Origin of the sequence: Thalassobaculum fulvum, from assembly GCF_014652915.1 — a bacterium.
GTDB classification, from domain to species: Bacteria; Pseudomonadota; Alphaproteobacteria; order Thalassobaculales; family Thalassobaculaceae; genus Thalassobaculum_A; species Thalassobaculum_A fulvum.
Genome location: NZ_BMZS01000010.1, coordinates 54,256 through 111,926, shown reverse-complemented (window position 1 = coordinate 111,926; position 57,671 = coordinate 54,256). Strand labels below are relative to the sequence as shown.

Sequence of the window (57,671 nt, the reverse complement as noted above, 5' to 3'; positions counted from 1 at the left end):
TCGTCAATCGGGCCGTTATCACCTGCGTGGGACCGCGGCGCCCGACACGGGCGCTGCCACAACCGGCGACAGGAGCCGACCATGGCCACCGTACTCGAAATGCCCGCCTCCCGCTCCGCAACGGCAGCGCCCGACGCTTCCGCCCAATCATCGCTGCTCGCCCGGCTGAACCGCCTGTTCGCCGGCGTCCGGCGCGATGTCCGCTCCGCCCGCGCCTACGACGACCTCATGCGGCTGGACGACAGGACGCTCGGCGATATCGGGGTGCACCGCACCGAGCTCGGCTCGATCATCCACCATGGCCGGGACGACCCGACGCGGCGGCAGCGCTGACCGGCACGCGCCCCCGCAGTTCGGGCACCGCGACGACCAGGGCCGCCAGCGCCACCAGCCCCTCGACGCCGATCACGGTCAGCGCCAGCGAGCCCCCGATCCGGTCGGCCAGCCAGCCGACGTGCAGGACGCCGAGCGGACCGGCGCCGATGCACACCGACAGCACGCCCATCAGGCGCGAGCGGATGGCCGGCGGCGACTCGCTGAACATGATGGCGCTCTGCATCGACGCGAAGCCGGCGATGCCGACGCCGCCGGCGGTCAGCACTACCAGCGCGAGGCCGTAGCTGGTGGTGACCGAGAACGCCAGGACCGACACCATGAACAGGACGCTGCCGGAGATGTAGATCAGGCGGAACCGCCGGGGCGTCGCCAGGAACGCGATCGCCACCGCCCCGGCGAAAGCGCCGACACCCTCGACGGTCAGCAGCAGGCCGATCCGAACCGGGTCGACCGCGAAGGTCTCGCGCCCGACCACCGGCGCCATCGCCGCATAGGGAAACCCGAACAGATTGACGATCACGGTGACGCCGAGATGCCCGAGCAGCGCCCGGCTGCGGCGCAGAAAGGCGAGCCCCTCGCGAATCTCGGCGATCAGGGCCAGTGGCCGTGGCTCCCGGGGCGTCGGGGTGAACCGGATCGATGCGGCGACCAGCGCCGACACGCCGTAGAAGACAGCCGCCACCGCATAGGCGCCACCGAGGCCGACGGCGGCGTACAGCGCCCCGCCGGCCAGCGGCCCGATCATCCGGGTGGCGTTGTTCGATGCCGAGTCCATCGACATCGCCGGTCCCAGCCGGTCGACGCCGACGCTCTCACCGAGGATGGTGCGGCGCACCGGCAGGTCGGTCGACCAGCAGAAGCCGTTGACGAAGGCGCCGAGCCCGACGTGCCAGATCTCGATGCCGCCGGTCGCGACCAGCAGCGCCAGCACCGTCGTGGTCAGCGCCATGACCGCCTGGCAGGCCACCAGGATCGCCTTGCGGTCGAGGCGTTCGGCAAGCGCCCCGGTCACCGAGCCGAACAGCGCCATCGGCGCCTGCCGCAGCACGGTCATCAGCGCCACCAGCACCGGCGACTCGGTCAGCGCGTAGGTCCACACCCCGATCGCCAGCATCTCCAGCCAGCGCATCGCGCCCTGCAGGACGCCGACGCTCCACAGCTTGCGGAACTCGGCTTCGGCGATCAGGGAAAGCGGGCCGCGCCCCCGGCTTCCCCGATCGCCGTCGCCGGCGACCGAGGTCATCCGATGGAACTCATGCGATGTCCCCGGCACGCCGCAGCATGGCCAGCGCCTCCGCGAACGCCGCCGCCGTGGCGTCGATGTCCGCCTCGGTATGGGTCGCCGACAGCAGGCCGCCGCACATCGGGTTGAGATCGACGCCGTTGACCAGCATGGCGAGCCGCAGCCTGCGGATCAGCTCCTTCGGCCGGTCCTTCATCCTGGTCGCCGACAGCGACAGCGGATCGAAGGCGAACGGATCCGCGACCGGCCGGTCGGCCTGCACGAACAGGTGGAACAGCGAGAAGTTGCCGTAGAACGCCCACGGCACGCGCCGGTCCTTCAGCACGCCGTTCAGGCGCTCGCGCAGCGCCGCCGCGGTCGCCGAGGCTTTGTCGCACGCCCCGGTCTCGGCCAGGATCCGCAGGGCCGTGGTCCCGGCCGCCGCCGACACCGGGTTGGCGTTGAAGGTCCCGGGGTGGCCGATCTTGTCGCGCTTGCGGGCCTCGGCGGCGTCGAAGTCGAGGCCGTCCATCACGTCGCGGCGGCCGCCGACCGCCCCGCCCGGCAGGCCGCCGGCCAGGATCTTGGCGAAGGTCGACAGGTCCGGCCGCACCCCGAAGGCCTCCTGGGCGCCGCCCGGCGCCACCCGGAACCCGGTCACCACCTCGTCGAACACCAGCAGGATCCCGCGCTTCGCGGTCTCCTCGCGCAACGCCCGCAGGAAATCGGGGTCGAGCGCGGTGTAACCGGTCGAGCCGCCGGTCGGCTCGACGATCGCGGCGGCGATGTCGTCGTGGGCGTCCAGCACGGCGCGCAGGCCGACGAAGTCGTTGGGGTCGGCCAGCAGCGCGTTCTCGGCCACCCCGGCCAGGACGCCCGGGGCCGCCGAGCCGTCGAACTGCGACGCCACGCCGTGGGTCATGTGGTCGTGCCAGCCGTGGAAGTGGGTGCGGAACCGCAGCACCTTCGGCCTGCCGGTGAAATCGCGGGCCAGGCGCAGCGCCATGTGCGTGGCCTCGGTCCCCGACGAGGTGAAGCGGATGCGCTCGACCGACGGCACCAGCTTCATCACCGCCTCGGCCCAGCGGAGCTCCCAGGGATGGTTGGCGCCGAACTGGGTTCCCTGGGCCATGACTTCGGCCGCCACCCGGGTCACCTCGGGGTGGGCGTGCCCCAGCAGCAGGGCGCCGTGGCCGCCGAAATAGTCGACGTACTCGTTGCCGTCGACGTCCCACTTCCGCGGCCCGGCCGCCCGCTCGACGTAGATCCCGTAGGGCTTCAGGTGGCGGGCGTCGTGGGTGATGCCGCTCGGGAACAGGGTCCTGGCCTCGGCCGCCAGCTCCGCGGAGCCCGGCGTGCGCTCCCGGAAGGCCGCCTCGATCGGCGAGTTCGACAGCGCGGTCTGGGTCACGACGGGATCGGCCATGGCGGAGTCCTCAGGCGGCGTCGGACGCCCGGCGGGCGTCCATGGAACGGGAGGGTTTCGGTCCGACGGGATCGGCGAGACGAGAGACCGAACGCTCTCACAAATCCGGCGGCCCGTCCACGTCGTGGCCGTTCGTCGCCGGGTCGCCGAGGCCGCCGCGCCGTCCCGGAACGCGGGCGGCCGTTCGGACGCGACCCAGGTCGCCCGCCGGTCCGGTCAGAACGCCCGGACCGACCCGACGAACTCGTCGACCCTGCTGCCGAGCTGTCCGCTGTCGCGGCTCAGCTGCGAGGCCGCGCCGAGCATCTGGACCGCGGACGCACCGGTCTCGCCGGCCGACTGGCTGACCCCGGTGATGTTGTTCGTGACCTCCGCGGTGGCCGCCGACTGCTCCTCGACCGCCGACGAGATGCTGGTCGCGATCTCGCTGAGCTGCTCGATCACCTTCGCCACCTGCTCGATCGACCCGACGGTCGAGCGCGTAGCGTCCTGGATGCCACCGATCTTGCCGGCGATCTCCTCGGTCGCCCGGGCGGTCTGCCCGGCCAGGTTCTTGACCTCCGTCGCGACCACGGCGAAGCCGCGGCCGGCGTCGCCGGCCCGGGCCGCCTCGATGGTCGCGTTGAGCGCCAGCAGGTTGGTCTGGGAGGCGATCTGGGTGATCAGGTCGACGACATTGCCGATCTCGTCGGCCGCCTGGGCCAGGCTGCGGACCTGCTCGGACGACCGGCGCGCCTCCTCGACCGCCTCGCCCGAGATGGTCGCGGAACGCTGCACCTGCCCGGAGATCTCGCCGATCGAGGACGCGAGTTCCTCGGCGGCCGCCGAGACCACGCCGGCCTGGGCGGCCGTCTCCTCGGCGATCGACGCCATCGTTTCGGCCGTCGCCTGCATCTCGGTGGTGGCCGAGCCGACGCCGTCGACCAGGGTCTTGATATTGCCCTCGAAGTCGTCGGCCAGCTGCACCTGGGAGGTTATCACCGACCAGTTCAGCATCGGCGCGACGTAGCGGCCGGAGTTGTCGCGGATCGCCGAGACCCGCAGGTCCAGCGTCTCCGGTCCGAGCCGGATCTTGGCGCGGTACGGCAGCCTGTCCGGGTCGGACAGGATGCGGCGCTGATGCTCCGGGTTCCGGTGGAACACGTCGATGCTGGTCCCCACCAGCTCGTCCGCCTTGATCGGCAGGTACTGCTCGAGGCGGCGCAGGGTCTCGATGCTGGTGCGGTTGGCGTAGGTGACCTCGAAGGTCTCCGGATCGCACATCATGACGTTGACCGGCATCTCGTCGATCATCGTCAGCAGGCGCTGGGTCTCCGCCTCGACCCGCGCCTGCTCGGTCACCAGGGTCCAGGTCAGCATCGGCCCGACGTACCGGCCGCCGTCCATGATCGCGTTGACATGCAGGTCGAGGACTTCGCCGCCGATGGTGATCCGCGCCTTGTGCGGCAGGTTCTTCGGGTCGGACAGCAGGGCGCGCTGCCGCTCCGGGTGCTTGTGGAACACGTCGATCGACGCGCCGACCAGCTCCGCCGCCTTGATCGGAAGGGCGTGCTCGATGCTCCGCAGCGTCTCGAGCGTCGCCTTGTTGGCGTAGTCGATCCGGAAGGTCTTCAGGTCGCAGGTCATGACGTTGACCGGCAGGCCGTCCAGCATGGCGGCCATGTGCTTGGGTTTCATGCCGACAGTACCTCGCTTCGACTCGTCGGGTCCGGAGCACCGGCCCATCGGCCTGCACGGCCGCCGCCCGGCACCAGATCGAATATTCGCGAATATCTTTAAGTGCCGGTTAACCGCCCGCGCCCGGCCGGCAGGACTTTCGTGTTGCGGCAGCAGCAATCGATCCGGATCGACCCGGCTCAGCCCTTGGCCCGGGGGAAGGTCGGGGCAACCAGGATCTCGTGGATGCTGGTCCGCGGATGCATGCGGGCCACGAACAGCGCCGCCTCGGCGATGTCCTCGGGCTGGATCAGCCTCTCGAGCTCCTCCGGCGTCAGCTTCACCGGCCGGCGGTCGAGGATCGGTGTGGCCACCTCGCCCGGGCAGATCGCACAGGCCCGGATGCCGTTCACCCCTTCCTGCATGTTGATGTGGGCGCTGATCGACATCACCGCGTGCTTGGAGGCGCCGTAGGCGACGCCGGCGACCTGCGAGTAGAACCGTCCGGCCCAGGACGACGTGATCACGACCAGCCCGTCGCCCTGCCGGCGCATCGCCGGCAGCACCGCCGCGACCCCGTTGTAGACGCCCTTGACGTTGGCATCGATCACCGCGTCCCAGCCGTCCAGCACCGCGCGGTCGGCGATCGCGTCGCTCCAGTTGCGCGGCGTCAGATTGGTGCCGGCGTTGGCGAACAGCATGTCGATCCGGCCGTGCGCCCGGTCGATGGCCGCCGCCGCCTCGAACACCGCGTCGCGGTCGGCCACGTCCAGGGCGATGACCTCGGCCCGGCCGCCGGTGGCGCGGATCGTCTCGGCGGTCTCCTCCAGCGGTTCGGCGCGCCGCCCCGACAGCACGACGGTCATGCCGGCCAGCGCCAGCAGCCGGGCCGAGGCCTCGCCGATGCCGGTTCCGGCACCGGTAATCCAAACAATCTTTCCGTCGAGCGTGCGCATGGACGTGGCCTCCCGGCTGTCGGATACTGATCACCCTGCCCCAGAGCTTACGCCGATGCCCCCCTCAGCCGACAAGCTGTCCGCCGCATTCACGGCGCGCCTCGCGCCCTATATCGCGCAATGGGAGGCGCTGCCGGCGAACGCCCGCGGTTCGGTCTGGATGGTCGTGAGCTCGCTGGTGTTCGCGGTCATGGCGACCTGCATCAAGCTGCTCGGCCGCGACCTGCCGGTCGTCGAGATCCTGCTGTTCCGGCAGTTGTTCGTGCTGGTCGTGCTCTCGCCGGCGATCGTCAAGGGGTTCCCGGGAATCCTGCGCACGACCCGCCGGTCGCTGCATTTCACACGGTCGCTGCTGGCCTTCGTGGCGATGACCGCCGGCTTCACCGCGCTGGTCCACCTGCCGCTCGCCGAGGCGACCGCCATCAGCTTCGCGCGCACCCTGTTCACCACCATGCTGGCGGTGATGTTCCTGCGCGAGGTGGTCGGCTGGCGGCGCTGGAGCGCGACCCTGGTCGGGTTCCTGGGCGTGCTGGTGATCGTCCGGCCGTCGCCCGACAATCTCAACGAGTACGCCCTTCTGGCCCTGCTGTCGGCCTGCTTCGTCGCGGCCCTGCAGATCGCCCTGCGCACCCTCGCCCGGACCGAGCGGCCGGCAACCATCATGACCTACCAGAACGTGACCCTCAGCGTGCTGCTGGCCGGTCCCGCCGCCTATCTGTGGGTCACGCCGACCTGGGAGCAGATCGCCTTCCTGGCGGCCGTCGGCGGCCTGATGTCGGTGGTCCAGTGGACCATGATCAAGGCCTACGGCAGCGGCGACGCCTCGGCGATCGCGCCGATGGAGTACGGCCGCATCGTGTTCGCGACGATCGCCGGCATCCTGGTGTTCTCGGAGGTGCCGACGGTCTACACCGCCATCGGCGCGACGCTGATCATCGGAAGCACGCTGTACACCATGCGCCGCAACGCCATCCGCCAGGCCAAGCCGGCCTCGCCCGCCGACGCCGAGTGAGACCGCTCGCGGGAGCCGGCCGGCCCTGGCATCCGGGCCGTCGGCTCCCTACCTGTGCACCGCTCATCGCGGACCGGAGGGAGGGAAAATGTCGGCGGGGACTCAAATCGGGGGGCGCGGCCCCTGGGCGCGGGCCGGGGCCTGGGTCGAGAGCCCGCCGGTGCAATGGTTCATAACGGCCCTGATCGTCGTCAACGCGGTGGTTCTCGGCCTCGAGACCTCGCAGTCGGTGATGGCCGCGGCCGGGCCGGCCCTGCTGCTGCTGGATCAGGCGATCCTGGCGGTGTTCGTGATCGAGATCGTCCTGCGGATCGGGTACCGCCGGCTCGCCTTCTTCCGTGACGGCTGGAGCCTGTTCGACTTCGCGGTGGTGGCGATCGCGCTGGCGCCGGTGATGCCCGGCCTCTCGGTCCTCCGGGCCCTGCGGGTCCTGCGGGTGCTGCGCCTGGTCACCGTGATGCCGCGGCTGAAGATGGTGGTGCGCGCCCTGCTGTCGTCGCTGCCCGGGCTCGGCTCGATCGCCCTGCTGCAGGCGTTGATCTTCTACGTCGGCGCGGTGATCGCGACCAAGCTGTTCGCGGCCGACTTCCCGGACTGGTTCGGCAGCATCGGCCGCTCGCTCTACACGCTGTTCCAGGTGATGACCCTGGAGAGCTGGTCGATGGGGATCGTGCGGCCGGTCATGGAGGTCTACCCGTACGCCTGGGCGTTCTTCGTGCCGTTCATCCTGGTCGCCACCTTCACCATGCTCAACCTGTTCATCGCCGTGATCGTCAGCGCCATGCAGGCGATCCAGCACGACGAGACCGAGGCGGTGACCCAGGAGATCCGCAGCGCCACGCACGACGAGACCGAGACCATCCTCGACGAGTTGCGGCGCCTGCGCGCCGAGGTGGCGGCGCTGCGCCAGGGAATGCCCGAACGCTCCGGACAGTCGGACTGAGCGTTCCTCAGACGGAACGCCGCCGCGGCTTGCGGAACAGGGCGCGCAGCATGCCGCGGTCGGCCTTGCCGGTACGCCCGGCCGGCAGGGCCGGCAGCACCAGGATCCGGCTCGGCGCCTTGTACTTCTCCAGCCGCTCGGCGACCCAGCCCCGCAGGGCCTCCGGGTCGAGCTCGGCGCCCGGCCGCGCCACCACGCCGGCGGCGACCGCCTCGCCGGTCGCCCGGTCGGGGATGCCGGCCACCAGCACCGCGGCCACGCCGGGGTGCGCCGCCAGCGCGTCCTCGACCTCGCGGGGCGCCACCTTCAGCCCGCCCTTGTTGATCATGTCGGAGGCCCGGCCGACCAGCGCCAGCCGGCCGTCGGGCCGCTCGGAGACGAGGTCGCCGGTGCGGAAGTAGCCGTCGGCATCGTACGCCGCCGCCGTGCGCGCCGGGTCGTTCAGATAGCCGGCCATGCCCCAGGGCGAGCGGATCCGGAGCTCGCCGTCCTCGGCGACCCGGACATCGATGCCGCGCGCCGGGCGGCCGAGCGAGCCGGCCGCCGCATCGTAGTCCTCCGGGTCGACGAAGAAGTCTGAGGTCCCGGTCTCGGTCAGGCCGTAGATGTCGCCGAGCGCCGCCGCCGGCCAATCCGCCCGGATGCGCGCGCCGAGCGCCAGCGGCAGCCGCTCGCCGCCGGCCAGCACGGTCCCGGTGAAGGCCGGCACCCGTGCCTCCAGCAGCGCCCGCAGCATAGTCGGCACCGCCGGCAGCCGGTCGACCCCGCCGGCGGCCAGCCGCCTGGCGGCCGCCTCGACCGTCAACCGCTCCGGCAGCACCAGGGTGCCGCCGGTCAGGATCGTCAGCCAGGTCACCCACTGCCCGAAGCTGAAGGTGAGCTGCAGCGCGAGCAGGGTTCGGGCCCGGTGCGGCCAGCGGGTCTCGGCGGCGATCGCCGCCAGCTTGTCGGCCTGCCGGTCGGCGCGCAGCACGACGCCCTTCGGCGCACCGGTCGAGCCCGACGTGAACACGATCGTCGACGCGCCCTCCAGCAGCGGTGACGGCCTGAGCATGTCCAGCATCTCGCGGCGCCTGACCTCCGGCGTGGCGCGGTGAATCGGCACCGCGACCCCGCCGGCCCGGTAGACCGCCAGCAGGTCGATCACGTCGGTCGGCCGGTTCTCGACCTCGACCGGCACCGGGGCGAATGGCCGCAGCCCCTCGGCGCGCAGGGTCCGCGCGCCCAGCTCCGCCTCGTCGACGATCCTGTTCGCGCTCAGACTTTCGTCGTGCCCTTCGACCACGACGTCTTCGCCGCGGCGCGTCAGCGCCTCGAAGAGTACCTCGGCCAACGGTGTCATCGTGCATCCCGGCGAGACAAGCCGCCCAGTGCGGCGCTACGGTCAGGCTACGAGCACACGAAACCGGCAGACAAGAGCGAGACCGTGGTCCAGTCGATTCTCTACGAGACCCGGGGCCCGGTCGCCCTGATCACCCTGAACCGGCCGGAGCGGCTGAACGCCCTCGACCAGGCGATGCTGGATGCCCTGCAGGCGGCCTGCGACCGGGCCGAGGCCGACGACGCGGTCGGCGCGGTGGTCCTGACCGGGGCCGGCAAGGCGTTCTCCTCGGGCTTCGACCTGCAGGCCCAGGCCGCCGCGACCCCGCAGGGCGTCGACGAATGGCGGCCGGTGCTGCGTCGCGACTTCGACGCCGCCATGCGGTTCTGGCACCTCTCGAAGCCGACGGTCGCCGCCGTGCACGGCCCGGCGCTGGCCGGCGCCTGCGAGATGGCGATGGCCTGCGACGTCACGGTGGCGGCCGAGGACGCGATCTTCGGCGAGCCGGAACTGAAGTTCGGCGCCGGCATTGTCGTCATGCTGCTGCCATGGATCGTCGGCCCGAAGCGGGCCAAGGAGATCATCCTGCTGGGACTCGACCGCATCGGTGCCGGCGAGGCGCAGGCGATGGGCCTGGTCAACCGCGTGGTGCCGGCCGGCCGCGACGTCGAGGAGGCCCTGGCACTGGCCCGCCGCATGGCCGCCATGGATCGCACACTCGTGAAGGAGACCAAGCGGGCGATCAACCGGACCTACGAGCTGATGGGGATGGGCGAGGCCCTGGAAGCGGCGCTGGACATCGATACCTTAATAGAGGGACAAGGCATGCCGACGAAACGGCGGTTCCTCGAGATCGCCCGGTCGGAGGGGCTGCGCGCGGCCCTGGCCTGGCGCGAGGCCCGCGCCGCCGAGGCCGAGAAGACCGGGACGGCAACCCTGGAACAGCCGGCCGGCACGACACATCTACCGGGCGCCGGGTAACGAAAGGAGACGTCGATCATGGCCAAGGCGATGTTCGCGGCCGGATGCTTCTGGGGCGTGGAGGAGGTCTTCCGCAAGGTGGCCGGCGTGACCGATGTCGCCGTCGGCTACAGCGGCGGTTCCGTCTCCGACCCCAGCGACGAGCAGGTCCGGTCCGGCCGAACCGGGCATGCCGAGGTCGTGCTGGTCGAGTTCGATCAGCGCAAGGTCGACTACGACGAGCTCCTGGAGGTGTTCTGGGAGTGCCACGACCCGACCCAGGTCAACCGCCAGGGCGCCGACGTCGGCAGCCAGTACCGCTCGGCGATCTTCACCTTCGACAGTTCCCAGGACGCGGTTGCGCGCGAGTCCAAGCACGGCCACGATGCCTCCGGACAGTATGCCCGTCCGATCGCCACGGAGATCCTGCCGGCCGGCCCGTTCTGGCGCGCTGCCGAGCACCACCAGCGCTACCTGGCCAAGCGCCAGGCGGCGCTCGCCGAGCCCACCACCGCCGGCTGAGCCGGCGACACCGAGACGGAGGAGACAGCCATGGCGAAGGTCGCCCTGGTGACGGGAGGCTCGCGCGGCATCGGCGCGGCGGCGTGCCGCCTGCTGGCCCGCGACGGCTGGGACGTGGCGGTAAACTACCGGGCCGACGCGCCGGCCGCCGAGGCGGTGGTCGCCGACGTGACCGCGGCCGGCCGGCGCGCGATCGCGATCCAGGGCGACGTCGGCGACGAGGCCGACGTGATCCGCATGTTCGAGACCGCGGAGCGCGCCCTCGGCCCGCTGACCGGGCTGGTGAACAGCGCCGGCGTGATCGGCCCGAAGGGGCGGGTCGACGCCCTGACCGTCGAGGCCGTCGAGGCGCTGCTGCGCACCAACGTGATCGGCTCGATCCTGACCTGCCGGGAAGCCGTGAAGCGGATGTCCACGAAGCACGGCGGCCAGGGCGGCGCGATCGTCAACGTGTCGTCGGGATCGGCCTATATCGGCAACCCCGGCACCGGGGTGCTGTACGCGATCTCGAAGGGGGCGGTGAACTCCCTGCACATCGGCCTCAGCCAGGAGGTCGGCGGCGAGGGCATCCGGGTCAACGCGGTGTCGCCCGGGATGACCGCCACCGACATGGTCACCGAGGAGGCGATCCGGCGCTCGATGTCGGCGATCCCGATGGGCCGGGTCGGCGAGCCGGAGGAGATCGCCGAGGCCATCGCCTGGCTGATGAGCGACCGCGCGAGCTACGTCGCCGGCGCCAACATCCGGGTATCCGGCGGGCGGCCTTAGGCGCCTGCCGGTGAGCCCTTGCCGAGGTTTCTCGGCGGCGGTTGGGTTCGGAGCCGGGCGCTCCACGCGTTGAGCAATGTCGAGAGCCCCCTTCAAGGACCACTCCCTTCCCGATGGCGTAGACCGCCGATCCGCTCCATGATCGACCATGAGCCCCGCGCCAGACGGGGATGCCTACGGGAGGTCTGATGCTCGCCTTCGCGCTGCTCGGTGCCGGCCGGATCGGCCGCCTGCACGCCGCCAACATAGCTGCCCACCCGAACGCCCGGCTGGCGGCCGTGGCCGACGCGGTGCCGGCAGCCGCCGAAGAGGTCGCGGCCCGCCACGGCGCCCGCACCGCCAGCGTCGAGGACGCGCTCGCCTCGGCCGAGGTCGACGCGGTGCTGATCGCCACCTCGACCGACACCCACGCGCCGCTGATCGAGGCGGCTGCCGCCGCCGGCAAGGCGATCCTGTGCGAGAAGCCGATCGACCTGGACATCGCCCGCGCCACCGCCGCCGTACGGGCCGCCCGGGCTGCCGGCGTCGCGCTGGCGGTCGGCTTCAACCGCCGGTTCGACGCCAGCTTCGCCAGCCTGAAGGCGCGGCTCGACGCCGGCGCCATCGGCGCGCCGGAGATCGTCGCGATCGCCAGCCGCGACCCGGCACCGCCGCCGCTGTCCTACGTCGAGGTCAGCGGCGGGCTGTTCCGCGACATGATGATCCACGACCTCGACATGGCGCGCTGGCTGCTCGGCGAGGAACCGGTCGAGGTGCATGCCATGGGCTCCGCCCTGGTCGATCCGGCGATCGCTGCGGCGGGCGACGTCGACACCGCAGTCGTCACCCTGCGCACCGCCTCCGGCCGGCTCGCCCAGATCAGCAACTCCCGGCGGGCCGCCTACGGCTACGACCAGCGGATCGAGGTGCACGGCTCCGGCGGGATGCTGCGGGCCGAGAACCTGCGCCCCACCACCGTCGAGCTGGCGACCGCCGACGGGTTCGTCCGCGACCCGGTCCTGCACTTCTTCCTGGAGCGCTACGGCCCCGCCTACCGGGCCGAGCTCGACGCCTTCGTGACCGCGGTTGCGGCCGGAAGCCCGCCGGCCCCGACCGGCGAGGACGGGCTGGCCGCCCTGCGGCTCGCCGACGCGGCGCAGGCTTCGCTCGCGTCCCGGGCCCCGGTATCGCTCGCCGACCGGACCGACGGGCGGTGACGATCCCGCGGCGGGGTCTGCTGCGATGCGGCCGCGCTCGGGGCGGTGCCGGCACCGGACAAGTCGCAGCACCTGCCGACCCGCTGAAAGCGGAAGACGCCGTCACGACCGGCCGGCCGCCGCGAACCGGCGCTCGTCGAGCAGGATGGCGGCGCGGCCGAGGGCGTCCCGGCGCAGCGAGACCTGGCCGGTCTTGCCGTCCTCCGTCCCGCTTCCGTTGAAGACGATCGCCCGGCCCAGGACGTTCTCGACATACTGCGCGGTCACCCGGCCGCCCTCGGTCTGGCACGCGATCGCCCCGCACAGCGGGCGTCCGCGCTGCATCGGCGACCATGCCACCGAGAGCGCCAGGAAAACTGCCCCGCAGGAAAGCGCCGTTTCGCCATGCCGCGTCCTCGCCGTCGACGCGACCCTGGCGGTGCCGGTCGACTACGACGACGACGTGAAGGACACCGGCGCCCGGGTGTTCCTGTCCGTGATGAAATGATTCTGAGACGCCGAAGGAGACGGGACCATGCGATCGATCCGACCCGGACGGACTACCTGCCGGCTTCTGTTCGCCGCCCTGCTGCTGGCGGCATCCGCGCCCCAGGCGCCGGCAGCGGAGGTCGCCCCGACGCCGCCGGCCTTCGTTCCACCGCTGCTGACCGAGCGGCAGGTCGCCCGGGCGGTCGCGAGCCTCGACGGCGTGGTCGGGGGTGCGATGACCCGTACCGGCATCCCCGGCGTCGCCGTCGCGGTCGTGTACAGGGACGAGATCGTCTACGCCCGCGGCTTCGGAGTGCGCGAGGTCGGCCGGCCGGAACCGGTCGACACCGACACGGTGTTCCCGCTGGCCTCGGTCTCCAAGCCGATCGCCTCGACCGTCGTGGCAGCGGTCGTCGGGCGTGGGCTGATCGGCTGGACCGACCCGATCCGGACCGCCCTTCCCGCCCAGGCGCTGTCCGATCCCTACGTGACCGCCAACGTGACGATGGCCGACCTGCTGTCGCATCGTTCGGGGCTGTACACCGGCGCCGGCGACCTGCTCGAGGACATCGGATACGGCCGGGCCTACATCCTGTCCCGCCTCGACCGGCAGCCGCTGGACGCGTTCCGGTCGAGCTACAACTACAGCAACTACGGCTACACCCTGGGTGCCGAGGCGGCGGCGAGTGCCGCCGGCAAGAGCTGGGAGGACCTTGCGGAGGACGCGCTGTTCCGGCCGCTCGGCATGACGCGGTCCAGCTTCCGGTACGCCGACTATCTGGCGCACGGGAACCGCGCCCGCATCCATGTCCGGCGCGACGGCAAGTGGATCGCCGAGTTCGAGCGCGATCCCGACCCCCAAGCCCCGGCCGGCGGCGCCAGCGCGTCGATCGCCGACCTCGCCCGGTACCTGCGCCTGCAGCTCGGCGCCGGCACCGTCGACGGCAAGGAACTGGTCGACGCGCGCGCGCTGGCCGCGACCCACGCGCCGCACGCGATCCCCGGCCTGCCGCGCACGCCGCTCAGCCGGGCCGGGTTCTACGGTCTCGGCTGGAACGTCGGCTACGACGATGCCGGGCGCCTGGAGATCAGCCACGCCGGCGCCTTCTTCCTGGGAACCTCGACCTATGTCGGCCTGATCCCGGGCGAACGGCTCGGCATCGCGGTGGTCACGAACGGCCAACCGATCGGGGTGCCGGAGGGCATCGCGAGGTCGTTCTTCGACATCGCCGAGAACGGCCGCCCGACCGTCGACTGGTTCGGGCTGTTCGACCGGGTCTTCCAGGCGATGTACGCGGCCGAGCAGGCGCCCTACGACTATGCCCCGCGTCCGGCCGACGCCCGGCCGCCGCTGCCGCTCGACGCCTATGCCGGCCACTACGACAACGACTACTACGGCCCGGCCGTCATCGCGGTGGACGGCGGGCACCTGACGATGGCCATGGGACCGGAGGCCGCCCCGACCACCTGGCGGCTCAGCCCCTACGACGGCGACACCTTCACCTTCGAGCCGGTCGGCGAGAACGCGGTGCCGACCGCCGGCGTCAGCTTCCGGCGCGCCCCGTCGGGCGCCGTCTCCCGGCTCGTCGTCGACTTCTACGACCGAAACGGCCTCGGCACCTTCGAGCGCCGACTGCCCCGCTAGACCGGGGCCGTCGAGAACGTCGACGCGGCGCTCGCGCCCGTGCGGGCCGAGTTCGCGATGACGGGGATCGTCGGCGCGGTCGCGAGGGGCGGCAGGGTCGTCGCGGTCAACATCGGCAGCCGGCAAGGCGACGAATCTGGCGTACACCCGGTTCCGCTGAGCCGGCCGGCTCAGTCGGCGTCCGGCACCAGGGCGATCCGGTCGCCGAACCGGATCGCCACACCGGCCCCGGCCGGCCGCGGGTCGTCGATCCGGCGGTCGATGACGAACAGCTCGCCGACCGGCGAGTCGACGGTGTACTCCAGGTGCTTGCCGAGATAGGCGGCCTTGCGCACCGTCCCGGCCAGCCCCCCGCCGCCCTGGCCTTCGAGAAGCACCGCCTCCGGGCGGATCGCCGCCAGCACCCGGCCGACGGGCAGGCCACGGCCGGGGACGCGGACCTCGACACCGCCGATCGACACCCGGGCGAGGTCGCCGTCGACCGACCGGATCTCGGCCTCCACGAGATTGGCGTCGCCGATGAAGTCGGCCACGAACCGGTCGGCCGGCTGTTCGTACAGCTCGCGCGGCGTGCCCTCCTGGGCGATCGCGGCGTTGCGCATGACGATCACCTTGTCGGAGACCGCCAGCGCCTCTTCCTGGTCGTGGGTCACGTACACCACGGTCAGCCCGAGCGACCGCTGGATGTCGCGGATCTCCTCGCGCACCCGCCGACGCAGCTTGGCGTCGAGGTTCGACAGCGGTTCGTCGAACAGCAGCACCTCGGGCTCCAGCACCAGGGCGCGGGCGACCGCCACGCGCTGCTGCTGGCCACCCGACAGCTCGCTCGGCAGCCGGGCGCCGAAGCCCTTGAGCCCGACCAGCGCCAGCCCCTGCTCGGCCCGCTCCCGGGCCTCGGCCTTCGGGGTGCCCGACACCGTGAAGCCGTAGGCGACGTTCTCCATCACCGTCATGTGCGGGAACAGGGCGTAGGACTGGAACACCATCGACACGTCGCGCCGGGTCGCCGGCAGGCCGGTCACGTCGTGCTCGCCGATCCAGATGCGCCCGGCGGTCGACAGTTCGAGCCCGGCAATCATCCGCAAGGTCGTGGTCTTGCCGCAGCCGCTGGGACCGAGCAGCGTCGCCAGGCTGCCGGCATCGACCTCGAACGACACCGAGTCGACCGCGACGAAATCGCCGAACGCCTTGGTCACCCGGTCGAAGCGGACCGAGGCGGCGCGGCCGCCGAAAGTGGTGCTCATGCGGGCTGCCCTCCGAGGTCGAGTTTGCCGGCCTGCGGCCCGCTGCGCCGGCCGAGCCGACGCTCGCCGACCATGAGCTGGAACACCGAGATGGCGGCGAACATGACGAGGATCAGCACCGAGGAGTAGGCGATCGACAGGCCGTAGTCGTTGTTCTCGACCCGACCGAGAATGTAGGCGGTCGCCATGTCGTACTCGGCGCTGACCAGGAAGATCACCGCGCTGATCGCGGTCATCGCCCGCACGAAGCTGTACACCAGCGCCGCCAGGATCGCCGGGCGCAGCAGCGGCAGCACGACCCGCCGGATGGTCTGCCAGGAATTGGCGCCGAGCGTCAGCGAGGCCTCGTCCAGGCTGGAGTCGAGCTGGCTCATCGCCGCCACCCCGGCGCGCACGCCGACCGGCATGTTCCGGAAGATGAAGGAGATCACCAGGATGATTCCGGTGCCGGTCAGTTCCAGCGGCGGCACGTTGAACGCCAGCACGTAGCTGACGCCGATCACCGTGCCGGGAATCGCGAAACTGAGCATGGTGCCGAACTCGAATGCCTGCTTGCCCAGGAACCGCTGGCGCACCAGCAGATAGGCGGTCAGCAGGCCGATCGCCGCGGTCAGCGGCGCCGAGATCGTCGAGATCGCGATGGTGGTGAAGAACGAGTTCCAGGCGCCGCCGCTCCACACCAGCCCGTGGTCGCCGACCGTCACCCCGAAGGCATCGACGTAGTGCCGCAGGGTCAGGGTATGGTCCAGGCCCCACAGGTTCACGAAGCCGCCGAACAGGATCGTCGAGTAGATGACCGCGGTCATCAGCGCCCAGGGCACGGTCACGGCGAACAGCAGGCCGGAGAACCGCCGGGGCAGCGCCACCGGCACCCCGGCGTCACCCTTGCCGGTGACCGAGGTGTAGGACCTCCGCCCGAGCCAGCGGCGCTGGGCCCAGAACGCCAGCAGGGTGAAGAACAGCAGCACCAGCGCCAGCACGGCGGCCCGGCCCTGGTCGTACTGGGCGCCGACGATGGCGAAGAAGATCTCGGTCGACAGCACGCTGAAATTGCCGCCCAGCACCATCGGGTTGCCGAAGTCGGCCATGCTCTCGATGAAGCCGAGCAGGAAGGCGTTGGCCAGCCCCGGCCGCATCAGCGGCAGCGACACCGTGCGCAGGGTGGTCCAGGCATCCGCCCTGAGTGTCTGCGCCGCCTCCTCGACCGACGGGCTGACGCCCTCGACGACGCCGATCAGCACCAGGAAGGCGATCGGCGTGAACGCCAGCATCTGCGCCAGCCACACCCCGGTGAAGCCGTACAGCCAGCGGCTGGCCGGGATGCCGAACGCCCATTCGAGTAAGCTGGTCACCGCGCCGGACTGGCCGAACAGCAGGATCAGCGCCAGGCCGATGACGAAGGGCGGGGTGATGATCGGCAGAACGGTCAGGCCGCGAAACAGCCGCTTGGCCGGAAACCCGGTGCGGGTCACCACCAGCGCGAAGGCGAGGCCGAGCAAGGTGGTGCCGGCGCCGACCGCGACGGCGAGCGCAAACGAGTTCCACGCCACCCCGCAGGCCCGGTGGCTGTACACGCAGTCCAGCCCCCAGATCTTGCCGACCAGCAGCTTGTCGAGGAACACCGTCAGCGACAGCGCGCCCTCGTTGGTCTGCAGGGCGCTGACCAGGATGCGGGCGACCGGGAAGAAGATGAACAGCGCGACGACCATGACGATCAGCCCGATCGAGCCGACCACGAAGCCGTCGCCGTTGACCGCACCGCGGGCGGCGCACCCCAGGGTGAACAGGAAGAACAGGCCGGTCGCCGTCAGCAGCGCGCCGTAGCCCATGCCGAACTGCCGGTCGCCGAGCGGCCCGAACGCCGCTTCCAGCGACGCGAAGGTCCAGCCCGGGATGCCGATGGCGAAGCCCTGGCCGAGAATATAGGCGACGCCGAGGCCGCCGGCCGCCAGCAGGACCCCTTGAGCGAGCGGGGCGGTGCGCGGCCGGCCGAGCGCCACCAGCGGCAGCAGCAGAAAGCCGGCGACCGGCCACAGCCAGGGCTTCTCGCCCTGCAGCAGCAGCATGATCGCCGGCGCATAGTCGGGATCGAGCGGCCAGCCGTCGAGCAGCCACCCGAAACGCCAGAAGCCGTCCTCGATGGCGTACCACGGCAGCAGCAGGAACCCTGCCGATGCCAGGGCCAGCCAGCCGAGGACGGTCCGGTTCAGTCCGGTCACGATGCCGGCCGCAGGCTCACTGCGGCAGCGGCTTCACGTCGCTGTCCCACTTCGCCAGCAGGCGCTTGCGCTCGTCGGAGGAGCCGTACTTCTTGAAGTCGTAGTCGATCAGCTTGATGGCGCTCAGGTCCGGGGACTCCTTGGCCGGCTTCGCGCCCTTGTTGGACATCACCTGATAGGCCTTGGCCTGCACCGCCATCTCCTGGATGTCGGCACGGAGCGCGAAGTCGTAGAACTTCCTGGCCTCGTCGAGGTTGCGCGCGCCCTTGATGATGCTCATCGAGCCGATCTCGTAGCCGGTGCCCTCGCACGGGGCGACCGGCACCACCGGGAACCCGGACACCACCTGGGTGACGGCGTCGTGCAGGAACACGATGCCGACCGTGGTCTCGCCGCGCGCCGCCGCCTTGATCGGCGCCGACCCCGACTTGGTGTACTGGTTGATGTTCTTGTGCAGGGCCTTCATGTAGTCGAAGCCCTTGTCCTCACCCATGATCTGGACGATCGTCGCCAGCGTCGTGTAGGCGGTGCCGGACGAGTTCGGGTTCGCCATCTGGACGTGGCCCTTGAACTCCGGCTTGATCAGGTCGGCCCAGCACTTCGGCTCCGGCAACCCGGCCTTGGCCAGCAACTCCTTGTTGTAGCCGAACCCGAGCGCGCCGGCGTAGATCCCGACGGTCCGGTCATTCGCCGCCTTGGCCTGCGACAGCGCCCAGTCGTGCAGCTCGTTGCGCATCGGCGAGACATAGGCCTCGGTCAGCCCTTCCTCGGCCGCCTGCAGGTGCGGGTCGCCGGTGCCGCCCCACCACACGTCGCCCTTCGGGTTGCTGGCCTCGGCCTTGATCTGGGCGAAGGTCTCGCCCGAGCTCTTGCGGGTCATCGCGACCTTGATGCCGGTCTCCTTCTCGAAGGCCTCGACCATCAGGTTGCACCACTCGATCTGCGGGCTGCAGTAGAGCGTCAGCTTGCCGGCGGCGGCGGCCGGTCCGGCCCCGAAGCCGAGCAGCCCGGCGGCGAGCACGCCGAGGCCGGCGACCCGTGCGAAACGATGCATGGTTTCCTCCCTGAGGCCGCGGTCGCGGTGCCGCGGCCGTCGCTTGTCGTTGCGACGGCGCCCTTTGTTGGGGCCATCTATTCGATATTCTTCAAAATAAACGGGCTTCCTGCAATGAGTCGCGTTCGACTCCCGGATCGGCGAGGCGGTACAGCAATGACGAAGACTGACGAGGTGGCGCCGGCGGTGGCCGAGCGCCTGGCGTTCGCCGAGGCACTGACCCGCAGGGCCGGCACCGCCGCGCTCCGGCACTTCCGCGACCGCGAAGCCCTGGTGGTCGAGAGCAAGGGGCTGCAGGACGTGGTCAGCCGCGCCGACCGCGAGGTTGAGGACCTGATCCGCGGTGCGCTGGCCGAGCGGTTCCCCGGCGACGGCTTCCTCGGCGAGGAGAGCGGCGGGTCGGGGGATTTCGGCCAGGGCGCGGTCTGGGTGGTCGACCCGATCGACGGGACCCAGTGCTTCCTCGCCGGGCTGCCGACCTGGTGCGTCTCGGTCGGCCTGATGGTCGACGGGCGGATCGCTGCCGGGGTGATCGTCGATCCCTGTGCCGACGAATGCTTCTCCGGCGCGGTCGGCAAGGACGGGACCGGCGGCGGCGCGTTCTGCAACGGCCGACCGATCGCCCCGGCCGGCGTCGCCGACTTCCGCAACGGCCTCACCGAAGTCGGCGTATCGTTCCGGATTCCGCGCGACCCGACCGTCGGCTTCATCGACCGCCTGCTCGAGGCCGGCGGCATCTACCACCGCTCCGGCTCCGGCGCGCTCGGCCTCGCGCATGTGGCCGCCGGCCGCTACGTCGCCTACATCGAGGGCCACATGAACGCCTGGGATTCCTTCGCCGGTGCGGCCCTGGTGCGGGCCGCCGGCGGCTGGGTCAACGACCTGACCAGCAACGACGGCGTCACGCGGGGTGCGGTGGTGATGGCCTCGGGACGACGCCTCGCGCCCGCCCTGCACGCGATGGCCGAGGCCGCCGGATACCCGCTGACGCCGGGAGACCGACCATGAGCGCCTGGAACGCCCAGTCCGACCTCGCCGGCGGCGTGTTCGTCGTCACCGGCTCGACCCAGGGCATCGGCGAGGCGGTCGCCCGGCGGCTGGCCGAACGCGGGGCCGCGGGGCTGCTGGTGACCGGCCGCAACCGCGCGCGCGGAGAAGCCGTGGTCGCCGACCTGCACTCGCTCGGCGCCGAGGCGGTGTTCGTCGCCGCCGAGCTCGCCGATGTCGACGCCTGCCGCTCGATCGTCGCCGCCGCCGACCGCGCCTTCGGCCGCCTCGACGGGCTGGTCAACGCCGCCGGCGTGACCGACCGCGGCACGGTCGACGACACCACGCCCGAGCTGTGGGACCGGATCTTCGCGGTCAACACCCGGGCGCCGTTCTTCCTGGCGCAGGAGGCGGTGCGGATCATGCGGCGCGAGGGCACGCCCGGCCGCATCGTCAACATCGTCACCATGTCCAGCCACGGCGGCCAGCCGAAGCTGGTGCCGTACAGCGCCTCGAAGGCGGCGCTGGCCGCCCTGACCCGCAACCTCGCGCACGGCCTGCGCCGCGACCGCATCCGGGTGAACGCCATCAACATCGGCTGGGCCGACACCCCGAACGAGGACGCGGTGCAGCGGGCCGAGGGGCAACCGGCCGACTGGCTGGTCCGGGCCGAGGCGGCGCAGCCGTTCGGCCGGTTGATCAAGCCGGACGACGTCGCGAAGCTGACGCTGTTCCTGCTGTCGGCGGATTCCGGGGTGATGACCGGCGCGGTGATCGACCACGACCAGAACGTGATGGGGGCGTACGACTGACCAGCCCGGACGATCCGAGCCCGTGTACGCCCCTTCCTTTGACGTCATTCCGGAGCGAACCGCCCACGGCGGGACGCATCCGGAACGACGAAAGTTGGAGAGTGACGCGTTGGGCGCCGCTTCGGACGCACCCTATCCCAGCGCCGCCTCCAGCTCGGCCAGCAGGTCGTCCGCATCCTCGATTCCGACTGACAGCCTGACCAGCCCGTCGGAGATCCCGAGCGCCTCGCGGATCTCCCGCGGCACGCTGGCGTGGGTCATGATCGCCGGGTGTTCGATCAGGCTCTCGACGCCGCCGAGCGACTCCGCCAGCGCGAACAGCTCGCAGCGCTCCAGGAACCGCCGGGCGTCGTCCAGGCCGCCCTTCAGCACCGCCGTCACCATGCCGCCGAAACCGCGCATCTGGCGCTTCGCGAGATCGTGCTGCGGGTGGCTCTCCAGGCCGGGGTACCAGACCTTCTCGACCTTGGGGTGGGCCTCCAGGAACTCGGCGATGCGCTGGGCGTTCGCGCAGTGCCGTTCCATCCGCACCGGCAGGGTCTTCAGCGCCCGCAGCACCAGGAAGCTGTCGAACGGCCCGGGCACCGAGCCGACCGCGTTCTGCAGGAACGCCAGCTTGTCGCGGATCCCGTCGCGGCCCTCGGCCACCACCGCCACGCCGCCGACCACGTCGGAATGGCCGTTCAGGTACTTGGTGGTCGAGTGCATGACGATGTCGAAGCCGTGGTCCAGCGGGCGCTGGACCCAGGGCGAGCAGAAGGTGTTGTCGCACACGCTGATCAGGTTGCGGGCCTTGGCGATCTTCGCGATCGCGTCGAGGTCGACCAGCTTCAGCAGCGGGTTGGTCGGGCTCTCGACCCAGACCATCTTGGTGTTGTCACGGATCGCCGCCTCCAGCGCCGCCGGGTCGGACAGGTCGACGAAGCTGAACTGCAGCCCGGCCGAGCGCCGCCGGACGTTCTCGAACAGCCGGTAGGAGCCGCCGTACAGGTCGTCCATGGCGATCACGTGGTCGCCGGAGTCGAGCAGCTCCAGCAGGGTGCCCATGGCAGCGAGGCCGCTGGAGAACGCGAAGCCGGCACCGCCGTTCTCGAGGTCGGCGATGCAGGCCTCGAGCGCGAACCGGGTCGGGTTCTGGCTGCGCGAGTACTCGAAGCCCTTGTGCACGCCCGGACTCTCCTGGACGTAGGTCGAGGTCGCGTAGATCGGCGTCATGATCGCGCCGGTGGTCGGGTCCGGCTTCTGGCCGGCGTGGATCGCCCGGGTCGCGAAGCCGGGCCGGTTGCGCGTGGTCGCCATGGGGTTCTCCTAACCGAGCTTGCGGCGCAGGTGGTTGATCAGGTCGACCCTGGTGACCATGCCGATGAACCGCCCCTCGGCGTCCTCGACGATCGCCACCTTGTCGGCCTTGAACAGCGGCAGCAGCGCCGAGGTATCGGCGGTCGCCGGCAGGACGTCCAGCCGGCTGGTCATGTGGCGGTCGACGGTGTCCTTGAAGCAGTCCGGACACTCGTGGACCGCCATCAGCAGGTCGTCCTCGTCGAGCAGGCCGACGATCCGGCTGCCGTCCATCACCGGAAGCTGCGAGACGTCGTTGGCCCGCATCCGGTTGTAGGCGGTGTTGATGGTGTCCTTCGGGCCGACGGTGATCGCCCGCCCCTGGTCGGCGCGCCGCGCGATCAGGTCGCTGACGTCGCCGGTCCGCGGCCGGTCGACCAGCCCCTGGTCGGCCAGCCACGCGCCGTCGTAGGCCTTGGACAGGTACTTGTTGCCGGTATCGCACACGAAGCTGACGACGTTCAGCGGCGCGGTCTGCCGGCGGCACCAGCGCAGCGCGCCGGCCAGCAAGGTGCCGGTCGAGGTGCCGGCCAGGATGCCCTCGCTACGCAGCAGCTCGTTGACCGCGGCGAACGCCTCCCGGTCGCCGACGGTCACGCCCTCGTCGATAACGGACAGGTCGAGGTTCGGCGGAATGAAGTCCTCGCCGATGCCTTCGACCAGCCAGGAACCGTCCTCGAAGCGGACCTGCCCGGTCTCGACCGCGCCGGCGACCACCGAGCCCTCGGGATCCGCGACCACCACCTTCAGCGCCGGGTTCCTCGACTTCAGGAACCGGCCGGTGCCGGAGATCGTGCCGCCGGAACCGACGCCGGCGACCAGCGCGTCGACCTTGCCGTCGAGCTGCGCCCAGATCTCCGGGCCGGTGGTGGTCTCGTGCGCCATCGGGTTGGCCGGGTTGTCGAACTGGCTGGCCCAGAACGCGCCCGGCGTCTCGGCCACGATCCGTTCCGCCATGTCCTGGTAGTACTCCGGATGCCCCTTCGGCACGTCGGACCGGGTCAGCCGCACCTCGGCGCCGAGCGCCCGGAGGTGGCGGATCTTGTCGGCGCTCATCTTGTCGGGGATCACCAGGATCAGCCGGTAGCCCTTCTGCGCCGCCACCAGCGCCAGGCCGAGGCCGGTGTTGCCGGCGGTCGCCTCGACGATGGTGCCGCCCGGCTGCAGCCGGCCGTCGCGCTCCGCCGCCTCGATCATGGCGAGGCCGATACGGTCCTTGATGGAGCCGCCGGGGTTCTGGTTCTCGAGCTTGAGGAACAGCCGGCACGGACCGGTGTCCATCCGGGTGAGCTCGAGCATCGGGGTGTTGCCGATCATCTGCAGGACGGAACCGGCGGGGGCCATGACCGTCTCCTCTGCGCCGCTGTCTCGGGACCGGGAATATGGGGACGCGCCCCGCCGCCGAAAGTGACCGCACCGCGCGACAGCCGTTCCGCGCGGCGAATGCCGGCTATTCCAGGATACGGTACGCCAGCGACAGCAGCTGGTGCAGCGGCTCGTACTTCAGGTGCTTGCTGCCGTAGCGCTCGGTCACCGACTGCCAGACCTCGTTGGCATGATCCAGGCGCGACAGCGAATCCCCGAGTTCGGCGAAGATATCCGAGGCGTTGCCGAGAAACGCGATGAACGGTCCCGGGCTCTGCTTCTCGACGAACAGCTTGCGGTAGGCGGTATTGTATTCCTCGAGCCGGGCCCTGGCCTTGCGCCAGCGCTCCCGCAGCACCGCCCGGGTGGCGTCCCGGACGTCCAGCACGACCTTCCGGTTGGCCGACGGGATCAGGTCGATCGGCTCGGCGCCGTTGCCCAGCCACTCGGCGAAGCGCCGGATCTCCGCCTCCAGCGACGCCATCCGGTAGTCGTAGTAGATCACGCCCTTCCAGGCGTGCAGCGCGACCGGCGCCTCCTTCGGGTCGAGTTCCATCGCCTGAATGATCGGCGCCAGCGTCTCCATGTCCTTGGCGGCCCAGATCTTCTCGACCAGCAACCGGAGGCGCGACTGGGCCCGCGCGGCGTCGAGACCGCCATAGGCGAACTGGACGATCGGCCGGAACCGGGACATCACGTGGTCGCGGAGCTTGCTCCACTCTTCCTGGGTGATCTCGAAATAGCCGGGATGCGGGTCGATCCCCTCCGCCAGCAGCCGGTCCTTCAGCAGGAACGGGTCGAGCGACGGAAGCTGATCGAGGATCTGGATGATGTCGCGGTCGTGGATGTAGTCCTCGACCCCGCGCTTGCGCTCGAACCCGGCCTGGAAGGCCAACGCGTCGTCGAAGTTGGGGTCGCCGACGAAGATCGACTTCCCGCCCTCCAGGACGTTGGTCTCGTTGAAGGCGAAGTACAGCTTGGTGCCGACCCGGTTCAAGCGCCCGGCCAGGAACTGGTCGTCGCGAATGGCCTGCTTGACGAAGATGATCCGGTGCAGCTCGGGATGCCGGAACAGGAACTGCTCGGGCCCGGCGCCGGTGTCCTGCACCAGCCGATGCAGCCGGTCGACGTGATACACCCGCGACGAGCCGGCGTTGAGCTCTGTCGCGAGGTGCTGAGCCGCCAGTTTATCGGAGTCGACGAGCTTCTTGGGATCGAGCATGGACGGACGGACTGGTTTGCAGCCTTAGTGACACTAGCACGGCCACCGCGCAACCTCTTCCGGACGCCGGACGCCGCCGGGCGGCAGCGGCCGCCGCCCGCGTCACTCCGCGGATGTACGCCTCCCGGAGACGTCGTCTCGCGAGCGGAGCCGCTCGTCCGGGAACATCAGGTGCACGGTCGTGCCCTCGCCCACCCTGCTGTCGACCAGCAGTTCACCGCCGTGCCGCTCGAGCAGCCGTTTGGTGATCGTCAGCCCGAGGCCGGCCCCGCCCTGGCGGCTGACGCTGATGTCGATGTCGAGGTTGAACGGCTCGGTGATGGTCGACAGGCGGTCGGCGGGGATGCCGGCTCCGGTGTCCGCAACCGTCAGGGCCAGCCCGCCGTTCGGTCCCGGCCCGGCGATGACCGACACCTCACCGCCCTTCGGTGTGTGCTTGATGGCGTTGGACAGCAGGTTCAGCAGCATCTGCCGAACCGCCCGGCGGTCCCCGAGCAGGATTTCGGCGCCGCTCATCCGGTTCGACCAGGTCAGGCCGCGCTCGCGGATCAGGCTCATGACCGTCCGGCGACACTGATCGACCAGCTCTCCCAGATCGATCGGCTCGTCCCGCAACGGAACCTTGTCGAGCTCGATGCGGGACAGATCGAGGATGTCGTTGATCAGGTCCAGCAGGTGCCGCCCGCTGTCGTTGATATCGGCTGCGTACTCGGCGTACTTCGGATGGCCGAGCGGCCCCCAGAACGCGTCCCGGATCATCTCCGACATGCCGATCACCGCGTTCAGCGGCGTGCGCAGCTCATGGCTCATGTTGGCGAGGAACCGGGTCTTGCTCTCGTTGGCCAGGCGCGCCGCCTCGCGGGCCTCGACCAGCTCGCGCTCCCGCTCCTTGTGGTAGGAGATGTCGCGCACGAACTCGACCAGCGTCGAGCGTCCCTCGATGTCGGTGACGCGGTGCGTGACCTCGACCGGCACCAGCGTACCGTCGCGCCGGCGGATCGCCGCCACGGGGCCGGGTTCGGGGCCGGATTCGGCCCCCGTCCGGATGCGGGCGGCGGCGCCCCGGGGACCGGCCCCCGAGTGAAGATCGTCCCGGTGCACGCCGATCAGCTCGGAGAGGTCGCATCCGAACAGCACGCCGGCACGGCTGTTGGCGTCGATGACCCTGCCGGTCTCGGTGTCGACCAGCACGATCGCATCGCCGCAGGTCTCCAGGATCGTGCGCTGCCGCTGCTCGAGGTCGCGCAGCCGCGCCTCTGCCTTCTTGCGCCTGGTGACGTCCCGGACCACCGCCATCAGGACCCTGCGCCCGTCGATGGTCGTCTTGGCGATCGAGGCCTCGGCGTCGAAGGTCTCGCCGCTCTTGCGGCGTCCGGCCACCTCGGTGCGCTGGCTCATCTTCCGGCTGGTCGGACCGTCCCGACGGAACCCCTCGACCTGCGAGCGATGCGCGGCCCGGTGGGCCTCCGGCAGAAGCACGTCGAGGGGCCGGCCGAGCAGCTCCAGACTGGAGTAGCCGAACATCCGCTCGGCCGATCGGTTGAAGAACACGATCGAGTAGCTGTCGTCGATCGCGACCACTCCCTCGTCCAGAGCGTCCAGCATCGCCAGCTCCGGGCTCGTCTCGATCACGACCCACCCCCCGGCCATCGGCGGCGATCGCCCGGCCGCCCCGCGGGTGACCCGTCCAGGACGAATCCATCGCTCGGCCAATCGATGAAAGCCATCACCTGTGTGACCCTCGTCAGTTTCCGCCTGTCGGGAACCGGCGTCAGGCACCGAACGTCCAGCCACGCCTCCGTCGAACTGCGCAACCGGAGATTCGGCTCAATGTCCTAATATTTCGCTACCGGCCCGGCGAACCCGGTCAACGCGCCCGGTCAACTCGCCCGGACGCGCGCGACGAACGCTTCGACCTCGCGCGCGAGCTTCTGGGCGTCCTGCGCGAGCCCGCCGGAAGCCGCCAGGACCTGGTTCGCCGCGGTACCGGTCTCGCGCGAGGCTTCGGTCAGCCCGTGGGTGTTCCGGGACACCTCCTCGGTACCGGTCGAGGCCTCCTGGACGTTCCGGGATATCTCGTTCGTCGCCGCGTTCTGCTGCTCGACCGCCGCGGCGATCGAGGCGACGTTCTCGTTGATCTCCGCGATCGTCTCGGCGATCCCGCGGATCGATCCCGCCGCCTCACCGGTCGCCGACTGAATGCCGGAGATCTGCTCCGATATCTCGCTGGTCGCGCCGGCCACCTGGGTGGCCAGGCTCTTGACCTCCGAGGCCACCACCGCGAAGCCCTTGCCGGCGTCGCCGGCGCGGGCCGCCTCGATGGTCGCGTTCAGCGCCAGCAGGTTGGTCTGCTCGGCGATGTCCTGGATCAGCGAAATCACGTCGCCGATCCGCCGGGCCGCTTCGACAAGGCCTTCGACCTGGCGGTTGGTCGCCTCCGCCCGCTCGACCGCCGAGGTGGCGATCCGGCGCGATTCGCCGGCCTGGCGGCCGATCTCCGAGATCGACGCCGCCAGTTCCTCGGACGCGGTCGCGACCGTCTGGACGTTGCTCGACGCCTCGCCTGCCGCCGCCGCGACGGCCGCCGCCTGCGAGTTCGCCTGCTCGGCGGTCGCCGACATCGAGCCGGCGGTCGCCTGCAGTTCCTCCGCCGCCCGTGCGACCGCACCGACCACCGCCTTGACGCTGGCATCGAAACTGTCGGCGAGTTCGTTCATCGTGCGGCGTTTCTCGGCCTCGGCGCGCTCCGCCGCCTCCTTCTGCTCGGTCTCCAGCCGCTGCACCGCGCGGGCGTTCTGCCGGAACACCTCGACGGACCTCGCCATGGCGGCGATCTCGTCGCCGCCGTCGCCGCTCGGCAGCGCGACGTCGAGATCGCCGTCCGCCAGGGCCCGCATCCCCCCGGTCAGCCGGTTCACCGGCCCGACAACCCGTTTCAGAACGATCCAGAACGCGAGGACGGTGAGCAGAGCGGCCGCCAGCAGCACCGTCCCGTTCACCCCCATGGACCAGACGCTGTCCCCTTCCGACGATTCGGCGAGGCGGGCGCTGGCGACGCTGGCGGCGCGCGACAGCTCGAGCAGGCTGTCGATGGCGCGGGTCGCCGCGGCGATCCATTCGGCCCCGTCGACCGGGTAGTCAGAGCCCTTCTGGCCCGCGGCGTAGACCTGCGCCCGAACCTCCTGGAACGTCCCGAAGAACTCCTCCTTCACACGCTCGGCCGCCGCGGTGATCTCCGGCGCCGCAACCTCCTTGGCGAGATAGATCCGCACCCCGGTCCAGGCCTGCTCGACCCGGCCGCGGAGCTCGGTCAGACGCTGCGTCGCCGCCGGAGACATCGCGGTTCCGCCCGAGATGAGGCCACCGACGATCGCCCGCTCGCGGCCGGCATACTCGCTCATGGTCCAGACGGCGTGCTTGACGTCCTGGGCCAACAGGATGCGCGTCTCGATCGTGTGCGGCAGATACTGCGCGGCCGTCCGAAGCTCCTGCGAGATCATGATCAGCGACGTCATGACCGGAACCCAGTCCTTCGTGACATCGGCCGAGCGGCCGACCTTCATCTGGCCGAGATCCTTGTCGAGCTTCGCTCTCAGTTCCCCGACCTTGGCATACGCGGCGGCAACGCTCGCGATCAGGTCGTCGCGTCCCCGGAACGCGGGGGCTCCCCGGATCTCGGACATGCCCTGGGCGTATGCCGCGTCCGCGGTCGCGCGACGCTCCGCGATCTGGGCCAGGACCTGCTTGGAGGCCGGGTTCCAGTCCGCCAACGCCGCATTGCTGAGCCCGCGCTCCACCGCCCAGTTGCCGGCCGCGGTCAGCAGCAGGTCCGAGGTGCGGTTTCCTTCGGCGACGTAGGTCGACTCCCGATAGCCGTTCCAGGCTCGCACGCTCTCCAGCCCCGCCAGCACGACAACGCCGAGCGACAGCAAGCCTGTGACCGTCAATAGGCTGTTTCGAATGGTGATTTGGATGCCAGCCATGTCCCTCTCCCCCCTCCGGAAACGTATGCGTCCCAAGAGGGTAGGAAGAGAGTCTTAATCATTCCTTGTTTCACATATAATTAATCAAGAATATTCGTTATTTGAAATCGACCATTCCCTGCAATACCCGAAGGCTCGCCGACATACACCCTACGCCATCCAGGCCTCGATCAGGTGCGGCCCGGGCTCGGCGATCGCCCGGGCGAGCGCATCGTTGAACGTCTCGGCGCTGTCGACCCGCACACCGGGCACGCCCATGCCCTTGCCCAGCGCCACCCAGTCGAGCTCCGGCCGGTCGAGGGTCAGCATGTCGATCGCCTTGCGTCCCGGGTTCTGCGCCCCGACGTTGGTCAGTTCGTGCCGCAGGATCGCGTACGACCGGTTGGCGAAGATCACGTTCACCACGTCGCAGCCCTCGCGCGCCTGGGTCCAGAGCGCCTGCAGGGTGTACATGCCGGACCCGTCGCCCTCGGTGCAGATCACCTTGCGGTCCGGACAGGCGATCGCCGCCCCGGTCGCGTAGGGCAGGCCGAGGCCGATCGACCCGCCGGTCAGCGCCAGCCAGTCATGCGGCGCCGCCCCGACCGTGTACGGCATGAAGCCGCGCCCGGCGGTGACGCTCTCGTCGGCGACGATCGCGTTCTCCGGCATCAGGTTGCCGAGCGCGCAGGCCACCGCCTCCGGCGTCAGCGCCCCGGTCGCCAGCTCCGGCCGCTTGCTCTCCTGCAGCTCCGGCTCCGCGTTCCAGGCATCCAGTTCGTCGCACAGCGCCGACAGTACGGCGTGATGGTCGTCGCCCATCTCGGCCAACCGATGCACCGCGCAGCCGTCGGGGATGAGCACGCTCGGCTTGTTCGGGTAGGCGAAGAACGCCACCGGGACCTTGGCCCCGAGCAGGACGATGTGCTTGACCGACGCCAGCTGCTTCAGCGCGATGTCGACCGGGTACTGGATGCGCTCGATCGCGACCCGACCGGCGCCGCGCTGCCAGCGGCCGTTCGAGGTCTGGCACGACAGACGGCAACCGGTCTTCGCGGCGATCCGGCCGGCGATCTCCAGGGTGTCGGCCCGCAGCGCCCGCCCCGACATGTGGATCAGGGTCTCGGCGCCGGAAGTCAACGCCGCCGCCGCCTCGCGGATCGCCTGCGGGTCCGGGCCCGGCAGCGGCGCCGGCGCCACCGGCAGGGCCGGGCCGTCGGATTCGTCCCAGGCGGTGTTGGCCGGCAGGATCAGCGTGGCGATCTGCCCCGGAGGGCCCATCGAGGCAGCGACCGCGGCGGCCCCGTCGGCCGCCACGTCCTTCGCGCTCTTCGAGGTCTTCACCCAGCCCGAGACCGGCCGGGCGATACCCTCGATGTCCGCGGTCAGCGGTGCGTCGTGCTCGATGTGATAGGTCGCGTGCTCGCCGACGATGTTGACGACCGGCGTGAACGCCTTCTTGGCGTTGTGCAGATTGGCGAGGCCGTTGCCGAGGCCCGGGCCGAGATGCAGCAGCGTCGACGCCGGCTTGTCGGCCATGCGGGCGTAGCCGTCCGCCATGCCGGTGACGACCCCTTCGAACAGCCCGAGCACGCACCGCATGCCGTCGACCCGGTCGAGGGCGGCGACGAAATGCATCTCCGAGGTGCCGGGGTTGGTGAAGCAGACGTCGACGCCGGACGCGACCAGCGTGCGCACGAGGGATTCCGCGCCGTTCATGAGGATCGTCCTGGAAGCTGAATGTTCAGACCGCCCGATCATGGACGGACACGACGCGTCGAACAAGACCATGCGCTTGCCAAAGCGTTCCCGGGGCGGGCTTCATTCCGGAAGACCAGCCTGTGGGAGGATCCCGTGACCGACGCCGATGCCGACCTGCCGATCATCGACGCGCACCATCATTTCTGGGACCTGGGCCACGGCCGCTACCCATGGCTGGAAGACCACGTCATCCCGTTCCGCTACGGCGACTACTCGGCGCTTCGGCAGCGCAGCTACCTGATCGACGACTTCCTCGGCGACCACGGCCGGCACCGGGTCGTGAAGTCGGTACACATGGAGGCCGAATGGGACCCGCGCGACCCGGTCGGCGAGACCCGCTGGCTGCACGCCCTGCACGACCGCACCGGCTGGCCGCACGCGATGGTCGGCCAGGCCTGGTTCGCGCGGGAGGACATCGCGGAGGTGCTGGCCGGCCACGCCGCCTTCCCGCTGGTCCGCTCGGTACGCCAGAAGCCGGCGGCGGCGCCGTCCCCCGACGCCTTCGTGGCCGGGGCCCCCGGGTCGATGGCGGACCCGGCGTTCCGGGCCGGCTATCGCCTGCTGTCCCGGCACGGGCTGCACTACGACCTGCAGACCCCATGGTGGCATCTCGGCGAAGCCGCCGACCTGGCCCGCGACTTTCCCGATACCCTGATAGTTCTCAACCATACCGGGCTTCCCTCGGACCGTTCGCCGGCCGGGCTCGACGGCTGGCGAAACGCGATGGCGGCCCTGGCCGACCGGCCGAACACGATGGTCAAGATCTCCGGCATCGGCGTCCCCGGACAGCGATGGACGCCGGATCTGCAGCGGGCGATCGTCCTGGATACGATACGGCTGTTCGGCGCCGATCGCTGCATGGTGGCCAGCAATTTCCCGGTCGATTCCCTGTGTGCCACCTATGACGAGATCTTCGCCGGACTGAAGGAGATCACCGCCGACCTCGCCGCGGCCGATCGGCGAGCACTGTTCCACGACACCGCTTCCCGGACGTATCGTCCGGCGTAGCCCGTCCCTCGGGTGCGGCACTCGGGCTCAGGAGGCTGACGCCGTCGGACAACGCATGGTAAGGTCCTCGGCGAAGCTGCCCGAACCTCGGTCAGCCCGGTCAAGGCCAGTGCATGGCGCATGAAACCCATTCGACCGATCCGTCCTATCTCGAAGGTCAGAGGTTGCTGCGCCGATCGGTGAACGCCCCGATCCGGATGGTCCTCATGTATTGGCTGGGGCTGCACGACGGCGAGCGGCCGCCGGCGAGACAGCAGTTCGACCCGGTCGACCTGCCGAGCCGCGCCCTGCCCTACCTGTTTCTGCTGGAACGCATCCCCGGGCCGGGCTGGCGCCTGCGCCTCGCCGGCTCGCACCTGGTCGATGCTCTGGGACGCGACTTCACCGGCTGCGAACTGGTCGACGAACAGATACCCGGCGTATCCCTGTCGCGGACCGTACGACTGCTGAACCAGATGGCCGAGACCGGCCTGCCGGGACATTTCCACGGCCGCTCGACGTTCCGTTTCAGGGACAACTACGACGACCACGAGCAGGTCCTGCTGCCGTTCCGCGATCGCAAGACCGGCCTGATAGAGGCCGTCCTGGGCGCAATCGTCTACGAGGGGCTGCAGGGCGCCTTCGGGCCGGGCGCCACCTGGTAGCGGAACCCGGGAGGAGGCGGAACCCGCCGCCCCCTCCCGCTCCGAAGGGCTAGTTCAGCAGGGTCTGCGGCAGCCAGGTGATCACTTCCGGCCAGATCATGAACACCGCCACGGTGATGAAGTCGGCGACCACGAACGGGCCGACGCCCCGGAACACCGTGGAGATCGGGATGTCCGGACGGACCGCCGACACCACGAAGCAGTTCAGGCCGATCGGCGGCGTCACCAGGCAGACCTCGGCCATCTTCACGACGATGATCCCGAACCAGATCGAGTCGTAGCCGAGCGCCATCACCGCCGGGTACACGACCGGCAGGGTCAGCAGGAGCATGCCGATCGCGTCCATGAACATGCCGAGGATCGCGTAGGCGATCAGGATGCAGACCATCACCACCCACGGCTCGAACGGCAGCGAGACGATGAAGTTGGTGAAGTGCTCCGGCAGGCCGGCGAACCCGAGGAACCGCACGAACGCCAGCACGCCCCAGATCAGGCTGAAGATCATCACGGTGAGCTTGGCGGTGTCGAGCAGCGACGCCTTCAGGGCGTCCCAGCGCATGCCCTTCATCATCGCCATGAGGAACACCACGAACGCCCCCAGCGCTCCCGCCTCGGTCGGGGTCGCCCAGCCGAAGTACATGGCGCTGAAGATGATGACGACCACCGCGACCACCGGGAAGGTGCCGGGTATCGCCTTGACCCGGTCGGTCCAGGTGTATCCCTTGATCGCCGGGCCGATCTTCGGGTCGATCTTGGCCCAGATCAGGATGATCGCGACGTAGATCAGCGCCGAGACGATCCCGGGGATGAAGCCGGCCAGCAGCAGCTGCCCGACCGATTCCTCCACGATGATCGCGTAGATCACCAGGATCGCGCTCGGCGGAATCAGGGTTGCCAGGGTTCCGCCGGCCGCCACCACGCCCGCCGCGATCCGACGCGAATAGCCGGCCGACAGCATCTCGGGGATCGCCACCCGGGCGAACACCGCCGCGGTCGCGGTCGAAGCCCCCGACACCGCGGCGAAGCCGGCCGTGGCCATCACCGATGCCACCGCCAGTCCACCGGGCATCCACCCCAGCCACTTGCGCGCCGCGTCGAACAGCGCCTGGGTGATGCCGGCGTGGAACGCCAGATAGCCGATCAGGATGAACATCGGCAGCACGGACAGCGTGTAGGTGACCGACTTCGAGTGCGGGATCGTGCCGACCATTCCGGCGCCCGCGTCCCAGCCGATGATGGCCACCAGACCGACGAAGCCGACGGTCGCGGCCGCGATGTACACGCGCACCCCGATGATCACCATCACCAGGAGGGCGATGACGCCGATGATGCCGATCGTGTCGTTGCTGAGCTCGGTCACGCGCCGGCCCTCCCCTTGGACTCGCCGTCGGTGTCTTCGAGCGCGCCGGCGCCCGCGGCCTCTTCCTCGGCCAGTTCGCGGACGTCGGCGATCAGCGGAACCGCCACCGGCGCCGCGCCCGGGTTGAGGAACAGGCGCGCATAGCCGATCAGGTTCAGCAGCTGGCGCAGGAACAACAGTGCGAAGGCCGCCGGGATCAGCATCTTCGACGGCCACCAGGGGATCTGCGCGTCGATCGTCGAATCGCCGTACTCGTAGGCCCGCATGGCGTGCTCCCAGCCGTACCAGATCAGCACTGCCATCAGGAACAGCCCGAGGACCTGGCCGGCCATTTCGGCCAGCCAGAGCGGCCGGCCGCGCAGCTTGCCGATCAGCAGTTCCATGCGGACGTGGCCGTTCATGCGCTCGCAGTAGGCGATGGCCAGGAACGCGAACACCGCGATCGACATCTCGATGGCGTCGATGTAGCCGAAGATCGGTGCGTTGAAGACCGTCCGCCCGACGATCTGGACGACGCCCACCAGCATCAGCCCGAAGATGAAGAAGGCGGAAAGCAGGGCGGTGCCGCGCTCGAGCGCGTGCAGCACGCGGTCGAACCGATCCACGGTATGGCCCCCCGACGCCGCCTGCTCGGGCGTGAGGTTCAGGGGCTGGGTCATGTCTCCGAGTCCCTTCGTTTGCAGTCCCGGCCGCCGGCTCGGGCGAGCGCGGCGAAGCCGGCCGGCTGGAAGCGGGAAAGGGCCGCGCCAGGCGCGGCCCTTCCCTCGATACGCGGTCGTTCGCCTACTTGTTGGCGGCCTTCTTGGCCTCCGCGAAGATCAGGTCCAGCAGACCCTGGGCGTCGAACTTGTCCTTGTTCTCGGCCACCCACTGGTCCCACACCGGCTTGCCGCCGATCTTGCGGAACTCCTCGAGCTGCTCGTCGGAGTAGACGATCTCCTCGAGCTTGGACCTGAACATCGGCAGGTTCTTCTCGTCGATGTCGTGATAGGCCTTGATCTGGACCTTGTAGGCCTCGGGCTTCAGGTCCATCAGCAGCTTCTGGTACTGCGGCGGCAGCTTCGCGTACGCGTCCTTGTTCAGGACCATGGCGCATTCGGAGGTGCCCGGCGACATGTTCGAGGTGAACCAGTTGCTGATCTCGTGGATCTTGTAGGCGGCGTGCGAGTAGGTGTACGGGAACGAGGCGGCGTCCATGGTGCCGCGCTCCATACCGGTGTACACGTCGGTCGCCGGCACGGTCGTCAGGGTCGCGCCCAGCTTCTCCATGGCGGTACCGACGCCGCCGCCGGCGCGGACCCGCATGCCCTTCCAGCCGTCCAGCGTCTTCGGCGCCGGGCCACGGCCGAGGAACTCGTACTGCGGCAGCAGCGCCGAGAAGTACGGCATGGCGTTCCAGTTATCCATGTCCGCCTTGAACTCCGGCGTGTTCATCAACGCCTCGCGGACGTGCATGGACAGCTCGAGGTCGCCGAGCGGCAGGAACGGCATGGTCAGGACCATCCAGGCCGGGTTCTTGCCGGGATGATAGAAGTTGCAGAACTGGGCGGACTGGAAGGCGCCGATCTTGATGCCGTCCAGGTTTTCGCGCGCCTTGGACAGCGCCTCGCCGTAGTGGATCTTGAGGGTGAAGTTCCCGCCGGTCTTCTCGGCCAGCTGCTGGGAAATCCACTCCGGACCGACGGTGAAGGCCCGGGCCTTGCCCCAGGTCGACATGTTCCACGACACCTTCGGGCCCTCGACCTCGGCCGCCTGCGCGACGCCGAGGCTGACGGCACAGGCGCCGACGATCATGGAGACGCGCACGAGCGTCTTGAACTTCATGTTGTCCTCCGCTGTGAGTCTTGTTCGTTGTGCCGGCCGTTACCAGGACGGTTCGGTCCGATCGGTTGCTCGAAACGTCGTGCCCCCCTTCCACGATCCTCGTTCCGCTGCCGGCCTCGTCCGTTGCCGGCCCCGTTCCCCTCCGGCCCGTCGCCGGTGCCTGGACAGGAGTTTGACCGTACCGGCGGGCCCCGACAAGTTGTACGACGGATTGCCGACCGTCGACTTGTATACAATCATCGGGCCGGAAAGCAAGCCGGACCGGCCGTCCCTCAGACCGGCTCGCCGGTGAACAGCTTGAGCACGGCGATGCCGTCAAGCTCGTCGTGTCCGCGCGCCGCCATCAGCCGGAACAGCTCGGCGGCCTGCGTCGACATCGGGATCGCCGCCTTCAGGTCGTGGGCGAGATCGTGGACCATGTCGAGGTCCTTGAGCACCTGGCGAAGGTAGCCGGCCGGCGCGTAGTCGCGCTCGATCATCCGCGGCCACATCGCCCGCATCAGGTTGGACCCGGCATAGCCCGAGCCGAGCGCGTCGACCAGCTTGCCGCTGTCGACGCCGCCGCGCTCCGCCAGGTTCAGGGCTTCCGCCAGCACCACGAAATTGGTGAGCACGCACACCTGGTTGACCATCTTCGTGACCTGGCCGGCGCCGACCGGACCGAGGTGAACGAGGCTGGCGGCCAGGCCTTCCAGGACCGGCCGGACCGTCGCCATGTCGGCGTCCGAGCCGCCGGCCATGATCGCCAGGCCACCGGCGCGGGCGGCCGGCGGCCCGCCGGACACCGGCGCATCGACCCATCCGGCCCCGCTGTCCGCCCGCAACCGCTCGGCCATCGCCTTGGTGCGGGCGACCACGGTGGTCGAGAAGTCGACGAGCACGGCATCGCGCCCGACCGATCCGGCGACCCCGTCGGGGCCGAACACCGCCTCCTCCAGGTCGTCGGTCGTGGTCACGCAGGTCATGACGAGGTCGGCCCCGGCAGCGGCCTCGGCCGGGCTCCCGACGGGGGTCACGCCCCACTGCGCCGCGGCATCCCTTCGATCCGCCCTGGGGTCGAAGCCGGCCACGCCGTGCCCGAGCTCGACCAGCCGTCGCGTGAACCCCTCGCCCATCAGCCCCAGGCCGAGAAACCCGATGCGCATCCATCCCTCCCCGGCCGGGTCGCGCCCGGCACCGGCTTCGCTTCTCAGTGCAGCTTCGGTCCCTTGAGCAGTTCCCGACGCGACACCGACTCGATGGTCAGTTCGAGCAGCTCGCCGTCGCGGGCGACGGTCAGCGGTATCGCGCTGCCGGCCGGTCCGACCGCCCACACCTGCCGCAGGAAGTCGGCGAGGCTGCCGACCGGGCGCCCGTCGACCTTGGCGATCACGTCGCCGACCTGGACGTCGGCCTGGTCCGCCGGCCCGCCGTCGCTCAGCCCGGCCACCACCAGCCGGCTCTCCATCTCGGTGCCGTACAGACCGAGCCAGGGGCGCGGCGGCCGGTTCGGCATGCCGTAGGCCACCATGTCGTCGTAGATCGGCTTCAGCAGATCGATCGGCACCACCATGTTGCCGTCGACCGGCTGCCCCCCGCCCTGGGACTGCTGGATGAACAGCGAACCGATCCCGAGCAGGCGGCCATCCTCGCCGATCAGGCCGCAGCCGCCCCAGTTCGGATGTGCCGGGGCGGTGAAGATGGCGTCGTCGATCAGGTACTCCCAGTAGCCGGCGAACTCCCGCACGCCGATCACCTGGGCCTTGACCGCGGCCCGGCGTCCGCCGTGACCGGCGAGCATGACCGGATCGCCCTCGCGCACCGCCGAGGACTCGCCGAACTCGAGGGCCGGCAGGTCGAGCGCGCCGAGTGCCTGCACCAGGCCGAACCCGGTCTCCTGGTCGTAGCCGAGCACCGTCCCCGGCACCGCCCGCCCGCGATTGTCGGTGATCCAGATGGTCTCGGCCTCGGTGACCAGATAGCCGATGGTCAGGATCAGGCCGTCCTCCCGGATCACGACGCCGTTGCCGGATCGCTCGGTCCCCAGGATCGACGCGGTGAAGGCGTCCTCCGGCACGTGGCTCTTCAGCCCCACGATGGACGACAGCACCTTGTTCAGGTCGTAGGCCAGATGCTCCGGCCGCGGATCTTCCTCCGACATGACTTCCCGTCGATCGCCGGTTGCGCTCCAAATCAGGCGGCGGCGCGGTCTCCGGAGCCCAGGGACGCCGCCGCCGATACTCTAGCAGCGACCACGCGCGACCGTCAGCCTGCGCGTGCCGCTCGTCCCGGTGACAGGACCGAGGCTATTCCTGGGTGTCGGGAAAGCCGTCCAGCGGTCCGATCGGGAGTTCGTCGCGCTGAACCACCGGCGGACTCATGACATACACCGCCACCAGCCGAGCCAGCGCCGCCAGCGAGTCGATGTGCACCCGCTCCCAGCCGTGGCTGGCGTCCAGCCCGAACGCCACCAGCGCGGTGCGGATGTCGTTGCCGGCTTCGATCGCCGAGGCGGCGTCGCAACGGTAGTGCTTGAACACGTCGCGCCGGTGGTCGATGCCGTAGCGGCGGGCAAGGTCGATCAGGCCGCGGGTGAGGTGGTAGTCGAACGGCCCGGTCATGTCGCCCATGGCGATTGTGACGCCGTACTCCGCCGAGCTCTGGCCGGGCGCCACGGTGGCGTTGTCGACCGCCAGCAGCTCGGCGACGTCGCCGTGCAGCACCGCCGAGGCACCCGAACCGGTTTCTTCCGAGATCGTGAACAGGAAGTGGCAGTCCACCGGCAGCTTGGCGTCGGTCTCGGTCACCGCCGACAGCACCTCCATCATCGCTGCCACGCCGGCCTTGTCGTCCAGGTGCCGGGCGTTGATGAAGCCGGTGTCGGTCACCTCCGGCTGCGGATCGACGGCGACCATGTCGCCGACGTGGAACGCCCGCGAGACCAGGTCGTCGCTGGACGACACCCGGTCGTCGACCCGGATCTCCAGGTTGTCCCAGTGCGCCGGCTGGGTCTCGATCTCCTGGTCGAAGACGTGCCCCGAAGCCTTCAGCGGCAGGATCGTCCCGCGTCTCGGCCCGGCCTCGGTGAACACGGTCACGCGCGCGCCCTCAGCGAACCGCGCCGCCCAGGTTCCGACCGGCCGGATCGCCAGCCGTCCGTTCGCCTTCAGCTGCGTGACCTGGGCGCCGAGCGTGTCGAGATGGCCGACCACCGCGCGGTCCGGGCTCTCGACCTCGCCGCGCAGGTTGGCGCGGATCGCGCCGCGCCGGGTCAGCTCGTAGTCGATCCCGCGCCCGTCCAGCCAGCCGCAGACGTGCCGGACGATGCTGTCGGTGTAGCCGGTCGGGCTCGGGATCGCCTCCAGTTCCAGCAGGTGGTCGAGGATCCTGCGCCCCTCGATCGCCGCCAGTGTCCGCGACGCGTCGCCATAGCTCCGCAGTCGCTCCTCGGCCGATCTATCGAGCGGCGGCATGGCGCGCCTCCTCCTGTCGATGCGCACCCGACCGTGCCGACCGGTCGACGGTGTGCGGGAACAGCATGTCGACGAACCGCTCGGCGGTCGGCTGCGGCTCGTGGTTGGCGAGGCCCGGACGCTCGTTGGCCTCGACGATCACGTAGTCGTCGCCGGCCGGGTCCGGCACCAGGAAATCGAATCCGACCAAGGGAATGGCGAGCGCCCGCGACGCCTCCTCGGCCGCCAGCGCCAGACGCGGCGACAGGACCGGGGTAACGTCGTGGATGGTCCCGCCGGTATGCAGGTTGGCGGTCTTGCGCACCGCCAGATGCTCGCCGGCCGGCAGCACCGAATCGTAGTCGTAGCCGGCCAGCCCGATGCAGCGCTCGGTCTCGCCGTCCATCGGGATCCGGCTCTCGCCGCCGGTCGCGGCCGAGCGCCGGCGGCTCTGCTTCTCGATCAGGGTGCGCACCGTCGAGACGCCGTCACCCACCAGGCTGGCCGGCTTGCGGATCGCCGCCGCCACCAGCTTGTGGTCGATCACGATCAGGCGCAGGTCCTGACCCTCGCAGAACTCCTCCAGCAGCACCCGGTCGGACACCGCATAGGCCGCCTCGATCGCGCGGCGCATGGTCTCGACATCCGAGATGTCGACCGCGATGCCGCGCCCCTGCTCGCCCTTGGCCGGCTTCACCACGATCCGGCCGTGCCGCTTCAGGAACGCCTCGTCGCCCTCGTCGTCCGTGACCTCGCGCTGCTCCGGCACCCGGAACCCCTGCTTCTTCAGCAGGCGCGAGGTCAGGGACTTGTCGTCGCAGCGGCTGAACGCCACCGCGCTGGTCAGCTCGGACAGCGATTCCCGGCAGGCGACCCGGCGGCCGCCATGGGTCAGGGTGAACAGCCCGGCCTCCTCGTCCTCGATCTCCACCCCGATGCCGCGCCGGCGCGCCTCGTTGATGATGATCCGGGCATAGGGGTTGAGCCGCGCCTCCGGCCCCGGCGCCGAGTAGAGCCTCTCGTTGATCGGGTTCTTGTACTTGATGCTGAACAGCGGCACCCGCTCGAAGCCGAGCTTCTCGTACAGCCCGATCGCCTGCTCGTTGTCGTGCATGACCGACAGGTCGATCTGCGCAAGGCCGCGGGTCTGGAAGGTCTCGATCAGGTGCCGGACCAGGACCTCGCCGATGCCCGGCAGGCTGGCCTGCGGGTCGACCGCCAGGCACCACAGGCTGGAGCCACGTTCCGGGTCGGCGAAGGTCAGGACATGGTCGATGCCGGTCACCGTGCCGACCACTTCGCCCGAGGCCTCGTCGATCGCCAGCAGGTGCAGGATGTGGCGCGAGCCGCGGTGGTTCAGGAAGAAGTCGCGGTCGGCCTGCACCATGCCGTGCTTGGCGTAGATCCGGTTGACCGCGGCCGCGTCCTCGCCGGAGCGCACACGGCGCACATACACGCCGGGCACCCGGTCGCGGCGCGGCCGGTAGCGCTGCAGGTCGAGCCGGTAGGTGTGCGACGGGTCGAGGAACAGCGCCTCCGGCGCCTGCGCCAGCACGACGTGCGGGTCGCTCAGGTAGATCGCGATGTCGCGCTCGTCCGGGGCCTCCTGGCGGAGTGCCTCGGTCAACGCCTCGGCGCTGTCGAAGGTGTGGCCGAACAGCAGCCGTCCCCAGCCGCAATGCACGACCGCGTTGTCGTCCGGCGGATCGAGATCCCGCAACTCCGCCTGCCCCGGGTTCCACGCCCGCCGCACCCGGTCGCGAGCCCGCGAGCGGCGCTGGCGATAGGCCGTCTGAATACGTTCGTTCATGGCGTCGTCGTCTCCCGTGTCAGATCCCGTGGGCCTGCAGCCAGGCCTCGAGCAGCGCCGCCTGCCAGAGCTCGGATCCCCCAAGCCCCGTGATGTGCGCCTCCGGGGTCTGCAGCCGGCTGTCCAGCCAGCCCTGCTCGAACAGGCCCCGGTCGCGGGCCCGGCGATCGTTCAGGATGTCCCGCACGTATTCCAGGGTGTCGCCCTGGATGTACTTGAGCGCCGGCACCGGGAAGTAGCCCTTCGGCCGGTCGATGACCGCCGACGGGATCACCCGGCGGGCGGCCTGCTTCAGCACGTGCTTGCCGCCCTCGCCGACCTTGAACTCGGCCGGGATCCGGGCGGCGAGCTCGACCAACTCGTGATCCAGGAACGGCACCCGGGCCTCCAGCCCCCAGGCCATGGTCATGTTGTCGACCCGCTTCACCGGGTCGTCGACCAGCATGACCGTGGTGTCGAGGCGGAGCGCCTTGTCGATGGTCCGCTCCGCCCCCGGCATCGCGAACGCCTCCTCCAGGAACGCCCCGGCATGGTCGCCGTTCCGCAGCGCCGGCCCGGCGGCAGCCAGGAAGCCGTCGTGGTCGCGGTCGCGGAACAGCCGGGCGTAGTCGGCGACGCCGGTCGCGTCGTCGAGCAGCGGCGGATACCAGTGATAACCGCCGAACACCTCGTCGGCGCCCTGGCCGGACTGCACGACCTTGACCCGCTTCGCGACCTCCTCGCTCAGCAGGTAGAAGCCGATGCAGTCGTGGCTGACCATCGGCTCCGACATCGCGGCGATGCAGCTCGGCAGCGACGGCAGCAGGCGCTCGCGGCTGTCGACCCGGATCTGGTGGTGCACCGTGCCGAAGTGCTCGGCGATGATGTTCGAGTACTGGAACTCGTCGCCGACCTCGTCGCCGACGGTCTCGAAGCCGACCGAGAAGGTCTCCAGCGGCACGTCGCTCTGCTCGGCGATCAACCCGGTGATCAGCGAGGAATCGACGCCGCCCGACAGCAGCACCCCGACCGGCACGTCGGCGACCAGCCGCCGCCGCACCGCCGTGCGCAGGCTCTCCAGCACCCGCTCGGCCCAGTCCTCGGCGCCGAGCCCGCGCTCGTCGTCACGGGTCTCGTAGACCGGCGCCCAGTACCGGCGCTCCTGGCGTCGGCCGTCGGCTTCGACCGTCAGCACGGTCGCCGGCGGCAGCTTGCGCACGCCCTTGAGGATGGTGCGAGGGGCCGGCACCACCGCGTGAAACGTCATGTAGTGGTTGAACGCCACCGGATCGATTTCGGTCGAGACGTCGCCGGCCTGCAAAAGCGCCGGCAGGGTCGACGCGAACCGCAGGCCGCCCTTCACCTCGGCGAGGTACAGCGGCTTGATGCCGAGCCGGTCGCGCGCCAGGGTCACCCGGCCGCTGCCGCGCTCCCAGACGGCAAACGCGAACATTCCGGCCAGGCGCTCGACGCAGGCCGGTCCCCATTTGTGGAACGCCTTGAGGATCACCTCGGTGTCGCCGTCGGAGAAGAACCGGTAGCCGGCGGCCTCCAGGTCGCGCTTCAGTTCACGGTAGTTGTAGATCGCCCCGTTGTAGGCGATCGCCAGGCCGAGTTCCGCATCCACCATCGGCTGCTGGGCGCGCTCGGACAGGTCGATGATCGACAGCCGCCGGTGCGCGAGCCCGAGGCGGCTCTGCAGGAACAGTCCGTCGGCGTCGGGGCCGCGGGTGACCATGGCGTCCGCCATGGCAGCAAGACGGACGGGCGACGCGGAGCGCCCGTCGAACCGGATTTCGCCGGCCAATCCACACATGAATTCGCTACCTGATAGTGAAGGATACCCACAATATGGCACACTCGGCCGGCAATTGAACCCCCATGTCCAAATTTCACTATTCAATCAAGTAATTGGGTAACGATCCCCATCGCAGCCAAAATACTGAAAAGTGAAGGCAAAGATACCCGATCAACGACATTCTTCGCATTCGGCGCAGCCCACCGAAACCGCTTCGGAACGCTTCATTTTTGTGACAATTCCAACGAGAACCACGCATCGGAAACGAACATTGGGGAGTTAACCAATCCCCTAGCCAAACCGGCCGCCGCATGATGAAATTCCGTTTCATCGTCACCCGCATGGATGGCGGAGGCGATGCCCAAAAGAAGTCCTTGAGGGAGGAAGAAATGCGAGCGACCTACGCAGCCACCGTTGCTCTGGGGGCCGTGCTGCTGGCCGGGCCGGCGATGGCGCAGGACTGGACGAAGTCGAAATGGGGGCCGGACGACGAGATCGGCGCAGCCAACCTGATCACGCCCGAGTCGGTGATGCAGGCCGCCAAGCTGGTGAAGACCGGCAAGACCTACAACCTCGGCATCATCGTCGATCCGACGGTCCCGGCGTTCGCGCCGCGTACCATGAGCATCACGGTGCTGCAGCCGAACCAGATCGCGACCAAGGGTCTCGGCGACAACGCCATGACCTACAACGACGACATCTTCATGGGCTGGCTCGGCATCGGCCCGCAGATCGACGGGCTCGGTCACATCGGCATCGACCACGTCTACTACAACGGCCTCAAGGACAGCGACTTCGCCAAGGCCGACGGGCTGAAGAAGCTCGGCATCGAGAAGCTGCCGCCGATCGTGACCCGCGGCGTGCTGCTCGACATGGCCGCGTACTACGGCGTCGACCTGGTGAAGGAGGGCACTCCCTACACCAAGGAGGACATTGTCGGCGCCGCCAAGAAGCAGGGCGTCGAGATCCGCAAGGGCGACGTCGTGCTGTTCCACTCGAACTGGCTGACCCTGCTCGACGAAGGCACCCGCGACGCCAAGCGCTACGGCTCGTCCGAGCCCGGTCTCGGCAAGAGCGGGGCCGAGTACCTGGCGGAGATCGGAGTCGTGGCCGTCGGCGCCGACACCTGGGGCCTCGAGGCGGTGCCGTTCCCCGAGGGCACCGGCGTGTTCGAGGTGCACCAGATCCTGATTCCCAAGAACGGGATCTTCATCCTGGAGAACATGGAGACGCGCGAACTCGCCAGGGACAAGGCCTACGAGTTCATGTTCGTGCTCGGCCCGACCCGCATGCGCGGGGCGGTGCAGATGATGATCAACCCGACCGCCATTCGCTGACGGCGGCCCCGGCGGCGGGTTCTCGCGACCCGCCGCCGGCCGAGCCGTCTATCCGAAGGTGAACCAGCCGGACTGCAGCTGGGACACGGTGACGCCGTTGAGGGTCAGGGTGTTGCCGCTGCCGAGCGCGATCTGCACCCCGTCGGCGGTGTCGGTCGCCGCCGCCACCAGCTCGGCGTAGCTGGCGATGCCGCTGCCGTTGACGTCCGACGCGATCCTGATGGTGTCGCCGCCGGCGCCGTCGAAGTCGTTGACCGTGTCGGCGCCGCCGCCGTTGCCGATCACGATCAGGTCGGCGCCGTCGCCACCGGAGATCGTGTCGTCGCCGAGCCCGCCCTGCAGGGTGTCGTTGCCGAGCCCGCCGACCAGCAGGTCGTTGTCCTGGCCTCCCAGCAGGTTGTCGTTGCCCTGGCCGCCGAACAGGCTGTCGGCGCCGAGGTTGCCGTACAGCACGTCGTCGGCCAGGTTGCCATAGGCCACGTCGGCGTCCTGGCCGCCATACGCCACGTCGGCGTCCTGGCCGCCATACAGGGTGTCGCCGCCGACATTGCCGTACAGCACGTCGGCGTCGGTGTTGCCGTACACCACGTCGGCCCCGGTGCCGCCCCACAGCGAATCGTTGCCGGAACCGCCATTCACCGTGTCGTTGCCGCCGTCGCCGTACAGGCTGTCGTTGCCGGCCGCCGAGCCGATGGTGTCGTCGCCGTCGCCGCCGTACAGCGTGTCGTCGCCCTCGCCCAGCGAGATGAACTGGCTGCTGCCGTCGCCGACCGCGTAGTTGTTGCCCGACCCGCCGGTCACCGTCGCGTTGCCGATGATCGACGCGAACTCGATGTTGTCGAGCTGCAGGGTCTTGCCGGTGATCGACCGCATGTCGATCACGAACGCCTCCGACTGCCCGCTGTTCGAGGACCCGGTGATCACGATCGGCGCGTCGGTGGTGATGCCGGTGCCGACCGTCGGAATGATGGTGCGGATGTCCAGGGTGGTGGTCGACGCCAGGGTATTCAGGAAGGTCCGCGCCCCGCCGACCACCTCGGTCGACCCGGTCGGGTTGCGGCCCTCGATGGCGGAGACCAGGGTGTTCACCGCGGTGTCGCCGGACTGCGCCGTCGACGGCCCCGACGACGTGATGCTGACCGACGGCGGCAGGGTCGCCGTGACCACGTTGCCGTTGTTGCCGGTGTTCTGCACGATCGCCGCCGAGCCGCTGCTGCCGCCGTTGTTGGTGATCGTCCGGTCGCCGCCCGAATTGTCGCTCACCCCGCCGTCGTTCACCGACACCCCGCCGTCCGAGCCGGAGCCGCCGGAATCGCCGCCGCCGTTGTTGGACGGCGCGGTCAGGGTAATCGTGGTTGTGCCGCCGCTCAGCGACGCGCTCCAGGTGCCGCTCGCCGAGGTGATGCCGGTCAGGGTCAGGGTCTGACCGCTGCCGAGGTCGATCGTGCCGCTCGCCGCCGTCCCGTTCAGCGCCGTCAGATCGCTGCTGGTGACCTCGATGGTGTCGCCGATCGCGAAATCGCCGATGGTGTCGCCGTTGTGGTTGGCGGCGCTGCCGGTGAAGGTGTCGTTGCCGTCGCCGCCGAACATCGTGTCGGCATTGGCACCGCCCCGCAGCACGTCGTCGCCGACCCCGCCGTACAGCAGGTCGTCGCCGGAGAATCCGCTCAGGGTATCGTTCTCGGTATCGCCGTACAGGGTGTCGGCGCCGTCGCCGCCCGACATGGTGTCGGTGCCGGTCCCGCCGTAGAGCAGATCGTTGCCCTTGCCGCCCCATATCCAGTCGCCACCGTCGTCGCCGTACAGCAGGTCGGCGCCTGAACTGCCGATGACCGTGTCGTTGCCGGCACCGCCGTAGAGCGTGTCGTCGCCGTCGCCGCCCGAAGTGGCGTCGTTGCCGGCCTCGCCGTAGACAATGTCGTTGCCGGTGGCGCCGTAGCCGAAGTCGTTGCCGTCGCCGCCGTAGATCGTGTCGTTGCCGCCACCGCCATACAGCGTGTCATTGCCGAGATCGCCGAACAGCGAATCGTTGCCGTCGAGCGCGGAGATGACGTCGGTACCGCCGAGGCCGGAGATGTCGTCGTTGCCGGCCGTGCCGGTGAGGGTGTCGTTGCCGGCTGTACCGGTCGTGCTCGCCAGCAAGCCCTGATAGGCGGCCCGGGCCGCCGGCGCGAACGCCGGCTCGACCGTCGCGCCGGCCGGATCGCGCAGGATCCAGCTGCCGCCCAGCGCCGCCGCGCCGACCGGTGCTACCGAGGCGAACACCTCGGCACCGAGCGCCGCCTCGAGATACTCGACGAAGCCCCGCCCCGCGGCACCGGCAGCGACCGAGCAGCCGTACAGCACGACGCGCCCGTCGGGCGACAGCGCTGCCGCGATGTCGGCCAGGATCCCTCGCCGCATCACCAGCCCGGGCAGGTCGATCCGCTCGCCGGCCAGCAGCAGGCTGCCGGGCTCGCCGTGGCCCACGACGTGCAGCGCCGCCACGCCGGAGCGACCGTTCAGGTACTCGGCCACCTGCTCGATGCCCCGCCCGCCCGCGGCCAGCCGCAGCACCTCGGCGTCGGCGCCGAGGCCCGCCAGCAGGGTCGCGGCGTCTTCGACGGCCGAATCGACGACCACGAGTTCGACATTCCGCCGGGCCACTTCGCCCACGCGCTGGCTCGATGCCAGTTCCCAAACCCTCATGTCAGTCTCCAAACTGTCACCGCGTCGGCGCCGTCGACGCCCGCGAATCGCGCTTATGGTGCCGGTCGACAGGCAACGGCGGCCTGCCGGTCAGTGGTTCGACTCGAAGCAACCAGTGGCTAGGCCCAGGGCTGGCCCGCCGAAACACACTCAATTTGACCTATATTCTAGTCAACTCTTAGGTCAAATTGTAAAAATCTCATTAATCTCGCGCTTCGGTATGCCTGCCGGGACATCGGCCCGGCGCTTCGTGAATAGCAACGAACGGTGAACCAAGTTCTAACCGGAATGGTTAAGCAACGGTTAACCGCCGGAGCTCTCACCCCGGGCCGGACCGGGAGTGCGCGATGCCGCCGGGCAGGCTCGCCACGGCATCGCCCGCGTCCAGCACGATCGCGGTCAGGCCGGCATCGCGCGCGCTCGACCGGAACCGCCCCACCACCGCGACCGGGTCGTCGAACCGGCGCTCCGGCGAATCCAGAACCACCGTCGTGAAGCCCGCCGCCTCGGCCGTCGCCACGTCCGTCGCCGGATCCCTGACACGGGCCGCCAGTCCGATGACGCGGGTCCGGAGAAGCTCGGTCGCCTTCGGCAGCAACGTCCGCACGGCCCCGGCGCCCGGGTCGACCACCAGAACCAGCCGCTGCCGGACGGTCGGCGGCAGGCCATCCAGGGCGGCGCGCAGGTTTCCCAGGTAGAGCGGGTTCACCAGGCTGGAGAGCCGGGCCGGCACGTAGACCGGCTCGTCAGACCCGGCCAGGACGGCCGCCATCGACGTGCCAAGCTTCTCCAGCACGACGCAGTCGGTTTCCGCCCCGACGGCCGGATCGAGCTCGGCGAAGCCCTCCTCGCGGAGGGTCTCCCGACCGCCGTCGCCGGCCCGCCGGCACACCGCGATCTCCTGGCCGATCACGACGCCGCCGTTGCCGGCACGGATCTCGCGGCGGATCAGGCTGACCCCTTTCTCCAGCTGGCGGGCCAGCCCGCGCTGCTTGGCGACGTAGGAGCGGTGCGCGATGTGGACGAAGCGGATCAGGTCGTCGACGGTGTCGATGACCGCGCCGTCCAGCACCTCGTCCAGTTCGTAGCCGAAACCCTCGGCGAGATACCGGCCGCCGGCCCCGACCTCGCCGAGCGCGGCGAGCGTGGCCTCGGCGATCTGCCGGCTCTTGGCCTCGGCCTCGGCCCGGGTCGCGCCGTCGAACAGGATGGCCACGCCGTCGGGCTCCATCCGCACCAGCAGGTCGCCCTGGCGGATCATCCGGCGAGCGACCTCCTCGGCGACCTGCAGCGCCTTGGCCGGAGACAGTCCCGCGGCGGACGCGCCTTCGACCATCGCGCCCACGTCGATCAGCTGCACGTGACCCGCGGTCAGGCGGCCCGCCTGCTCGCGCTGTCGGGCGACCGCCTCGCGGAGCCGGTCGCCGAGGCCGCCGCCGGACGGTGCCGGCGTCGCGCCCCGGCGACGCTCGACCGCGGGATCGGCCACGGCCGGAGCCGGCGACCGGTTGCCGCGCAGCATGACGACGGCCGCCACCACGGCCACGACCACCAGCAGCGCCAACGCGCCGAGCCAGATCATGACTTTGCCCCCCTATCCGCCGGCACGCCCGTCGAGCCCCGATGCCGAAGATCATACTACCCGGTCGTCGGACCGACAGGAGAATGACACGCGGCCGGCCGCGCCCCGGCTCTTCAGCCCTCGGCCAGGATGAAGGACCGCAGGATCCGCTCGGTCTCGGCCGGCCGGTCGCGATGCGTTCCGTGCCCGGCGCCGGTCACCACCTCGTAGCGCAGCACGTCCGACGGCAGATGCGCGGCGATCTCCTCGGCATCGGCCAGCGGAGTGACCGGATCCCGGTCGCCGGCCAGCACCAGGGTCGGACACCGGACCCGGGCCAGGTCCGCGCGGAAGTCCATACGCCAGCGCTCGCCACCGGCCTTGAAGAACCGCGCCTCGGTCGCGGCCCGCCGGACCACGCGCGACCGACCCTCCGGATCCTGGGGCGTGGTGTTGTAGTACGGGCGGCAGTGCCGGTCCCAGTCGTCGACCACGCTCGGGTCGCCGTCGATCGCTCCGCCCCAGAACCGTTCGGCCGCCCGCCGTGAGTCCGGGCCGCCCATCGCCTCGAAGGCGTCGTACTTGCGCTCGAACACCGACCGGCAGGCGGTCGACGCCAGGACCAGCCTGGACGGCAGGTCGGGATGCCGGGTCGCCGCCGACTGCGCGACGAAGCCGCCGAACGACAGGCCGTAGAGGATCGGCCGATCGATCTCGAGGGCGGCGCAGAAACCGGCGATGTCGTCGCCCCACTGCGCCAGGGTCTCGGCCTCCGGCGGACCGTCGTCGCTGCGGCCGTTGGCCCGGTGATCCAGGTACACCACCTGCGCGATGTCGGCGAACCGAGCGAACCACGGCCGCAGCGTGCTGTGATCGGCCCCCGGCCCGCCGTGCAGGACGATCAGCGTCGGCTTGCGGCGCATCGCCGGCCCCTCAGGCTCGAGCCCCGCCCCCTCCACGTCGAAGAACAGCCGGACACCGTTGACCAGAACCCGCATGCGGGGCCCCCACGCTTTTCTCGATTGCGACGGCGGTACTATGCTCCGGCGGTTCGACCGACGACCAGGACCGATTGGACGGAGCGGGAATGGCGACTGCGACAGTACTCGTAACCGGCGGCGGCGGCCTGCTCGGCGCCCACGTGGTCGCGGCGCTCGCGCCCGACCATGCGGTCGAGGTCCTGGACCTGCGGCGGCCGGCCGCCGACGTGCTGTTCCGTCCGGCCGACATGCGCGACCTGGATGCCGTCAGATCCGCGGTGCGCGGGCACGACCGGGTCGTCCACCTGGCCGGCATCGACGACGGCACGCCGGTGCCGGACCGGCGCTACATGGAGGTCAACGTCCAGGGCACCTGGAACCTGCTGCGGGCCTGCGAGGAAGCCGGCGTCGCCAAGGTCGTGATCGCCTCGTCGTCGGCCGCCTACGGGTTCGGCCCGGACAATCCGCCCGCCTACCTGCCGATCGACGAGGCGCACCCCCTGCGGCCCACCCGGACCTACGACCTGACCAAGGCGCTGATCGAGCAGACCGCCGAGAGCTTCGCGCGGCGCGGCGGCATCGGCTCGATCGTCTGCCTGCGGCCGACCCTGATCGTGCGCCCCGAGAAGGCCCCGGAGATCCTGGCCGAGTTGGCGACGCTGACGGCCGCGGAGGGGCACCCCGGGTTCGCGGTCGACGCGCCGCGCTACGGCGCGCTCCCGGCCCATCGCTGCTACGTCACTTCGCGGGACGCCGCAGCCGCGTTCCGGGCGGCGCTTCTGGCCGACACGCCGGCGTTCGGCCGCTACGTGATCGCCGCCCGCGACACCCTCGGCGGGGTCGCGGCCCTGCCCTGGTTCGAGCGGGTCTACGGCGAGCGGCCGGACGTCCGCGCTCCCGACTGGTTCGCGGACACCGCCACCGCCAGCCCGCTCGACAGCCGGGCCGCCGAGCGCGACCTCGGCTGGATCGCGCGCGACGACTGGCCCGCCGTCGTCAGGTCGGTCGCCGACGCCCGGAGGGCGGGAGCATGACCGACTGGCGGTCCGGCCCGCGGCCCGACGCCGCGACCTTCGAGCGCGACATGCGCGCCCGGTTCGTCACCCGCGAGAACCTGGAGAGGCTGTTCCGGCTGGTGATGCCGCATCTGCTCCCGGACGGCCCGACGCTGGTCTACATCCTGACCCAGTCGGACCGGATCGGGCACCTGACCCTGGAGCCGCAGATCCTGAAGACCCTGTACGGCGACCGCTACCGGCGGATCGTCGTGCTGACGCCGTCGCTGAACCGTCCGGGCGCCAACGCCCGGGTGCCGGAATGCCTGGGCGACCGGTTCGTGTGGGTCGAGACCGACGACGAGGTGATCGCCGCCATGGGCTTCGTCGACGGCGGCGTCGCCGATCTGCAGCGCATTCACCTGCTGCTGCAGTCGCCGCGGCTGATGTTCGTCGACTTCTGGCGCCGCGTGGTCGGCGGGGTGCGGCCGACGGTCCTCCAGCTGTCCGACGCGATCCGCGAGGACGGCCATCGCCAGCTCCGCAGCATCGGGATCGACCCCGACGCGCCGTTCGCGTTCTTCCACATGCGGACCATGAAGTACCTCGAGGGCCTGACCCATCACGGCCACCGGACGGCGCCGATCGACAGCTATGCTCCGTCGATCCGCCGGATCCTCGACGCCGGCTACCAGGTGGTGCGGATCGGCGAGCCGGGGCTGGAGCCGGCCGGCTGGATGGGCGACGGCTATGTCAGCCTGCCGGACGCCCTGCCGGGCCTCGCCCCGCACGAGCGCGCCGTCGACCTCGCGGTGCTGGCCGACGCCGCGTTCGGGACCGCGCAGAACTCCGGACCGATCTGGGTGGCCGCCGCGTTCGGCACCCCGACGCTGCGCACCAACACGCCGTTCGAGCACCTCAACCTGCCCTACAACCGGGACCTGTCGCTGTTCAAGCGCTACCGCGACGGCGCGACCGGCCGGCTGCTGCGCTACGCCGAGATCCTCGACGCCCGGCTGCCCGCGCTGTTCCGCGATGCCGATTTCGAGGCGCGCGGAATCGAGCTGGTGGCGAACGACGCCCACCAGATCGACGCGGCGACCGGCGAGTTCCTGACGATGCTCGGCGGCGCGCCGTGCCGACTGCCGGCGGGAAAGCATCGCCGGTTCCTCGAACTCGGCGCCGCCTACGAGCGTTCGGTCCAGGCCGATGCCTGGTTCCGAGAGGAGAACCTCGACTTCTACGGCTACGCCCACCCGTTCGGCGAGGTCTCGGCGGCCTTGCTCGACGGCATGCCACAGTTCCTCGACTGACGGCTCCGTCACACCGATGCTAGGCTGCCGGCGACGCTGCGTTGCCAGGGAGGATCGCATGACCCGTCGCGATATTCCGGTCCTCGACCTCGGGCCTTACCGGACCGGCACGCCCGGTGCGCTCGACGCCCTCGCCGCCGAGCTGCGGCACGCCCAGGAGAACGTCGGCTTCTTCGTCGTCGTGAACCACGGTGTCCCGCAGGCCCGCATCGACGCCGCGTTCGAGAGCGCGCGCCGTTTTCATGCCCTGCCGCTCGAGGCGAAGCTGGCGCTGAAAGCCAACGAGCACAACATCGGCTACCTGCCGTTCAAGGGCAGCACGACCCGGTCCTCCAGGGTCAACGTCAACACCAAGCCGAATCTGAACGAGGCGCTGTTCGTCAAGCGCGACCTGGCACCGGACCACCCGGACGTGCTGGCCGGCAAGCGCTACAAGGCCCCGAACCAGTGGCCGGGCGAGACCGCCCTGCCCGGCTTCCGGGCCGACGTCGTCGCCTACTGCGACGCCATGGAGGCGCTGGCCAAGTCGTTGCTGCCGCTCTACGCCCGTGCCCTGGACCTGCCGGCCGACTGGTTCGACAAGGCGTTCGAACTGCCGATGTACACCCTGCGGATGACCCACTACCCGCCGGTGCCGGAGGCCGAGATCGAGGACAACCAGTTCGCCATAGCCCCGCACACCGACTCCGGCTTCCTGACCCTGCTGGCCCAGTCCGACATCCCCGGCCTGGCGATCCGGCTGCCCGACGGGACCTGGATCGAGCCGCCGATGATCCCGGGCTCGTTCGTGGTGAACACCGGCGACCTGGCGCACCGCTGGACCAACGAGCGGTTCCTGTCGACCCCGCACCGCGTCGTCCACCGCACGCCGCGCGACCGCTACGCCATCCCGTTCTTCTTCGACTGCTCCTACGACCACGTCATGGAGTGCATCCCAACCTGCACCGGTCCGGGCAACCCGCCGAAATACCCGCCGACGACCTACCCCGAGTACCAGCTCTGGTTCGGCAGCCGGAACTACGCGCACATCGCCCCGAAGGCCGGCGAGAAGATGGCGGCGGGCTGAGCCGGCCGGCACGTTACTTGCTGGGCCATTGATCCAACGCAATGCCCGCAACGCTCGCGTGGCATTGGATGGCCTGACGGCGGGGCGATACCCGCCGGTCGGATCGGGGAACGCATGTCGAAGGGGGATACGATGTCGGGACTGAAGACGATTGCCGGCGCCGGCGTGATGGCGGCCGGGTTGGCGCTCGCGCCGCTCGCCGCGCAGGCCCAGACCACCGCGACGCCCGCTGCACCTGCGCCTGCCGCCGAAGCGAGCAGCGCTGCCTATTCTTTCGACGGTTACCGTGTGCTCGCGGTCACGGCCGGTGTCATCGGCGGTGCCGCGGTCGCGGTGATCGTCACAGACGGTCTGATCATTCCGGTCTACGCCTACGCCACCGGCGGGCAGGCGGCCGGCATCAGCATGGCGGGGACCATGGCCGCTGCCGCCGGGGCCGGCGCCGGCGAGATCGGCATGGCCAACGGCATGGCCGAGCCGATCGGGCATGTCGGCTACCACGCGTTCCGGGGCGCCATGACACTGCTCGGCGCAATCGGCGGCGGATTCTACGCGGATTCGTTGTATACTGCGGATTGACCTGTACGCCCGGAGCGGTGGATCGCATTCGAGTCGTAAATGCGGCGTATGCTACGGGACTGGCCGGAAGCGGGTTCGATCTACTAGACTGACCATAGTGACAGTGGTGGCTTTGTCCCGGTCACGTACAGAGATTTCGGGGGCGGCGTTGGGACACTCAGCGGCGCCATGGATGGCTAGGAACCAGGAGGAATCCATGAACGCCTTAAAGACTCTCGCAGCTGCCGGCCTGATCGCATCCAGTCTCGCTATCGCCCCGGTCGGCGCCCAGGCCCAGACCGCCGCGGCCCCGGCCGCGTCGTCCGGCTTCGACGGCTACCGGGTGCTTGCCGTCACCGCCGGCGTGATCGCCGGTGCGGCGGTCGCGGCGGTCGTCACGGACGGCCTGATCATTCCCGTCTACGCCTATGCGACCGGCGCCGCCGGGATGGGTGGCGGCATGGGTGGCGGCATGGCCGCCGGTGCCGGCGCGGCCGAGGGTGGCGGTCTCGGCATGGCCGCCATGGGCAACAACATGGGCCAGGCCGGCGCCATGTTCGTCCGCGGCAGCATGCGGCTTCTCGGCGCCATCGGCGGCGGCTTCTACGCCGACTCCTGGTACACGGGCCAGTAACACCAGCCTGATGGCCGCGCGTCCGGGCATTTCCGGGCGCGCGGCGCCTCACGGCCAGGGAACCGCGGAGTCGAGACGGGCTCCGCGGTTTTTTGTGGCCGGGAGCGGCCCGGCGCTCAGTTCCGGAACAGGCCGAGCAGGATCTGCGGCCGCCTTGTCAGGTTGGCCAGGGTATCCGTGGCCAGTTGCTGGCGGACCTGACGGGCCACGAACTCCGCCCCTTCCCGCGCGAGGTCCGCGTCAACGATGTTGCCCAGCCCCTCGGCAGTGGCGTCCAAGATGGCCTGGTCGAACCTGAGGCCGAGCTCGATGGTCCGCAGCTCGGCACCGAAATACGCCGACTGGTCCTGGATGTAGGTGTCGATCGTGGCGAGCTGGGACAGAGACGTCAGCGAACTGGCTGCGGTCGAGAAGTCGAGCGTGTCGAGGCTCATCGAGCCGGCGGTCAGGTTCTTGCGCTGGATCTGCTCCTGCTCGCCGCTGACGTCGGTCGTGTACTCGACCATCGAACTGGTGAACCAGAGCAGGTCCAGCCCCTGCACCGGGGCCGTGTAGCTCCAGCTCGCCACCGTGTTCTCGTAGGTGGCGTTCAGCGAAGCGGTCGCCGCCGACGACGCCACCGTGGCCCGCGTCACGATGCGGTGGTCGAGCAGCGTCTCGGAGCCGCCGGGCACGGTGAAGCTCTGGCTCGACATGTTGACGTTGTACCCGGACGGCAGCGGGCCGGTGGTGTTCAGGATCTGCTCGCTGCCGATCACCGAGACGTCGACCCAGCTGCCGGCATCGTAGCGCTGATAGACGTGCTCGACGTCGACGGTGACCGAATCCGCCCCCGACACCGCGGCCGGTAGGTCGAAGACGCCGTCGAACGACACGGTCGAGCCGGCCCGGAAGGTTCCGGAGCTCACCGACATGTCGGGGTTGCCGCCGCCCGGCTGGCTGACCGACGGGGAGTTCGACCACTGCACCACGTCGAAGGTGGCGTCGACGTTCTCGCCGCCCTGCGGATAGCTCGCCGTCAGCCGGGCCTGGATCGTGGTGGTACCGGCAGCCAGGTCGGCCGCAGTCAGCGCGATCGTGTCGGTAATCGTCTGATCGCCGGTCCACGGCCCCGGCGCGATCGCCGAACCCGCCACCTCGCGTCCGTTGACCAGCCAGGTCAGAGTCGGCGCGATGTTGTCGGTGCCGTTGCCGCCGACCAGCTCGATGTCGAACGACACCGTCACCGCATCCCCGACCGCCGGCGGATAGCTGGCGAAGCCCGTGGTCGCAGGGTTGAACCGGACGTCGGTGGTCTCGCCGCTGCCGTCGATCAGGTTGACGCCGTTGAAACCGGCGTTGGCCACGATCTGGTCGTACTGATCGATGAGGTTGCGCATACCGTCCTGCAGCAGCGCGCGCTGTTGGGCGCTCACCCCCGGATTGGCGAGTTCCGTCGCCTTGGCGCGGATATCCTGCAGCACGCCCTGGAGCGCTTCGATCCCGGCGTTGGTCACCCGCAGAAGCCCGGCCGCACTCTTCTTCGCCGACGCCACGGCGCCGGCCGCCGCCATGTCGACCCGGATGCCCTGGGCGATCGCGAAGCTGGAGGCGTCGTCCAGGGCGCCGGCGACCCGCAAGCCGGTCATGACCCGGCCCGCCGCGAGGGCCGTCGCGCGGTCCGCCGCCCCGAGCACGCGGACCGCGGCCAGCATGGACGGGTTGGTGTGCAACGAGATCACGGCGCGCTTCCCGGAAGGAAATCGGTTAGCCGCGCGTTAACCAAATAAAATCGGATAAATTCTCCCTGTGTTTCTCTCTTTGAATAGAAAAAACCTCTACAACTGAAACAACACTCACCCATATGGTCAAAATATCACCGAGCGCTGATAATTCAACACTACGATTTCAGGACTACACGCATGAACAGCAGCGTTTCATCAAATACAATCAGCATTCTTTATTTCAGAACCGCTGGTACGCCGCACTACCCGGACTGGGGTACCGGTGCGACCGCCCGCGACGCCGGCAGCAGCACCGTCACGGTCGTCCCTTCGTCGACCGCGCTGTCGAACAGCAGCTCGCCGCCCAGGGCATCGACGTGCGACTTGACGATCGCCAGACCGAGCCCGACCCCGCTGTGGTCGCGGACCAGCGGTCCCTGGCGCTGCCAGAACGGCTGCGTGACCTTGTCGATCAGGTCCGGCGGGATACCGATCCCGCGGTCGCTGACCGCGACGCCCGGCCGGCCGTCGTCGGCGACGAAGCCCCGGACGACGACCGCCGACCCGACCGGCGAGAACTTGATGGCGTTGGACACGAGGTTCTGCAGGATCTGGTACAGGATGGTCCCGTCGACGGCGAGCGACGGCATGCCGTCCTGGACGTCGGCCGCGACCTCTATGCTGCGGTCGCCGGCCACGGTGGCGACGTCACGAAGCACCGCTTCGGCCACCCGCTCCAACCGCGTCACGGCCTCGGCATCGGCCAGGGACGCATGCTCGGAGCGCGAGAACTCCAGGATCGCCTCGATCATCGACAGCAGATTGGAGCCACTCTCGATGATGTCGGCGACGTAGGCCCGGTAATGGTCGTTGCCGAGCGGCCCGAACAGCTCGCGCTTCATCAGGTCGGCGAACCCGATGACCGCGTTCAGGGGGGTCCGGAGCTCGTGGCTCATATTGGCCAGGAACGCCGATTTCGCCGAGCTTGCGGCCTCGGCCCGCAGCATCGCCTCGGTCATCTCCATCTCGCGCCACTTGAGCTCGGTGATGTCCGAGTACACGCCGACCAGGCCGCCCTCGGCGGTCGGCCGCTCGTCGATCCGGAACCACCGGCCGTCGAGGCATTCCTGGACCCGCGGCTCGGACGCCCGGACGAACGCGGCCATGCGCTCCCCCACCCAGGCGTCGGCCCGACCGGCCGCGTCGACGGGCGCCCGCGAGGTCTCGGCGTAGCGCGCCATGATGGTGTCGAACCGCGCCCCGGACCTGGCGATATCCCCGGCTTCGCCGAGCATGTCGACGAACCGGGCGTTGCAGATCACCAGGCGCCGGTCCGGGCCGAACAGCGCGAAACCGTCGGTGATCCGCTCGATGCCGTCGCGCAGGCGCTCGCCGGCCCGCTGCGCCGCCGCCTCGGCATCCAGCCGGGCGCTGATGTCGCGCAGCACGATCACGAACACGCGCTCCTCGGCCGCGGTCTCGGCGACCGTCAGTTCGGCGCGCACGGCAGCGTCGCCGGCACGATCGACGGCGGCGGCGACGACCCGGCCGCTGCGCACGGCATCCCGGAGCGCGCCCTCGGCATGCAGCCGGAGCGCATCGGCCCAGGCGCCGGTCAGCAGGGCATCGATGCGGGCGCCCACGAGCCGGTCCGCCGGTTCCCCGAACAGCCGCTCGGCCCCGGCGTTGGCGGTGACGATCCGCGCCTGCGAGTCGACCGTGACAATGGCGTCGAAACTGGCGTCCACCACCTGCCGCATGTAGATGCCCTGGCGAACCAGCATCGCTTCCTGGCGCCGACGCACGACCCCCTGCTCGTGCACCCGGACCACCGCGACATGACCGGTCAGCGCCAGCAGCACCACCAGCGGGAAGCTGGCGTCGACCAGGGCACCGGCCGACAGCAGGGCCAGGGCGGCGACGGTCGGCAGCACGACGACCCCGGCCCCCGCGACCAGCCCGAGGGCCGTCAGCCCCAGCATCGGCGACACGGCGATCACCGCCAGGGCGATCGCGACGGCGGCACCGAGTTCGACCCAGGGGACGAGGGCCGGGCGGGACATCACACGGCCGTCCAGGATCGAGTCGACCGCCAGAGCCTGGAACACGGAGCTGGAGATGCCGGCGCCTCCGCTGGTCCGGACCGGTGCGGAGATCCCCGACGCCGACGCACCGATCACCGCCAGCCGGCCGGCGATCTCCATCTCGGGCACTTCGCCGGCGAGCAGGCGGGCGGCCCGGATCACCGGGATCCGGCCCGGATCGCGGGTATCGACCCAGATCCGCCCCCGGGCATCGGTCGGAACCAGTCGGCCGGCGACCGAAAGCCCGCTCGGCCCGACGGTCGACGACGCCTCGACCACCAGGTTCGCCGACCCGGTGGCGACGCGGACCGCCTCGATCGCCAGCCCGGGCAGCAGCCGGTCCCCGACCGCCACCACCCCCGGTGCGGTTCGCACCACGCTGTCGAGATCCGGATACAGGTTGACGACGCCGGCCCCGCGCCCGGCGTCTTCCAGCACCGGCAGCGGCCGGACCACGCCGGCCGCCCGCTGCAGCCCCTCGGGGCGGGCGGCACCGCGCACGG

At 70.1% G+C, this 57,671-nt stretch carries 46 protein-coding genes (1 of these 46 running past the window's edge); 18 read left to right on the top strand and 28 right to left on the bottom strand.

Annotated elements, in window-relative coordinates; all coding sequences use genetic code 11:
• Positions 1-81 precede the first annotated feature (81 nt).
• Positions 82-333 (top strand): YjiS-like domain-containing protein, encoded by a 252-nt coding sequence (locus IE246_RS20250; protein ID WP_229837409.1) that lies wholly within the window; start codon positions 82-84, stop codon positions 331-333.
• Here the strand turns inward: IE246_RS20250 and IE246_RS20245 are convergent.
• From IE246_RS20245 to IE246_RS20230, 4 genes are all read right to left on the bottom strand, one after another.
• Positions 290-1,579, bottom strand: coding sequence for an MFS transporter (locus tag IE246_RS20245; protein WP_189993049.1), 1,290 nt, complete (start codon positions 1,577-1,579; stop codon positions 290-292). The two genes, IE246_RS20250 and IE246_RS20245, sit on opposite strands and share 44 nt — an antisense overlap.
• Positions 1,580-1,589: 10 nt before the next feature.
• Positions 1,590-2,984, bottom strand: a complete 1,395-nt coding sequence (locus IE246_RS20240) for an aspartate aminotransferase family protein (RefSeq protein WP_189993048.1) — start codon at positions 2,982-2,984, stop codon at positions 1,590-1,592.
• A gap of 216 nt (positions 2,985-3,200) precedes the next feature.
• Complete coding sequence (locus IE246_RS20235) at positions 3,201-4,661, bottom strand: methyl-accepting chemotaxis protein (RefSeq protein ID WP_229837408.1); 1,461 nt, start codon at positions 4,659-4,661, stop codon at positions 3,201-3,203.
• Between the two features lie 179 nt (positions 4,662-4,840).
• Complete coding sequence (locus tag IE246_RS20230; RefSeq protein ID WP_189993046.1) at positions 4,841-5,596, bottom strand: SDR family oxidoreductase; 756 nt, start codon at positions 5,594-5,596, stop codon at positions 4,841-4,843.
• A gap of 55 nt (positions 5,597-5,651) precedes the next feature.
• On the opposite strand from IE246_RS20230, the gene IE246_RS20225 reads away from it, so the two are divergent.
• On the top strand, positions 5,652-6,608 hold the full coding sequence (locus tag IE246_RS20225; protein WP_229837407.1) for a DMT family transporter: 957 nt from the start codon (positions 5,652-5,654) through the stop codon (positions 6,606-6,608).
• A 160-nt stretch (positions 6,609-6,768) separates the two neighbouring features.
• Entirely contained in the window at positions 6,769-7,551 is a 783-nt protein-coding gene (locus IE246_RS20220; protein ID WP_229837406.1) for an ion transporter, read from the top strand.
• A 7-nt stretch (positions 7,552-7,558) separates the two neighbouring features.
• Here the strand turns inward: IE246_RS20220 and IE246_RS20215 are convergent, their stop codons facing one another.
• A complete protein-coding gene (locus IE246_RS20215) occupies positions 7,559-8,884 on the bottom strand; it encodes a class I adenylate-forming enzyme family protein (protein ID WP_189993040.1) in 1,326 nt (441 codons plus the stop codon).
• A gap of 93 nt (positions 8,885-8,977) precedes the next feature.
• On the opposite strand from IE246_RS20215, the gene IE246_RS20210 reads away from it, so the two are divergent.
• From IE246_RS20210 to iolG, 4 genes are all read left to right on the top strand, one after another.
• A complete protein-coding gene (locus IE246_RS20210) occupies positions 8,978-9,853 on the top strand; it encodes an enoyl-CoA hydratase/isomerase family protein (protein ID WP_189993038.1) in 876 nt (291 codons plus the stop codon).
• Positions 9,854-9,871: 18 nt separating this feature from the next.
• Positions 9,872-10,354 (top strand): peptide-methionine (S)-S-oxide reductase MsrA, encoded by a 483-nt coding sequence (msrA, locus tag IE246_RS20205; protein ID WP_189993036.1) that lies wholly within the window; start codon positions 9,872-9,874, stop codon positions 10,352-10,354.
• Positions 10,355-10,384: 30 nt separating this feature from the next.
• Positions 10,385-11,122, top strand: coding sequence for an SDR family oxidoreductase (locus tag IE246_RS20200; protein WP_189993033.1), 738 nt, complete (start codon positions 10,385-10,387; stop codon positions 11,120-11,122).
• Between the two features lie 188 nt (positions 11,123-11,310).
• Positions 11,311-12,318: an inositol 2-dehydrogenase gene (iolG, locus tag IE246_RS20195; protein ID WP_189993031.1), complete on the top strand. Its 1,008-nt coding sequence runs from the start codon at positions 11,311-11,313 to the stop codon at positions 12,316-12,318.
• Between the two features lie 102 nt (positions 12,319-12,420).
• On the opposite strand, the gene IE246_RS20190 is transcribed toward iolG, so the two are convergent.
• A complete protein-coding gene (locus tag IE246_RS20190; protein ID WP_189993029.1) occupies positions 12,421-12,642 on the bottom strand; it encodes a hypothetical protein in 222 nt (73 codons plus the stop codon).
• A 190-nt stretch (positions 12,643-12,832) separates the two neighbouring features.
• Here IE246_RS20190 and IE246_RS20185 point away from each other — a divergent pair, with 190 nt between their 5' ends.
• Complete coding sequence (locus IE246_RS20185; protein ID WP_189993027.1) at positions 12,833-14,431, top strand: serine hydrolase; 1,599 nt, start codon at positions 12,833-12,835, stop codon at positions 14,429-14,431.
• 170 nt (positions 14,432-14,601) lie between these two features.
• Here IE246_RS20185 and IE246_RS20180 read toward each other — a convergent pair whose 3' ends face one another.
• The 3 genes from IE246_RS20180 to IE246_RS20170 are packed head-to-tail and all read right to left on the bottom strand — an operon-like array spanning position 14,602 to position 18,948.
• On the bottom strand, positions 14,602-15,675 hold the full coding sequence (locus IE246_RS20180; RefSeq protein ID WP_189993025.1) for an ABC transporter ATP-binding protein: 1,074 nt from the start codon (positions 15,673-15,675) through the stop codon (positions 14,602-14,604).
• Positions 15,672-17,894, bottom strand: a complete 2,223-nt coding sequence (locus tag IE246_RS20175; protein ID WP_229837405.1) for an ABC transporter permease — start codon at positions 17,892-17,894, stop codon at positions 15,672-15,674. The genes IE246_RS20180 and IE246_RS20175 overlap by 4 nt, the downstream gene beginning before the upstream one ends.
• A 16-nt stretch (positions 17,895-17,910) precedes the next feature.
• Positions 17,911-18,948 carry an ABC transporter substrate-binding protein gene (locus tag IE246_RS20170; protein ID WP_229837404.1) on the bottom strand — a complete coding sequence of 346 codons (1,038 nt, stop codon included), beginning with the start codon at positions 18,946-18,948 and terminating at the stop codon, positions 17,911-17,913.
• A 156-nt stretch (positions 18,949-19,104) separates the two neighbouring features.
• On the opposite strand from IE246_RS20170, the gene IE246_RS20165 reads away from it, so the two are divergent.
• A complete protein-coding gene (locus tag IE246_RS20165) occupies positions 19,105-19,956 on the top strand; it encodes an inositol monophosphatase family protein (RefSeq protein ID WP_189993022.1) in 852 nt (283 codons plus the stop codon).
• On the top strand, positions 19,953-20,747 hold the full coding sequence (locus IE246_RS20160) for an SDR family oxidoreductase (RefSeq protein ID WP_189993020.1): 795 nt from the start codon (positions 19,953-19,955) through the stop codon (positions 20,745-20,747). Before IE246_RS20165 ends, IE246_RS20160 begins: the two co-directional genes overlap by 4 nt.
• Positions 20,748-20,879: 132 nt before the next feature.
• On the opposite strand, the gene IE246_RS20155 is transcribed toward IE246_RS20160, so the two are convergent.
• From IE246_RS20155 to IE246_RS20130, 6 genes are all read right to left on the bottom strand, one after another.
• Positions 20,880-22,046: a cystathionine gamma-synthase gene (locus tag IE246_RS20155; protein WP_189993018.1), complete on the bottom strand. Its 1,167-nt coding sequence runs from the start codon at positions 22,044-22,046 to the stop codon at positions 20,880-20,882.
• Positions 22,047-22,055: 9 nt separating this feature from the next.
• Positions 22,056-23,429, bottom strand: a complete 1,374-nt coding sequence (locus tag IE246_RS20150) for a pyridoxal-phosphate dependent enzyme (RefSeq protein ID WP_189993016.1) — start codon at positions 23,427-23,429, stop codon at positions 22,056-22,058.
• A gap of 106 nt (positions 23,430-23,535) precedes the next feature.
• Complete coding sequence (locus IE246_RS20145) at positions 23,536-24,672, bottom strand: hypothetical protein (protein WP_189993014.1); 1,137 nt, start codon at positions 24,670-24,672, stop codon at positions 23,536-23,538.
• A gap of 102 nt (positions 24,673-24,774) precedes the next feature.
• Positions 24,775-26,304, bottom strand: a complete 1,530-nt coding sequence (locus IE246_RS20140; RefSeq protein ID WP_189993013.1) for a PAS domain S-box protein — start codon at positions 26,302-26,304, stop codon at positions 24,775-24,777.
• 248 nt (positions 26,305-26,552) lie between these two features.
• The gene (locus tag IE246_RS20135) at positions 26,553-28,655 is read right to left on the bottom strand and encodes a methyl-accepting chemotaxis protein (protein WP_189993011.1); all 2,103 of its coding nucleotides are present in this window, start codon (positions 28,653-28,655) and stop codon (positions 26,553-26,555) included.
• A 150-nt stretch (positions 28,656-28,805) separates the two neighbouring features.
• Positions 28,806-30,353, bottom strand: coding sequence for an acetolactate synthase large subunit (locus IE246_RS20130; RefSeq protein WP_189993009.1), 1,548 nt, complete (start codon positions 30,351-30,353; stop codon positions 28,806-28,808).
• A 135-nt stretch (positions 30,354-30,488) separates the two neighbouring features.
• On the opposite strand from IE246_RS20130, the gene IE246_RS20125 reads away from it, so the two are divergent.
• Together IE246_RS20125 and IE246_RS20120 are read left to right on the top strand one after the other, a co-directional pair.
• The gene (locus IE246_RS20125) at positions 30,489-31,403 is read left to right on the top strand and encodes an amidohydrolase family protein (protein WP_229837403.1); all 915 of its coding nucleotides are present in this window, start codon (positions 30,489-30,491) and stop codon (positions 31,401-31,403) included.
• Positions 31,404-31,609: 206 nt separating this feature from the next.
• On the top strand, positions 31,610-32,047 hold the full coding sequence (locus tag IE246_RS20120) for a PAS domain-containing protein (RefSeq protein ID WP_189993005.1): 438 nt from the start codon (positions 31,610-31,612) through the stop codon (positions 32,045-32,047).
• Positions 32,048-32,096: 49 nt separating this feature from the next.
• Here the strand turns inward: IE246_RS20120 and IE246_RS20115 are convergent, their stop codons facing one another.
• The 8 genes from IE246_RS20115 to IE246_RS20080 form a co-directional block, all read right to left on the bottom strand.
• Entirely contained in the window at positions 32,097-33,407 is a 1,311-nt protein-coding gene (locus tag IE246_RS20115; RefSeq protein WP_189993003.1) for a TRAP transporter large permease, read from the bottom strand.
• Positions 33,404-34,066 carry a TRAP transporter small permease subunit gene (locus IE246_RS20110; RefSeq protein ID WP_189993001.1) on the bottom strand — a complete coding sequence of 221 codons (663 nt, stop codon included), beginning with the start codon at positions 34,064-34,066 and terminating at the stop codon, positions 33,404-33,406. The genes IE246_RS20115 and IE246_RS20110 overlap by 4 nt, the downstream gene beginning before the upstream one ends.
• Positions 34,067-34,190: 124 nt before the next feature.
• Complete coding sequence (locus IE246_RS20105) at positions 34,191-35,231, bottom strand: C4-dicarboxylate TRAP transporter substrate-binding protein (protein WP_189992999.1); 1,041 nt, start codon at positions 35,229-35,231, stop codon at positions 34,191-34,193.
• Between the two features lie 272 nt (positions 35,232-35,503).
• Positions 35,504-36,376 (bottom strand): NAD(P)-dependent oxidoreductase, encoded by an 873-nt coding sequence (locus tag IE246_RS20100; protein WP_189992997.1) that lies wholly within the window; start codon positions 36,374-36,376, stop codon positions 35,504-35,506.
• A gap of 44 nt (positions 36,377-36,420) precedes the next feature.
• Entirely contained in the window at positions 36,421-37,371 is a 951-nt protein-coding gene (locus IE246_RS20095) for a S1C family serine protease (protein ID WP_189992995.1), read from the bottom strand.
• Positions 37,372-37,516: 145 nt separating this feature from the next.
• Positions 37,517-38,683: an osmoprotectant NAGGN system M42 family peptidase gene (locus tag IE246_RS20090; protein WP_229837402.1), complete on the bottom strand. Its 1,167-nt coding sequence runs from the start codon at positions 38,681-38,683 to the stop codon at positions 37,517-37,519.
• On the bottom strand, positions 38,667-40,472 hold the full coding sequence (gene ngg / locus IE246_RS20085; protein WP_189992993.1) for an N-acetylglutaminylglutamine synthetase: 1,806 nt from the start codon (positions 40,470-40,472) through the stop codon (positions 38,667-38,669). The genes IE246_RS20090 and ngg overlap by 17 nt, the downstream gene beginning before the upstream one ends.
• A gap of 19 nt (positions 40,473-40,491) precedes the next feature.
• On the bottom strand, positions 40,492-42,267 hold the full coding sequence (locus IE246_RS20080; RefSeq protein ID WP_189992992.1) for an N-acetylglutaminylglutamine amidotransferase: 1,776 nt from the start codon (positions 42,265-42,267) through the stop codon (positions 40,492-40,494).
• 371 nt (positions 42,268-42,638) lie between these two features.
• On the opposite strand from IE246_RS20080, the gene IE246_RS20075 reads away from it, so the two are divergent.
• Complete coding sequence (locus tag IE246_RS20075; protein ID WP_189992990.1) at positions 42,639-43,586, top strand: cyclase family protein; 948 nt, start codon at positions 42,639-42,641, stop codon at positions 43,584-43,586.
• A 48-nt stretch (positions 43,587-43,634) separates the two neighbouring features.
• Here IE246_RS20075 and IE246_RS20070 read toward each other — a convergent pair whose 3' ends face one another.
• The 3 genes from IE246_RS20070 to IE246_RS20060 all read right to left on the bottom strand — a co-directional run bounded on the left by IE246_RS20070 (position 43,635) and on the right by IE246_RS20060 (position 48,833).
• Entirely contained in the window at positions 43,635-46,274 is a 2,640-nt protein-coding gene (locus IE246_RS20070; protein ID WP_189992988.1) for a DUF4347 domain-containing protein, read from the bottom strand.
• Positions 46,275-46,593: 319 nt separating this feature from the next.
• On the bottom strand, positions 46,594-47,856 hold the full coding sequence (locus IE246_RS20065; protein WP_189992986.1) for a hypothetical protein: 1,263 nt from the start codon (positions 47,854-47,856) through the stop codon (positions 46,594-46,596).
• 113 nt (positions 47,857-47,969) lie between these two features.
• On the bottom strand, positions 47,970-48,833 hold the full coding sequence (locus IE246_RS20060) for an alpha/beta fold hydrolase (protein ID WP_189992984.1): 864 nt from the start codon (positions 48,831-48,833) through the stop codon (positions 47,970-47,972).
• Positions 48,834-48,922: 89 nt separating this feature from the next.
• On the opposite strand from IE246_RS20060, the gene IE246_RS20055 reads away from it, so the two are divergent.
• From IE246_RS20055 to IE246_RS20035, 5 genes are all read left to right on the top strand, one after another.
• On the top strand, positions 48,923-49,849 hold the full coding sequence (locus IE246_RS20055) for an NAD-dependent epimerase/dehydratase family protein (RefSeq protein ID WP_189992982.1): 927 nt from the start codon (positions 48,923-48,925) through the stop codon (positions 49,847-49,849).
• On the top strand, positions 49,846-51,123 hold the full coding sequence (locus IE246_RS20050; protein WP_189992980.1) for a TIGR04372 family glycosyltransferase: 1,278 nt from the start codon (positions 49,846-49,848) through the stop codon (positions 51,121-51,123). Before IE246_RS20055 ends, IE246_RS20050 begins: the two co-directional genes overlap by 4 nt.
• Before the next feature lie 58 nt (positions 51,124-51,181).
• Entirely contained in the window at positions 51,182-52,189 is a 1,008-nt protein-coding gene (locus IE246_RS20045; protein ID WP_189992978.1) for an isopenicillin N synthase family dioxygenase, read from the top strand.
• A gap of 132 nt (positions 52,190-52,321) precedes the next feature.
• Positions 52,322-52,768, top strand: coding sequence for a hypothetical protein (locus IE246_RS20040; RefSeq protein WP_189992976.1), 447 nt, complete (start codon positions 52,322-52,324; stop codon positions 52,766-52,768).
• A 196-nt stretch (positions 52,769-52,964) separates the two neighbouring features.
• Positions 52,965-53,381 carry a hypothetical protein gene (locus tag IE246_RS20035; RefSeq protein WP_189992974.1) on the top strand — a complete coding sequence of 139 codons (417 nt, stop codon included), beginning with the start codon at positions 52,965-52,967 and terminating at the stop codon, positions 53,379-53,381.
• A 116-nt stretch (positions 53,382-53,497) separates the two neighbouring features.
• On the opposite strand, the gene IE246_RS20030 is transcribed toward IE246_RS20035, so the two are convergent.
• Positions 53,498-55,102, bottom strand: coding sequence for a flagellin family protein (locus IE246_RS20030; RefSeq protein ID WP_189992972.1), 1,605 nt, complete (start codon positions 55,100-55,102; stop codon positions 53,498-53,500).
• A gap of 245 nt (positions 55,103-55,347) precedes the next feature.
• Positions 55,348-57,671, bottom strand: the 3' portion of a protein-coding gene (locus IE246_RS20025; protein WP_189992970.1) for a CHASE2 domain-containing protein. It continues 529 nt past the right edge of the window; 2,324 of the gene's 2,853 nt are visible here — the last part of the coding sequence; its start codon lies off the right edge, out of view; its stop codon occupies positions 55,348-55,350.

Bases quoted from the DNA above. Each gene is read 5' to 3' on its own strand.
- IE246_RS20130 (WP_189993009.1), bottom strand. From the start codon at position 30,353: ATGAACGGCGCGGAATCCCTCGTGCGCACGCTGGTCGCGTCCGGCGTC.
- IE246_RS20090 (WP_229837402.1), bottom strand. From the start codon at position 38,683: ATGCCGCCGCTCGATAGATCGGCCGAGGAGCGACTGCGGAGCTATGGC.
- IE246_RS20235 (WP_229837408.1), bottom strand. From the start codon at position 4,661: ATGAAACCCAAGCACATGGCCGCCATGCTGGACGGCCTGCCGGTCAAC.
- IE246_RS20095 (WP_189992995.1), bottom strand. From the start codon at position 37,371: ATGTCGGAGGAAGATCCGCGGCCGGAGCATCTGGCCTACGACCTGAAC.
- IE246_RS20080 (WP_189992992.1), bottom strand. From the start codon at position 42,267: ATGTGTGGATTGGCCGGCGAAATCCGGTTCGACGGGCGCTCCGCGTCG.
- IE246_RS20070 (WP_189992988.1), bottom strand. From the start codon at position 46,274: ATGAGGGTTTGGGAACTGGCATCGAGCCAGCGCGTGGGCGAAGTGGCC.
- IE246_RS20240 (WP_189993048.1), bottom strand. From the start codon at position 2,984: ATGGCCGATCCCGTCGTGACCCAGACCGCGCTGTCGAACTCGCCGATC.
- IE246_RS20135 (WP_189993011.1), bottom strand. From the start codon at position 28,655: ATGGCTGGCATCCAAATCACCATTCGAAACAGCCTATTGACGGTCACA.
- IE246_RS20065 (WP_189992986.1), bottom strand. From the start codon at position 47,856: ATGATCTGGCTCGGCGCGTTGGCGCTGCTGGTGGTCGTGGCCGTGGTG.
- msrA (WP_189993036.1), top strand. From the start codon at position 9,872: ATGGCCAAGGCGATGTTCGCGGCCGGATGCTTCTGGGGCGTGGAGGAG.
- IE246_RS20180 (WP_189993025.1), bottom strand. From the start codon at position 15,675: ATGAGCACCACTTTCGGCGGCCGCGCCGCCTCGGTCCGCTTCGACCGG.
- IE246_RS20190 (WP_189993029.1), bottom strand. From the start codon at position 12,642: ATGCAGCGCGGACGCCCGCTGTGCGGGGCGATCGCGTGCCAGACCGAG.
- IE246_RS20060 (WP_189992984.1), bottom strand. From the start codon at position 48,833: ATGCGGGTTCTGGTCAACGGTGTCCGGCTGTTCTTCGACGTGGAGGGG.
- IE246_RS20230 (WP_189993046.1), bottom strand. From the start codon at position 5,596: ATGCGCACGCTCGACGGAAAGATTGTTTGGATTACCGGTGCCGGAACC.
- IE246_RS20100 (WP_189992997.1), bottom strand. From the start codon at position 36,376: ATGCGCATCGGGTTTCTCGGCCTGGGGCTGATGGGCGAGGGGTTCACG.
- IE246_RS20120 (WP_189993005.1), top strand. From the start codon at position 31,610: ATGTATTGGCTGGGGCTGCACGACGGCGAGCGGCCGCCGGCGAGACAG.
- IE246_RS20155 (WP_189993018.1), bottom strand. From the start codon at position 22,046: ATGGCGACCACGCGCAACCGGCCCGGCTTCGCGACCCGGGCGATCCAC.
- IE246_RS20145 (WP_189993014.1), bottom strand. From the start codon at position 24,672: ATGCTCGATCCCAAGAAGCTCGTCGACTCCGATAAACTGGCGGCTCAG.
- IE246_RS20055 (WP_189992982.1), top strand. From the start codon at position 48,923: ATGGCGACTGCGACAGTACTCGTAACCGGCGGCGGCGGCCTGCTCGGC.
- IE246_RS20050 (WP_189992980.1), top strand. From the start codon at position 49,846: ATGACCGACTGGCGGTCCGGCCCGCGGCCCGACGCCGCGACCTTCGAG.
- IE246_RS20045 (WP_189992978.1), top strand. From the start codon at position 51,182: ATGACCCGTCGCGATATTCCGGTCCTCGACCTCGGGCCTTACCGGACC.
- IE246_RS20160 (WP_189993020.1), top strand. From the start codon at position 19,953: ATGAGCGCCTGGAACGCCCAGTCCGACCTCGCCGGCGGCGTGTTCGTC.
- IE246_RS20185 (WP_189993027.1), top strand. From the start codon at position 12,833: ATGCGATCGATCCGACCCGGACGGACTACCTGCCGGCTTCTGTTCGCC.
- IE246_RS20200 (WP_189993033.1), top strand. From the start codon at position 10,385: ATGGCGAAGGTCGCCCTGGTGACGGGAGGCTCGCGCGGCATCGGCGCG.
- IE246_RS20040 (WP_189992976.1), top strand. From the start codon at position 52,322: ATGTCGGGACTGAAGACGATTGCCGGCGCCGGCGTGATGGCGGCCGGG.
- IE246_RS20035 (WP_189992974.1), top strand. From the start codon at position 52,965: ATGAACGCCTTAAAGACTCTCGCAGCTGCCGGCCTGATCGCATCCAGT.
- iolG (WP_189993031.1), top strand. From the start codon at position 11,311: ATGCTCGCCTTCGCGCTGCTCGGTGCCGGCCGGATCGGCCGCCTGCAC.
- IE246_RS20110 (WP_189993001.1), bottom strand. From the start codon at position 34,066: ATGACCCAGCCCCTGAACCTCACGCCCGAGCAGGCGGCGTCGGGGGGC.
- IE246_RS20150 (WP_189993016.1), bottom strand. From the start codon at position 23,429: ATGGCCCCCGCCGGTTCCGTCCTGCAGATGATCGGCAACACCCCGATG.
- IE246_RS20075 (WP_189992990.1), top strand. From the start codon at position 42,639: ATGCGAGCGACCTACGCAGCCACCGTTGCTCTGGGGGCCGTGCTGCTG.
- IE246_RS20165 (WP_189993022.1), top strand. From the start codon at position 19,105: ATGACGAAGACTGACGAGGTGGCGCCGGCGGTGGCCGAGCGCCTGGCG.
- ngg (WP_189992993.1), bottom strand. From the start codon at position 40,472: ATGAACGAACGTATTCAGACGGCCTATCGCCAGCGCCGCTCGCGGGCT.
- IE246_RS20225 (WP_229837407.1), top strand. From the start codon at position 5,652: ATGCCCCCCTCAGCCGACAAGCTGTCCGCCGCATTCACGGCGCGCCTC.
- IE246_RS20105 (WP_189992999.1), bottom strand. From the start codon at position 35,231: ATGAAGTTCAAGACGCTCGTGCGCGTCTCCATGATCGTCGGCGCCTGT.
- IE246_RS20245 (WP_189993049.1), bottom strand. From the start codon at position 1,579: ATGACCTCGGTCGCCGGCGACGGCGATCGGGGAAGCCGGGGGCGCGGC.
- IE246_RS20250 (WP_229837409.1), top strand. From the start codon at position 82: ATGGCCACCGTACTCGAAATGCCCGCCTCCCGCTCCGCAACGGCAGCG.
- IE246_RS20170 (WP_229837404.1), bottom strand. From the start codon at position 18,948: ATGCATCGTTTCGCACGGGTCGCCGGCCTCGGCGTGCTCGCCGCCGGG.